Origin of the sequence: Rhodococcus sp. T7 (genome assembly GCF_009872365.1) — a bacterium.
GTDB lineage: Bacteria > Actinomycetota > Actinomycetes > Mycobacteriales > Mycobacteriaceae > Rhodococcus_F.
This window is the reverse complement of record NZ_WXYH01000323.1, coordinates 1-56,222: the sequence shown is the minus strand read 5'-3', so window position 1 is coordinate 56,222 and position 56,222 is coordinate 1. Positions and strand designations below refer to the sequence as shown.

Below are 56,222 nucleotides of genomic sequence, written 5' to 3'. Positions count from 1 at the left end.
GGGCGGACTGCGTGGGATCCTGCTGCTGCGAACTCATGGCTCCACGCTAATACGTTTCGCCGATTCCGGCCGTGAGGCCCCGGCGTGTGACGGAGCTATGTCTTGGCGGCGGCCGACTCGACCTGCGGCTGCTCGTCCGGTTCCGGCTCCCGCGGAGTCTGCGGGGCCCTCTCGCCCGGTTCGAGGAGGAACGCCGGATCGATGCCCCGGTCGAGGCGACCTTCGCGTCGCGCGGTGACGTACCGGACGGTGAGCACACCGAAGATCACGAGGAGCATCAGACTCCACCCCAGCGTGGTCTTCATGTACTCCGCGGTCCGGCCGGCTTCGATGAACCGGCTCGACAGCCAGCTGTCGTAGCTCATGAAGCCGTACACGGCCAGCCACGCCGGCCAGTTCCGCATCACAGAATTCTTCAGCACCACGGACATCAGGAGCGGGAACAGCATCATCGAGTAGTACATCTGGCCCAGCGAGCCGAGCAGCCACGACGCCGTCAGCAGAACACCGGACGTGGTGACCACGAAGAACAGTTCGTCGTGGCGGTAGAAGCGGTGGAGCAGCCACAGGGACGAGAGCACGATGGCGGCGAAGATGCCGCGCAGCGCCCAGATCAGACCGGTGGGCAGACCGTAGTACTTGCCGTTGCCGACGATCGCGCTGTTGAAGTAGTCGCGCGACTCCATCAGGTACGGCACCGTGTGGTGCACGAAGTCCATCGGGTCTGCGGACAGCGGCCACGCGACGGCGGTGAGGATCAGGGGGATGCCGATCGCGGTGACGAACACCTTCCACTGTCCGCGCACCAGAGGCAGCAGCAGCAGCGGGGCGAGGATCGGTTTGACCGCGAACGTCAGTCCGATGGCGACACCGGACCACATGTCCTTGCGCTTCATGAGCAACACCAGGAACGCGATCTCGCCGAGGAGGACGAGGCCGTTGATGTTCGTGAAGACCAGGGTGTTGGTAACGGTCTCGGACGAGAACGTGGCGAGCAGCAGGATCGGGGCCGCGATGGAGTTCAATCCCAGGCCGAACAGCCGCAGCAGCAGGTATAGGGCGATCACGATGGCGATCGCGTTGGCGATGATGAACAGCCAGCGCGACTTCTCGGGGTCGATCACCGCGATCGGCGCCATCAGCAGCGTCCCGGACGGCGGGTACAGGTAGTGCGGATCGACCCAGTTGAAGTTGGCGGTGTACACGGGGCGCCCGTTGAGGAAGGCCAGCGCAGCGTTGTAGACCGGCCGGAAGTCGTCGGTGATGTACCCGTTGACCGCCTTGACGACCACTCGATGCAGCACGGTCATGACGGCGATCGGCCACAGCGCGAAGTTGATTACCTCGTTGGCAGTCCGCCCGGTGCGCGGTTCGAGTTGTCGAAGGAACACCACGGCACGGTACACCGAGATGCCCTGACGTGCGGTCACGCACCCCCTGTGGGTGTCGGGCGGAACACCTCCGCTAGGCGGGGCAGGCGCTGCCGTCCGGCGGCAGCACCCCGTCCGTGACGTAGGTGACGATCGACTTCTGCGCGCAGTCCGAATGGGTGGCGGGGTGGCCGCTGCCGTGCCATGTCAGCGTCGCCGTCGCGGCGCCTGCACTCGACACGGCCCCCGTCACCGTCCCCACCCCGGCATTCCCGACGACCGGGTCGGCGGTGCCGCTGAGCACCAGGACCGGCAGCGTCAGCTCGCCGGGCAGGGCGGGGGGCGCGGTCGCGGGCCAGGACGTGCACGTGAGCAGTCCGACGGCGGCGGTCGGGCCGAACAACGGGAACCGTTCGCCCCACAGCTTCTGCAGTTCCCGGACCCGGTCGGGTGCGGGCCACTGCTGGCCGTCGGTGCAGCGGGTGATGAACTGGCCGTCGCTCTCGTAGGCGGCCTCGGCCTGCGCGACCGCCGCGAGGATCGGCCCTGTGTTCCCGGCGAGGGCGGCGGACACGGCATCCGACAGGGCGCGGACGCGGCCCTGCTGGTCGCCGCCCGCCGCGGCGAGCGACCCGGACACCGCGGTGAGGAGGGCGTTCGCGGACACCCGGGGGATCTGCCCGTTCGCGGCGCGGGTGACGGCGTCCGTCACCGCGGCGCGGGGATCGGCGCCGAGGGAGCAGTTCAGGGCCGTGCACTGGCGGGCGAACGCGTCGAACGCCGCCTCCTGGCCCGCCACCTGCTGCTCGGTGACGGTCGCGGCGTCCACCGTGGTGACGGCGGGGGAGTCGAGGACGAGCCGGCCGACCCGGCCGGGGTACTTGGCGGCGTAGCTGAGCGCAACGGCGCTGCCGTTGCCGGTGGCGAGGATCCCGAGCGCGTCGACGTCCCAGGTGCGGCGCAGTTCCTCGATGTCGTCGGCGGCGTGGGTGCTGTCGAACGCGAGTTCCTGCGGCTGCAGGTAGTCGGTGCACGCGATGGTGGCGTCGCGGCCCAGCGCCGTCACCTTGTCGACCTGGTCACCCGTCCCCGGGTCGAACTGCCCGAGATTCGCCAGGCTGCTGCGGAGCTCCGGGGTGAGGCACTCGATCTCCTGCGAGGCGGCGATCCCGCGGCGGTCCACCGCGACCACCGGGCGCGTCGACAGCAGCGACGTCAGACCACCGGTGCTCAGCGCGGCGAGCGTCGCGGTCGACGACCGGTCCGATCCCGACGTGAGCACGAGTGGCGCCGCGTTCTCGGGGGTGTCGGCGAGCCGCGCCCGCATCGCACCCGTCGTGAAGGTCCCGGGCAGGGTGCCGCTCTCGTCGACGGCCGCCTCGTAGGAGCCGCACTCGAAGACGATCCCGGCGGGGGCCGTCGTGCCCGGGCCCAGGGCGCCGAGCGTGCTCTGAGTGCAGTCGGTCCACGCCAGGTCGTTCTTCGGGGTCTGCAGCACGGGCGGGGCAGCGTCGGGGTTCTCGGTCTCGGTCGCGGTGGGTTCGCTGCCGCCGCCCTCGCGCTCGACTGCCACGTGCGGGCGGTTGGACGGTCCGGCTCCGCACGCGGTGCACACCACGAGAACCATTGCGAGCAACACCGATCTGCGCATGGCGACCACCCTGCCAGGTTCCGCTACGGGCGGGGCAGCCGCACCCATCGGGTGAGGACGGTGCCGTCGGTGTCGGTGAGGATGTGCGCGGGAGTCATCGCGGTGATCCGGGCATTCGGTGCGGTCGCGACGCGCCCGGCCGTTCCCCCGGCGAGCACCGGCGCGGTGGTCAGGCAGACCTCGTCGACGGCGTCGTCCGCGATCAGCTGCCCGAACAGGCTCGGGCCGCCCTCGCAGAGCACCCGCCGGTGTCCGAGATCGTCGAGAGCCGCGATCAGTCCTTCACTGGTGATCTGCCCGTCGCCTGCCGTGACGATCCGGGCGCCCGCGTCGGCGAGGGCGCGGATCCGCGCCGGGTCGGCGTCCGCGCACGTGACGACGATCGGCGCCACCTCGGTGTCCGTGAACAGGCGGGCCTGCGGGTCGAGGTGGGCGCGGGCGGATACGACGGCGATCGGTGGAACCTCCGGCATCCCCGAGGTCGCCCGGCGTCGCCTGCCCTCGGCGCCGACGCGCGCGCCGCCGTAGTTCTCCGCCCGGACGGTTCCGGCCCCGACCAGCACGACGTCGGCCAGTTCCCGTAGCGTCTCGAAGACCAGTGCGTCCGCGGGGGTGCCGAGCGCCCCGCTGACCCCGTCGACGGAGACGGCGCCGTCGATACTGCTCACGAAGTTGACGCGGATCCACGGCCGCGGGGTCTCCGCCGGATAGGCGTACAGCTCACGCAGCGTGTTCGCGGTCGATTCGCTGGACTCCTCCCGGACGGGCGGACGGTCCGGTGTGAAAAATGTCGCAATATGTACACGGTGCATGTTGGTGATCACAACACGTGGATACCCTGCTTGTATGCATGCACGTCTTGTCGATCGCAGCCCCGTGGTCCCCGCTGATCAGTTGGTAGCTCAGATGGTGCCCCCGGCCATGTTCGACGAGGTGAGCTTCGCGTCGTACATTCCCGATCCCGCAGAACCCAGCCAGGCCGCCGCGGTCCAAAAGGCGGAGGAGTTCGCGAAGAAGGTCGTGAAGATCCGCAGCGGCGGTCGACGCGGCCTGTTCGGGAAGAAGACGCCGGCCACCGGTGCCGGTCTCTACCTCGACGGCGGCTTCGGCGTCGGCAAGACCCACCTCCTGGCCTCGATCTTCCACAGCGTCCCGTCGCCCAAGGCGTTCGGCACGTTCGTGGAGCTGACGCACGTCGTCGGCGCCCTCGGCTTCAACAAGGCCGTCGAACAGCTGTCCGACCACAGCGTCCTCTGCATCGACGAATTCGAACTCGACGACCCGGGCGACACCATGCTGGTCTCCCGCCTGCTGTCGGAGTTGTCGGCACGCGGCGTGTCCATCGTCGCGACGTCGAACACGCTGCCCGGCCAGCTCGGTGAGGGACGATTCGCCGCACAGGACTTCCTGCGGGAGATCAAGAAGCTCGGTTCCATCTTCGAGACGATCCGCGTCGACGGACCCGACTACCGCCACCGCGACCTGCCGCCGGCCCCGGACCCGATTTCCTCGGAGGAGCTCGCCGAGCGCGCCGAGAGCATCCCCGGTGCCACACTCGACGACTTCGACGCCCTGTGCAAACACCTCAGCACGCTGCACCCGTCCCGCTACAACAAGCTGGTCGAGGGCATTCCGGCCGTGTTCCTGGACGGTGTCCACCCCGCCGAGGACCAGTCGGTGGCGCTGCGGCTGGTGGTCCTCGCCGACCGCCTCTACGACGCGAGCATCCCCGTCACCGTTGCGGGAGCCAAGCTCGACGCGATCTTCACCCCCGAAATGCTGGCCGGCGGGTACCGGAAGAAGTACCTGCGTGCCACGTCGCGTCTGCTGGCGCTGTCGCGTTTCGAGGTCGCGGCGAGCTGACCCGGCTCGCTACAGTGCCCGCTGCATCACGAAATCGTGGTGCAGCTGGGTGCCGACGACGAACGTCTTCGTTCCGACCTGCGTGAAGCCGTGCTTCGCGTAGAAGCGCTGGGCTCGCACGTTCTCCTGGTTCACGCCCAGCCACAGCCCGGCGCACCCCGCCGCGACCGCCCGTTCGACGATCGCATCCATCAGCGCGGACGCGACGCCGGTCCCGTGATTGCCGGGCAGCACGTACAGCTTGCTGATCTCGGTGGTCGGCCGCAGCGTCACGATCCTGCCGACGTCCGGATCGGCGGGTTCCCCGTCGATCAGCATCGCGTAGCCGACGATCGCCCCGCCATGTGTCACCTTGAGGACGGTGCGGTCGGGGTCGGTGAGGTACTCGGAGAACCGTTCGGCGGACAGCACGTCGTCGATGAACGTGGCGATGTCGTCCTGCGTCGCCCCAGGCGGGCACGCAAGGGGGAACGTCGCCGCGGCGACGTCGGCGATCGCCTCGGAATCCCAGATTCCCGCCGGGTCGATTTCGACAGTCACAGCTGATCCACCGCGTCCTTCGCTTCCCGAAGAGTCATCCCCGTACTGTCCCGCAGCAGGCTGATCGCCGCAATGCTCCGGCCGTACTCGACCGTGGCCTTCGCGTGCCGCACGCCGATTCCGTCCCGCGCGACGAGGAGCTTGATCGCCTCGGTGGTCCGGCCCCGGTCCAGCAGGCACGTCACCTCGTCCCGGGTGGCGTCGTCGAGGTGCCGCCACGTCGATGCGGGATGCAGGTCGGGTGGGGTGTGCGAGCCGCCGCGACAGGACCGCGACGTGACCAGAACCGCGATGTAGACGATCGCCACCGCGATCACGAACCATCCCCAAGTCGGCATGACCTAAGTAGAACATCTGCTGTCAGTCGCGATCCGGGGCCCACTCGGATTGCTCTTCGCGGTCCCGGTCCGGGGCGAACGCGGGTGCGAGGAGGAGGAGTCCGAGCGCGAACAGGAGCGGGACCACGAACCCGATCCGCAGGTCGGTCGCGGCGGCGGCGCCGCCGACCGCCCTTCCGGCGACACCGACCGCCGAACCCGCACGGACGACGGCGATCTCGTCGTATTTCGCGATCCAGAAGTCGCCACTCAGCCGCGACACCAGAGCCGCGCACTGGTGGGCCCGGATCGGAACCGGAACGGCCACAGGGTCAATCGCCGGTGCGGCGATGCCTGCCGGGGCCCGCACCGGGCCGATCCGGCGACGACGAACGCCGCCGTCAGCTGGGCGGCGGCGACACCCACGCCGAGGGCCGACGTCGCGGCGACGAAGAGCGCGCCCGCAATCGCACCGACGCTCCACACCGCGTGGAACGACGACAGGACGAAGCGACCGTAGGCGTGCTGGATCGACACCGCCTGCGTGTTGGCGGCGGCGTCGACGATGCCGAGTCCGGCGCCGTACGCGGACAGGCAGGCGAAGAAGGCGCCGGTGTTCGGGCTGAAACCGAGCGCCCCGCCCGCGGCCGCGATCGTCGCGAGCCCGAGTTGCGGTGCCGCCCTGCTGGAGAAGCGGCGGGCCAGGTGTTCGGCGAGCCTTCGATCGTGGACATCCCCGCCGTGAGTGCGGCGATCCTGGTCTCTGATTGGACGAGTGTCCAATAATTTGCGGGGATGTGCAGCGTTCTCCGGATCGGCGGGTGATATGTCCGAAAGCGCCGGTCGACGAGGTGCCCGGAACAAGACTGAGCCCCAGCCTTGGATGGGGGGTCATGGCTGGGGCTCATTGCCATCGGGGGGGTGGATGGCAAGTTCGACGATACATGAGGATTTCCTCACGTTCCAGAAGCGGGGGTAACGATTTCGTCACCGGCCGTCGCCGTGGCCGGCGTTACCGCACGCACCGGGGTTGTCTCAGTGGACGGTTGTCGCTTACAGTGTCCTCCATGCAGCGCATTCTCGTAGTTCTCCGCCGTAGCGGGGTCTGATACGGACCGACCCCTCGCTGCGGGTCGTTGAGCTACGCGTTGGTCCTCCCTCCTTCCAGGAAGACCACGAGAATGAGCACCAACACTTCTTTCGCTCTATCCTTTCCCTCGTCGACACCGGCCGCCGACCCGTTCGCCGTGCGCCACGGCAAGTCGCTGCCATCGGAACTCCGCACCGAAGCCGCCGGGATGACCTGGACCGCGTTCGAGACCGTCTACGCACCGTCCAACGGACCGTTCCGCCTGGGCAGCTGGTCGGAAACGAAGACCGGGCCCGGGATGTGGGATTTCGAAGCCACCCTCGGCATCGGCGAATCGATCTGCAAGACCGGTGCGAGCGCGCCCGGCCCGGTCTCCGCCATGACCTCGATGCTGTACGACGCGGGGTGTGCGATGGAGATCCTGTCCTTCCACCAGCACGAGATCGGGCACCGCACGGCGACCTTCCTGCTCTGTGAGAGCGCGGGCATCCGGCTCTGGGCGATGGGAATCGGCGAGTCCCGCACGGAATCGACTCTGCGCGCGATGATCTCCGGCGCCAACCGGCTCCGGCCCGCCTGACGCACAACGACGTGCGGCCCCGGTCGATGACCGGGGCCGCACGTCGTGAACTCTTCGGTTGAACGCGAAATGGTGCGCGATACTGGGATTGAACCAGTGACCTCTTCCGTGTCAGGGAAGCGCTCTCCCGCTGAGCTAATCGCGCGGGACGGAAAAAAGAGAGCGGACGACGGGATTCGAACCCGCGACCCCAACCTTGGCAAGGTTGTGCGCTACCAGCTGCGCCACGTCCGCATTCGTGAAGGCCCCTTGCGGGGCTGTCACTGTCGAGCAAGTCACACATTAACAGTCGAGCATCTAGCATCTATCTCGGTGCGCGATACTGGGATTGAACCAGTGACCTCTTCCGTGTCAGGGAAGCGCTCTCCCGCTGAGCTAATCGCGCGAGGTGGAGACGGGAATCGAACCCGTGTGCACGGCTTTGCAGGCCGTTGCCTCACCACTCGGCCACTCCACCGCGAAGGTTGAGTCCAACCTCTCGAGCGGACGACGGGATTCGAACCCGCGACCCCAACCTTGGCAAGGTTGTGCGCTACCAGCTGCGCCACGTCCGCATGCACCGTGTAACTCGCGGAGAATGTTCTCCGTGGTGCGGTTGAGAACATTAGCCGACCATCCGCGATAGTTACAAATCTGCAGGTCAAGGCATCAGGCGGTGAACTCGACGTGAACGGGACCGGGTCGCGGGCGTGCCGCAGCCAGGGGCCGGCACGAATCCCACACGAATCCCATCGAGGTGATTTTCGTTCGGCCGCTCGGTCTGTTAATGTTCCAACTCGTTCGAGCGCGAGTATTCGACGCGCCTCGGTCCCGTGGCTCAGTGGAAGAGCGTCCCGTTCACACCGGGAAGGTCGCTGGTTCGATCCCAGCCGGGACCACACAAAGAAGAGGTCGTTTCCGAAACCGGAAACGACCTCTTCTTTTTCGTGTGCGCACCCGGAAAATCGGTTGTTGCCGCTCTCCGGTGCGACGGACAATGAACTGAGCCGGCCCGAAAATTTCCCGGGTGATCCGCTACCGAAGGACTGAAGTCCCATGTTCCCCGTGAGGCTGGAAGGTACCACCGCGCCGACACTGATGTGGGCGGAGGAGCAGACCATCGAGCAGGCTGCGTTGCAGCAGTTGCGGAACATGGCCGACCTGCCGTGGGTGCACGGGGTGCGCGTCATGCCCGACGTCCACGTGGGCAAGGGCGCGACGGTCGGTTCCGTCATTGCGATGCGGGCGGCGGTCGCCCCCGCGGCGGTCGGCGTCGACATCGGCTGCGGAATGACGGCGGTCCGGACCGATGTGACCGCGAGCGACCTGCCGGACAGCCTGCGGTCGATGAGGTCGCACATCGAGCGGGCGGTGCCCGTCGGTTTCGCCATGCACGAGCACTCGGTGAACGTCGGCGCGCTGGGTACCGATGCCGGGGGAGTGAAGAAGGGGTGGCACCGCTTCTGGCAGGAGTTCGGCGACCTGCATTCCGGTGTGCAGTCCCGGGAATCGCGGGCGATGAAGCAGATCGGCACACTCGGCGGCGGCAACCACTTCATCGAGGTGTGCGTGTCCGACGCCGACGAGGTCTGGCTGATGCTCCACTCCGGGTCACGCAACATCGGCAAGGAACTCGCGGAGCGGCACATCGCGGTGGCGCGGGCCCTGCCGCACAACCAGCGGCTGGTCGATCGCGATCTCGCGGTGTTCCTGGCAGGCAGCAAGGAGATGGACGCATACCGCCACGACCTGACGTGGGCGCAGGAGTATGCGGCCCGGAACCGCGCCGTCATGCTCACGCTGGTGATGCAGGCCTTCCGGCAGTCCCTTCCCGGCAGGACGGTGCGGTTCGACGAGCCGATCTCCTGCCACCACAACTATGTGTCGGAGGAGATCGTCGACGGCGAGCCGATGCTCGTCACGCGTAAAGGCGCGATCCGGGCGGGCCGGGGTGATCTCGGGCTCATCCCCGGGTCGATGGGCACCGGTTCCTACGTGGTGCGGGGCCTGGGCTCCGAGTTGTCGTTCAATTCGGCGTCGCACGGGGCGGGGCGGACGATGAGCCGCACCAAGGCGAAGAAGCGGTTCACCGTCGACGACCTGGTGCGGCAGACGTCCGGCGTCGAATCGCGCAAGGACGCCGGTGTGATCGACGAGATTCCCGGCGCCTACAAGGACATCGAGCAGGTGATCGAAGCACAGGCCGATCTCGTCGAGGTGGTGGCCCACCTGCGGCAGGTCGTCTGTGTGAAGGGGTGACCGCAGGTCGCGGTCGGTAGGGTGGACTGGTGACCAGCAGAGAAGCTCGACCGGGATCCGCGCCCGAGAACAGGGACGTGGACGACTCGGATCTGTCGCCGTTCCAGGAAGCGGAGAGCCGCTGGCGCCGGTGGCGGGCATACGTCGCCGCGCGCCCGCGCCTCAACCTGGCGTACCGCATCGTGGTGGGGGTGATCGGCGTTCTCGTGCTCGCCGCCGGGATCGTCGCGATCCCGTACCCCGGGCCCGGCTGGCTGATCGTGTTCGCGGGGCTCGGCATCCTCGCGTCCGAGTTCGCGTGGGCCCACCGGTTGCTGCACTACGCGCGGCAGCGTTACGACACGTTCATGGACTGGTTCTCGCGGCAGTCGCTGGTGGTCAAAGGGCTGGGCGCGTTGCTGACGTGTGCCGTCGTCCTCGCCACGCTGTGGTTGCTCGGGACGTTCGGTCTCGTCGGGACGTGGATCGGCCTCGACTACCCGTGGCTGGAGAGCCCGCTCTAGCCGGACGCATGATTGGGTGTCACTGCTGGGCCGATAACATGGGCTGGCACATTCACCATGTCTGCACCGCACACCTCACCTAGGAGAACATCGCCGTGAGCACCCCCGCATCCGCCGCCCAAGCCACCCTCGTCCGGGTGCCCGCGGGGACGACGGCCGGTACAGCGGTTCGGGAGGCCGGCTACCCGACCAAGGGCCCGGACGTCGTCGTCGTGGTCCGTGACGCGGAGGGCCAGCTCAAGGACCTGTCCTGGGTGCCCGACGCCGACGTCGAGGTCGAACCGGTCGCGGCGAACACCGACGACGGCCGCAGCGTCATCCGCCACTCGGCGGCGCACGTCCTCGCGCAGGCCGTCCAGCAGGAATTCCCCGAGGCAAAGCTCGGTATCGGCCCGCCGATCAAGGACGGCTTCTACTACGACTTCGCCGTCGAGCGCCCGTTCACTCCCGAGGACCTCGCGAACCTCGAGAAGCGGATGAAGAAGATCGTCAAGGGGTCGCAGCGGTTCTCGCGCCGCGTCGTCGACTCGCTGGAGGAGGCGCGAGCCGAACTGGCGAACGAGCCCTTCAAGCTCGAACTCATCGACGACAAGTCGGGAATCGACGACCCGGAGATCATGGAGGTGGGCGGCAACGAGCTCACCATCTACGACAACCTGGACCCACGGACCGGCGAGAAGGTGTGGGGCGACCTGTGCCGGGGCCCGCACATCCCCACCACCAAGCACATCCCGGCGTTCAAGCTCACCCGCAGCTCCGCGGCGTACTGGCGTGGTAACCAGGACAACGCCGATCTGCAGCGGATCTACGGCACCGCGTGGGAGTCGGCGGAGGCGCAGGAGCAGCACCTGGAACTGCTCGCCGAGGCCGAGCGCCGCGACCACCGCAAGCTGGGGTCGGAACTCGACCTGTTCAGCTTCCCCGACGAGCTCGGCTCGGGACTGCCCGTGTTCCATCCCCGGGGCGGGATCATCCGCACCGAGATGGAGGACTACTCCCGCAAACGCCACGTCGAGGAGGGGTACGAGTTCGTCAACACCCCCCACATCACCAAGGGCCACCTGTACGAGGTGTCGGGGCACCTGGACTGGTACCGCGACGGCATGTTCCCCGCGATGCACATCGACGAGGAACTGAACGAGGACGGCACTGTGCGCAAGCCGGGCCAGGACTACTACCTCAAGCCGATGAACTGCCCGATGCACAACCTGATCTTCCGCTCCCGCGGACGGTCGTACCGCGAACTGCCGTTGCGGCTCTTCGAGTTCGGTTCGGTGTACCGGTACGAGAAGTCGGGTGTCGTCCACGGACTGACCCGCGTGCGGGGAATGACGCAGGACGACGCGCACATCTACTGCACCCGCGAGCAGATGCGTGACGAACTGGCGTCCACCCTGCAGTTCGTCCTCGGCCTGCTGAAGGACTACGGACTGGACGACTTCTACCTCGAGCTGTCCACCAAGAACCCGGACAAGTTCGTCGGCGACGACGCCGTGTGGGAGGAAGCGACGGCGACGCTCGCCGAGGTCGCGGAGTCGTCGGGGCTGAACCTGGTTCCCGATCCGGGCGGCGCCGCGTTCTACGGCCCGAAGATCTCGGTGCAGGTGCAGGACGCCCTGGGGCGCACCTGGCAGATGTCGACGATTCAGCTCGACTTCAACCTGCCCGAGCGGTTCGACCTCGAGTACACCGCCACCGACGGCACCAAGCAGCGGCCGGTGATGATCCACCGGGCCCTGTTCGGGTCCATCGAACGGTTCTTCGGGGTGCTCACCGAGCACTACGCGGGCGCGTTCCCGGCCTGGTTGGCGCCCGTCCAGGTGGTCGGAATTCCGGTGGCGGAGACGTTCGCCGATCACCTCTTCGACGTGGTGAAGCGGCTGAAGGCGGCCGGTGTCCGCGCCGAGGTCGACGCGAGCGACGACCGCATGCAGAAGAAGATCTTCAACAACACGGCGCAGAAGGTGCCGTTCATGCTGCTGGCGGGTGCGCGCGACGTCGAAGCCGGCGCCGTCAGCTTCCGATTCCGCGACGGCACCCAGGTCAACGGCGTGCCCGTGGACGACGCCGTGCGCATCGTCACCGAATGGATCGGCCGCCGCGAGAACGCGTCGCCGACGGCGGAACTGCTGCAATCCGGTCAGGAAGGGTGACCCACATGACCGGAGGTGACGACGTGACGGCCGACGAGATGCTCGGCGGCCCCGGCCGCCTCGTCGACCGCGGCCCCGGCGAGCCCGATCACCTTCAGCGGATCTGGTCGCCGCACCGCATGTCGTACATCGCCGAGACACCGAAGTCGAAGGACGTCCCGAACGAGCCGTTCATCGACATCCCGAAGATGGACGACGAGGACGGGCTGATCGTCGCCCGCGGGGAGCACGTGTACGCGGTGCTGAACCTGTACCCGTACAACCCGGGGCACCTGATGGTGGTTCCCTACCGCAAGGTCGCGGCGCTGGAGGACCTGACGGAGGCGGAAAGCGCCGAACTGATGTCGTTCACGCAGCAGGCGCTGCGCGTGATCAAGCGGGTGTCGCGGCCCGACGGTTTCAACGTCGGCCTCAATCTCGGTGCGGCGGCGGGCGGTTCGCTCGCCGAGCACCTGCATCAGCACATCGTTCCGCGCTGGGGCGGGGACGCGAACTTCATCACGGTCCTCGCCGGGGTCAAGGTCATGCCGCAATTGCTGCGCGAGACCCGGGGGCTGCTGGCGAAGGCCTGGAATGAATGACGCGAATGAATGACGCGATAGATGAATGACGCGCGAGTCGCTGACTCACGCGTTCGGGGTTCCTGTCGGGAAGTGAAGAACGGGGTGGAGAGGTGCTGAGCTTCTTCGGACGGGCATCCGTGTCCAAGGTGACGGCGCCACTGGGGAAGGCCCTGGTCAAGACCGGGCTCACCCCCGATTCCGTCACCGTCATCGGCACCGTCGCGACCGTGGCGGGCGCCGTCACACTGTTTCCCAGCGGACATCTGTTCTGGGGAGCGATGTTCATCTGGCTGTTCGTGATGTTCGACATGCTGGACGGCGCGATGGCACGCGCACGGGGCGGCGGAACCCGGTACGGCGCCGTCCTCGACGCCACCTGCGACCGGGTGGCCGACGGCGCGATCTTCGCCGGGCTCGCCTGGTGGGCGGTCTATCACGAGAACAGCAAACCGCTGCTGATCGCGACACTGCTGTGCCTGGTCACCTCGCAGGTGATCTCGTACGCCAAGGCACGCGCAGAGGCGAGCGGACTGTCCGCCGACGGCGGGCTCATCGAGCGACCCGATCGGCTGATCATCGTCCTCGTCGGCGCCGGCGTCACCGGGCTCGGAGTGCCGTGGGCCGTGCACGTCGCGATGTGGTTGCTGTCGGTGGGCAGCGTGATCACCGTGTTCCAGCGGGTCCTGGCGGTCCGCCGGTCGCCGGGGGCGCGGGACGTGCTGCCCCTGCCGCCCGCCGACCCGACGCCGGAAGACGGACAGGCGACCGCGCAGTGAGCGGCCTGTCCGAACGCCTCAGCGACCTGGGGTACGCGACCGGCTGGCGGCTGGTGCGCGCACTGCCCGAGAAGGTCGCGGTCACCCTGTTCGACAGGGGAGCCGACTTCGCCGTCCGGAACGGCGGCCCGGACCAGTTGCGCCGCAACCTCGCCCGGGTGCTGGGTGTGCCCGCCGCGGAGGTGCCGGACACGCTGATACGGGCGTCGATGCGGTCCTACGCACGGTACTGGCGGGAGGCCTTCCGGCTGCCGTCCATGGATCTGGTGAAGACCGGCGCCGCCCTCGACGCGCTGATCGAGGGGCAGAAGCACCTCGACGCCGCGAAGGAGGCGGGCACGGGCGCGATTCTCGCCCTTCCGCACAGCGGCAACTGGGACATGGCCGGCGTGTGGTGCGCCCAGCACTGGGGCGGCCTGTCGACGGTCGCCGAACGGCTGAAACCCGAATCGCTGTACCAGCGGTTCGTCGACTACCGCGAAGGCCTCGGCTTCGAGATCTTCCCGCTCAGCGGCGGTGAGTACCCCCCGTTCGTGGAACTGTCGGAGCGGCTGCGGGACAACGGCATCGTGTGCCTTCTCGGTGAACGCGACCTGGCGAAGAAGGGTGTCCCGGTGACGTTCTTCGGTGAACCGACCCGGATGCCCGCCGGTCCCGCGAAGCTGGCGATCGACACCGGTGCGCCGCTGCTGCCGGTGCACTGCTGGTTCACCGACGGCGGGTGGGGTTTCCGCATCGACCCGCCGATCGACACGACCGCGGGAGTGGCCGCGGCGACCCAGGCCCTGGCGGACCGGTTCGAGGCCAACATCGCCGCACATCCCGAGGACTGGCACATGCTTCAGCCGCTGTGGCTGTCCGACCTGTCGCAGGCGAGGCTCTCCCGAATGGAGAACTCGTGAAGATCGGCATGGTCTGCCCGTACTCGTTCGACGTCCCGGGCGGAGTGCAGGCCCACGTCGTCGACCTCGCGGAGGTCCTGATCGAGCGCGGGCACAAGGTGAGCGTCCTGGCGCCGGCGTCCGACGACGTCGACCTGCCCGGTTTCGTCGTGTCGGCGGGACGCGCCCTCGCCATTCCCTACAACGGTTCGGTGGCCCGGCTGAGTTTCGGCCCCGCCGCGAGCGCCCGGGTCCGGCGCTGGATCTCGGACAACGATTTCGACGTCCTGCACATCCACGAGCCCAACGCGCCGAGTCTGTCGATGCTCGCCATGCGCGTGGCGGAGGGGCCCATCGTGGCGACGTTCCACACGTCGACGACGAAGTCGTTGGTGCTGAGCACGTTTCAGGGTGTGCTCCAGCCGTACCTGGAGAAGATCAGCGGTCGCATCGCGGTGTCGGAACTCGCGCGGCGCTGGCAGGTCGAATCGCTCGGCTCCGACGCCGTCGAAATCCCCAACGGCGTCGACGTCCCGGCGTTCGCGAACGCCGAACCGCTGGCGGGCTACCCGCGCCCCGGCAAGACCATCCTCTTCCTCGGCCGCTACGACGAGCCCCGCAAGGGCATGGCCGTGCTCCTGAAGGCGCTGCCCGCGCTGGTGGAGAAGTATCCCGACCTCGAGGTGCTGGTGGTCGGCCGCGGTGACGAGGACAAGCTGCGCCGCGAGGCGGGGCCGGTCTTCGGGCACCTGCGTCTGCTCGGCCAGGTCGACGACGCAGAGAAGGCGTCGGCGCTGCGGAGCGCCGACGTGTACTGCGCCCCCAACCTCGGCGGTGAGAGCTTCGGCATCGTGCTGGTGGAGGCGATGGCCGCCGGAGCCGCAGTCGTCGCGAGCGAACTGGACGCATTCCGCCGGGTCCTGCGGGACGGCCAGGCGGGTGTGCTGGTGCCGGTGGGGGATGCGGCAGCGCTCGCCGCCGGGATCGACTCGGTGCTCGGCGACCCCGAGCGCAGCGCCGCGCTCACCGACGTCGGCCGCACAGTGGTCACCGAATACGACTGGCCGGTGGTAGCCGAGCAGATCCTGCGCGTCTACGAGACGGTCACCGTCGGCCGCGACGGCGTCCGGGAGGTCGGCTCGTGACGCTCTCAGCCCTCACGATCCTGGTTCTCGCGCTGGTCGCGGCCGTCGTCCTCGCGATCGGCCTGTGGGCGTACGGCACGGCCAACCGCCTCGACCGCCTGCACGTCCGCTCCGACCTGTCCTGGCAGGCCCTCGACGCGGCCCTCGCCCGCCGGGCGGTGGTCGTCCGCGCGGCGGCCGCGGCGATGGACCCGCCCGAGGGCAGGTCATTGGCCGCGCTGGCGGCCGGGGCCGAACGGTCGGACCGGGCCGACCGGGAGATCGCCGAGAACGCGTTGTCCAGCGCACTCTCGTCCCTCGACCCGGACACCCTGCGCCCCCAGTTGGTGGCGGAACTCGCCGACGCGGAGGCGCGGGTGCTGATCGCCCGCCGCTTCCACAACGACGCCGTCCGCGACACCCTCGCCCTGCGCACCCGGCGGCCCGTCCGATGGCTGCACCTCGGCGGCACGGCCCCCCTGCCGACGTACTTCGAGATCACCGAACGCTCGTCCGCGGCCGCCGTCACCGAGGGCCTGTCCCTCGACTCCGTCCGTACCTCTGCCCGGGTGGTGCTGCTCGACGGTGATGGCCGGGTGCTGCTGCTGCGGGGACACGACCCCACCGTCCCGGACATCTACTACTGGTTCACGATCGGTGGCGCCGTCGAGAAGGGCGAGAACCTGCGGGCGGCCGCGGTCCGGGAGATCGCCGAGGAGACCGGGCACACCGCATCGGCCGAGTCGCTACGCGGACCGATGTGGCGCCGGGTGGCGATCTTCTCCTGGAACGGGCAGCTCATCCGTTCCGAGGAGCTGTTCTTCGCGCTGCGCACCGACGGGTTCGAGCCGCACCACGGCGGCTTCACCGAACTCGAGAGCCGCACCATCACCGGTCACCGGTGGTGCACCGCGGAGACGGTCCGTGAACTCGCGGCGGCGGGCGAGGCCGTGTACCCGCACGACCTCGCGGATCTCCTCGACGAGGCCGAATCGGTCGCCGTTGCCGCCGACGACCCCGAGGTGCGCGCGATCACCTGAGCCGCCCGCACGTCCGGAGAAAGCCAGCAATCGCGGACTGGCTACGGAAGTGGACTGGCGTTCGTCCTAGAATCGGGTACTGCAGCGTGAACGTCGTCGCTCACGCATGCCGCTATCGAAATCAATCCACGCCACACCTCAGGAGTTCGCTGTGAGCACCCCCGACACCACCCCCACCACCGGTACGGCGCGCGTCAAGCGTGGCATGGCCGAGATGTTGAAGGGCGGGGTCATCATGGACGTCGTCACCCCCGACCAGGCGAAGATCGCCGAGGACGCCGGTGCCGTCGCGGTGATGGCACTCGAGCGGGTGCCCGCCGACATCCGCGCGCAGGGCGGCGTGTCCCGGATGAGCGACCCGGACATGATCGACGGCATCATCTCCGCCGTCTCGATCCCGGTGATGGCCAAGGCCCGGATCGGGCACTTCGTCGAGGCGCAGATCCTGCAGTCGCTCGGTGTCGACTACATCGACGAGTCCGAGGTCCTGACGCCGGCCGACTACGCCAACCACATCGACAAGTGGAAGTTCACCATTCCGTTCGTCTGTGGTGCCACCAATCTCGGTGAGGCGCTGCGCCGGATCACCGAGGGTGCGGCGATGATCCGCTCGAAGGGTGAGGCCGGCACCGGCGACGTGTCCAACGCGACCACCCACATGCGCACCATCGGTGGGGAAATCCGCCGGCTGACGTCGCTGAGCGAGGACGAGCTGTACGTGGCGGCCAAGGAGCTGCAGGCGCCGTACGACCTGGTCGTCGAGGTCGCCAAGGCCGGTAAGTTGCCGGTCACCATGTTCACCGCCGGCGGCATCGCCACCCCGGCGGACGCGGCGATGATGATGCAACTCGGTGCCGAGGGTGTGTTCGTCGGCTCCGGCATCTTCAAGTCGGGCAACCCGGCCGAGCGGGCCGCGGCGATCGTGAAGGCGACCACGTTCTTCGACGACCCGGACGTCCTCGCGAAGGTCTCCCGCGGGCTGGGCGAGGCGATGGTCGGCATCAACGTCGACGACATCCCCGTCCCGCACCGGCTCGCCGAACGCGGCTGGTGATCCCCACGCTCGATCACTGATCGAGCGTCCCGGCACTGCCCTTCCGTACGCACCGCACGAAGCCCCACCCCGGGCCCGTGCGGTGCGGTCCGGTGCGCGGGTCCGTGGGAGAGTGTCAGCGGACGAGCATCGGAAGGGGCCGTGGATGGCGACGATCGAAGAGATCCTGGAAGTGGAACGCCTCGAGGAGAACATCTTCCGGGGCATAGCGACCGAGACCATGCTTCCCCGCACCTTCGGCGGTCAGGTGGCCGGTCAGGCACTCGTGGCGGCGGTCCGCACGGTCGAACCCCGGTTCGCGGTGCATTCGCTGCACGGCTACTTCCTCCGTCCCGGCAATCCCGCGATGCCGATCGTGTACCTCGTGGACCGGGTCCGGGACGGCCGCTCGTTCGTCACCCGGCGGGTCAGCGCCGTGCAGGACGGCCAGGCCATCTTCACGATGTCGGCGTCTTTCCAGGTGGCGGACGTGGGCATCGAGCACCAGGACGAGATGCCGGTGGTCCCGCCGCCGGATTCGCTGCCGTTCGCCAGTGAGTCCGAAGACCCGGAGATCGCCTGGCTCGCCCGGGAGTGGTCCGACTGGGACATCCGGATCGTCGGACACGGCGAGGTCGACCGCATCCGCGGTGCGGCCGCGCAGCAGCAGGCGTGGTTCCGGTCCCGCAGGACGCTGCCCGACGACCCCGTATTCCATGTCTGCGCGCTGGCGTACATGAGTGACATGACGCTCATCGGTTCCGCGATGACACCGCATCCCGGTGTCGAGATCGACAGTGCCTCACTCGATCACGCCCTGTGGTTCCTGCGTCCGTTCCGGGCCGACGAATGGCTGCTGTACGACCAGACGTCACCGTCTGCCGGCTTCGGCCGGGGTCTCGCGCAGGGACGGATCTTCGACCGGAAGGGGAACCTGGTCGCCGCCGTGGTGCAGGAAGGGCTGACCCGGTTCCTGCGCACGACGTGAGCGGGTTCAGCGACCCGATCGGACCGCGGGTTTCGGCGGATGGTCGTACCGCACCAGCAGGTCGGGTTCGTCGGTGACGTCTGCGGCGCGGCGCAGCAGTGCGGGCACGGTCCAACGTTGATCGGCCGGGGTACGGCGCAGCAGGGCCCCTTTACCCAGGTGGAGTTGCACGGTGACGTCGAAGTCGAGGTCCCGGCCGAGCAGCATGGGGCCGGTCACGAGCAGCACCTGCCCGGCGGCCGCGGGCACCCGGGCACAGCGGGCGGAGCGATCCTCGTCCTCGTCCCACAACCGCGGCAACCACCGGCGGTCGGTGCGGACCGAGCGCACCACTTCCCGGTTCAGGGCGTCGTAGTCGAACCAGAGGGTGCGGTAGCTGAGTTCGTCGTCGCGGCCGTGCTCGAACCGCAGGGAGGCGGGCCGGACGTAGTCGTGGAGGGACACGACGTCACAGGGCCTGCCCTGCTCCCGCAGCGACGCGCACACCGCGCCGGCGAGGGGCAGCGGCTGGGCGCCGTCGGGGGCGTCGATCGCGACGACGGCGATGCCGTCCACGGCGAGGCAGCGTTCGGTGACGAGGGCGACGAGGCCGTCCGGGCTCGTCGGTGTGAACATCGTCATGGCACCCATGGTGCCTCGAGCCCGAACCGTGCGGATAACCTTGACCAGGCACAGAAGGAGGGCTGATGGCGAGCATCGAGGACATTCTCGAACTCGAAGCGCTGGAGAAGGACATCTTCCGCGGCTCGGTTCATCCGTCCGTGCTGAAGAGGACGTTCGGCGGGCAGGTCGCCGGTCAGTCGCTGGTGTCCGCCGTCCGCACCGTCGACGAGAGATTCGAGGTGCACTCCCTGCACGGGTACTTCCTGCGCCCCGGAAATCCGGCGGAACCCACCGTGTACCTGGTCGACCGGATCCGGGACGGCCGGTCGTTCTGCACCCGGCGGGTCACCGGCATCCAGGACGGCAAGGCGATCTTCACCATGTCGGCGTCGTTCCACTCGGGGGACGAGGGCATCGAGCACCAGGACACGATGCCGTCGGTGCCCGAGCCCGAGAACCTCGTCGACGCGCAGACCGTCGAGGAGATGGCCGCCACCGATCTCTACCGGGAGTGGAAGGAATGGGACGTCCGTATCGTTCCGGCCGACTGCACCAGGAAAACTCCCGGAATCGCCGCGCAGCAACGCGTGTGGATGCGCTACCGCGACAAGCTGCCCGACGATCAGGTCTTCCACATCTGCACCCTCGCCTACCTCAGTGACATGACGCTCCTCGGCGCGTCGAAGGTCCCGCACCCGGGAGTGGTCACCCAGACCGCGTCGCTCGACCACGCCATGTGGTTCCTGCGCCCGTTCCGCGCCGACGAGTGGCTGCTCTACGACCAGACCTCACCCTCCGCCGGCTTCGGCCGCGCCCTCACCCAGGGCCGCATGTTCGACCGGAACGGCACCATGGTCGCCGCCGTGGTGCAGGAGGGGTTGACCCGCATCCAGCGCGATCAGGACCAGCGCGACATCGAGACAGGAAACATGGCATGACCCGTCCCCTCGTCGGAGTTCTCGCCCTGCAGGGCGATGTCCGTGAACACCTTGCTGCACTGAATGATTCGGGCGCCGATGCCGTGGGCATCCGCCGCCCGGAGGAGCTCGAGAAGATCGACGGCCTGGTGATCCCGGGCGGTGAGTCGACGACGATGAGCAAGCTGCTGCAGATCTTCGAACTGCTCGAGCCGCTGAAGGCCCGCCTGCGCGACGGGTTGCCCGCCTACGGGTCCTGCGCCGGGATGATCCTCCTCGCGAGCGAGATTCTCGACACGAGACCCGACGCGCAGCACCTCGGCGCCATCGACATGACCGTGCGCCGCAACGCCTTCGGCCGTCAGGTCGATTCCTTCGAGTCCGACCTCGAATTCGAGGGCATCGTCGGCGACCCGATGCGGGCGGTGTTCATCCGGGCCCCGTGGGTGGAGCGCGTCGGCGACGACGTCCAGGTCCTCGCCCGGGTGCCCGAGTCGGGTGGCGCGGCCGCCGGACGCATCGTGGCCGTGCGGCAGGGTTCCGTGGTGGCGACGTCGTTCCACCCGGAGGTCACGGGGGACCGGCGGGTGCACGAGTTGTTCGTCGACATCGTCCGCGGGGTCTAACCCGCCGGGCGCGGTGCGGCGAGCGAGTTGAGGAGCGCCGCACCCTGAGCGGCGCCGTCGACGGTGACCGCGAACGGGCGGCCGCCGGTGCGGGTCACCACGATGCCCTCACCGCCGCGGATCACCACCGCCGTTCCGCGCGGTGAGAAGCGGTATCCCCAGCCACCCCATTCGCCGGGGCGGATCTCGGTCACCTGCGCCTCGTCGACCGCGTCGAGTGGGATGTGCCGCCAGCGGACGTTCCACGACGACAGGCTCAGCCCGGTGCGGTCGACCTGCACGGTCACCGACGCGAAGGCGCCGCCGGCGACCACAAGGACGAGGAACAGCACCGCGAGCCAGAGTGCGCCGACCAGCGCGGACACGACCGCGGCGACGGCCATGGCGAGAGCGAGCACGCCCGCCCAGCGCCCGCGCACATATCCGGTCCAGGACGCGCGCTCGCCGGGCGCCAGGGGGACGGGCAGCGTCGGTGCCGGGCCGTTCTCCGTGGGGTCCGACGGCCGGGGGAGCAGGACGAACGTGGCGACCGCCCACAGGATTCCCAGCAGGGGAATCAGAATCCACCAGCCCAGCGTCGCCGCCTCGGGCGAGCCCGCACGGACGGTGGCGGCGACGCTGACGATCCAGGTCGTGGCCACCGTCCACCCGGCGCACGCGGTGGCGGGCAGCCAGAGCGCGGCGTCGGTGCGGATCCGGGCTGCGACGACGCCGGCGATGCCCGCGGCGATCGCGCAGACCGCGACGGCGACCCAGAAGTAGGTGGTCGTGTCGCTGAAACCGTCGGGTTCGGTGCCGGACCAATGACTGGCCACCACCGGCGGCAGGTCGCCGCCCCACGCGAGTCTCGTGATCGCGAGGGCGAGGAGGGGTACGGCCGAGGTCGCGGCGAGGAGGCGCGTGCGGGAGGTCGTCATTGTTTCGTGGTCTCCTTGATCACGTCGAGCATCTGTTCGGTGTCGAGTCCGAGGCGCCGGGCCTCGGCGACGAAAGTGCGTGCGGCTTCGGTCAATCCGGTGCGAATCGGGTCGGTGTCGGCGCGCACGACCGCGCCTCGGCCCCGGCGGAGGTCGATCAGGCCCTCGTCGCGGAGGGCGGCATACGCGCGCAGCACCGTGTGGAGGTTGACGTCGACGGACTCGGCCAGTGCCCGGGCGGAGGGGAGCCGGTCGCCCGCACCGATCTCGCCGCGCAGGAACGCACCGCGCACATTGGCGGCGATCTGTTCGCCCAGTGGGGTGGTGGAACCGTGGTCGACTCGCATCAACATGTTTGCATTCTATGCAAACAATGGCGACTTATGCGAGTTGTTACCCCGGGATCGCGCAGGGGCGGCCGGGCTGCGGGTAACATCGTCAAAGCTGAAACCGCGCATTCGGCGTGCCAACAGCAGCAGGAAAGGGGCTTGAATCGCATGAGCGGCCACTCCAAATGGGCCACCACCAAGCACAAGAAGGCTGTGATCGACGCCAAGCGTGGCAAAGCCTTCGCGAAGCTGATCAAGAACATCGAGGTGGCGGCCCGTACCGGCGGTGGCGACCCTGCGGGAAACCCCACCCTGTACGACGCCATCCAGAAGGCCAAGAAGACGTCGGTCCCCAACGACAACATCGAGCGTGCCCGCAAGCGCGGCGCCGGTGAAGAAGCGGGCGGCGCCGACTGGCAGACCATCATGTACGAGGGCTACGGACCCAACGGCGTCGCCGTCCTCATCGAGTGCCTGACCGACAACCGCAACCGCGCGGCCGGTGAGGTGCGGACCGCGATGACCCGCAACGGCGGGAACATGGCCGACCCGGGTTCGGTGTCCTACCTGTTCACCCGCAAGGGTGTCGTGACCCTGGAAAAGGGCGATCAGACCGAGGACGACGTGCTGATGGCGGTCCTCGACGCGGGCGCCGAAGAGGTCACCGACCTGGGCGAGACGTTCGAGATCGTGAGCGAGCCCACCGACCTCGTGGCCGTCCGCAGCGCCCTGCAGGAGGCGGGCATCGACTACGACTCCGCCGAGGCCGACTTCCGCGCATCCGTCGAGGTCCCGGTCGACGCCGACGGGGCCCGCAAGGTGTTCAAGCTCGTCGACGCGCTCGAGGAGTCCGACGACGTGCAGAACGTCTACACCAACGTCGACCTGTCCGACGAGGTGCTCGCCGAACTCGACGACTGATCGCACGGACGCACGGCGCGGGGCGGGGGAGCGGTGCTCGCCCGCCCCGCCGTCCTGCGTGTTGGTGCGCCGACACGTCCGATCCCACGGCTAAGCTATCGAACAGCTGTTCGGCGTGGGAGAGGTGGCTTTGCGTGCGTGTGCTGGGTGTGGATCCCGGTCTGACCCGGTGCGGATTCGGAGTGGTGGACGGCGGCAACGGTCGCACCGTCACCCCGGTGGCCGTCGACGTGGTCCGGACCCCGGCAGACCTCGAATTGTCGTCCCGGCTGCTGCGGATCTCCGAGGCCGCCGAATCGTGGATCGATCTGCACCGGCCGGAGGTCGTGGCGATCGAGAGGGTGTTCTCCCAGCACAACGTGCGCACCGCGATGGGCACCGCGCAGGCGGGCGGCGTCGTCGCGCTCGCCGCCGCACGCCGCGGCATCCCCGTGTGTTTCCATACCCCCAGTGAGGTCAAGGCGGCCGTCACCGGAAGCGGATCGGCCGACAAAGCTCAGGTGACGGCGATGGTGACACGCATCCTCAAGCTGGCGGCCGCCCCCAAACCGGCCGACGCCGCGGACGCGCTGGCCCTGGCGATCTGCCATTGCTGGCGGGCGCCGATGATCGAACGCATGGCCCGCGCCGAGGCCGCGGCCGCCGAACAGAAACGTCGCTACCAGGCCCGGCTGGCCGAAGTGAAGAAGGCAGGTACACGATGATCGCGTCCGTCCGCGGCGAGGTGCTCGAGATCGCCCTCGACCATGCGGTGATCGAATCCGCGGGAGTGGGATACCGCGTGAACGCGACCCCGGCCACTCTCGGCGGGCTGCAGCGGGGAACCGAGGCCCGGCTGGTCACGGCGATGATCGTCCGCGAGGACTCGATGACGCTGTACGGGTTCCCCGACTCGGAGTCCAAGGAGTTGTTCGGGCTGCTCCAGACGGTGTCGGGTGTCGGTCCGCGCCTGGCGATGGCGACACTCGCCGTCCTCGAACCCGACGCGTTGCGTGCCGCGCTCGCCGAGGGCAACGTCACCGCACTGACCCGGGTGCCGGGCATCGGCAAGCGCGGAGCCGAGCGGATGGTCGTCGAACTGCGCGACAAGGTCGACTTGGTCGCGTCCACGTCCGGGGCGGTGCCGCTCGGTGCGGGCGGCGGCGGATCGGTCCGCGACCAGATCGTCGAAGCGCTCGTCGGGCTCGGATTCCCGGCCAAGCAGGCCGAACAGGCCACCGATTCCGTCCTCGCCGAGGCACCCGAGTCGACCACCTCGTCCGCGCTGCGCTCCGCCCTCTCCCTGCTCGGGAAGACCAGATGAATCCCGAACCCGGCGGCGACGACGAGTCCCCGGTCTCGGCCGACCTCGTTGCCGGCGACGGCGACATCGAGGCCAGCCTGCGGCCGAAGAACCTGCACGATTTCATCGGGCAACCGCGGGTCCGGGAGCAGTTGCAACTCGTCCTGACCGGCGCCAAGATGCGCGGCGGCACCCCCGACCACATCCTCCTGTCCGGCCCGCCCGGGCTGGGAAAGACCAGCATGGCGATGATCATCGCCGCCGAACTGGGTTCCTCACTGAGGCTGACGTCGGGTCCGGCGCTCGAGCGCGCCGGCGACCTGGCCGCCATGTTGAGCAACCTCGTCGAGGGCGACGTGCTGTTCATCGACGAGATCCACCGCATCGCCCGCCCGGCGGAGGAGATGCTCTACCTCGCGATGGAGGACTTCCGGGTCGACGTCGTGGTCGGCAAGGGCCCCGGAGCCACGTCCATTCCCCTGGAGGTTGCGCCGTTCACCCTGGTCGGGGCCACCACCCGTTCGGGGGCGCTCACCGGGCCGCTGCGCGACCGGTTCGGGTTCACCGCCCACATGGACTTCTACGAACCGGCGGAGCTGCAGCAGATCCTCATGCGGTCGGCGGGCATCCTCGGGGTGCAACTCGGCGAGGAGGCCGGCGCCGAGATCGCGAGCCGGTCCCGGGGCACGCCCCGCATCGCGAACCGCCTGCTCCGCCGCGTCCGCGACTACGCCGAGGTCCGCGCGGACGGCGTCGTCACCCGCGAGATCGCGCACGCCGCCCTCGCCGTGTACGACGTCGACCAGCTGGGACTCGACCGTCTCGACCGCTCCGTCCTCAGCGCCCTGGTGCGCAGCTTCGGCGGCGGACCGGTCGGCGTGTCCACCCTGGCCGTCGCGGTGGGTGAGGAGCCTGCCACCGTCGAAGAGGTGTGTGAGCCGTTCCTCGTCCGCGCCGGAATGATCGCCCGCACACCCCGCGGCCGGGTCGCCACCGCGGCCGCGTGGATGCAACTGGGCCTGACCCCGCCGCCGGACGCCGTGACCGGCGGAATCGAGGTCCGCGTCAACGAACCGCAGGCCTCCCTGTTCGATCCCGAAGACCCCTGATCGGCGCCGGGAGAAACGCCCGCCCCGTGCCGACCGAACCGGTGTCCGGGCCGGTGATGGCACACTGGTGTATTGCATCGGTCCAACCGGGACCAGTGCTTCGGACCGTGCGACATACCTCGAGGTTGACTTACAGATGGATTTTCTCTTCCCGCTCCTGATTCTGGCGCTGCTCGTCCCGATGTTCCTGGGGATCCGCCGGCAGAAGAAGGAGGCGGCCAAGGTGACTGTTCTGCAGGACTCGCTCTCGGTGGGCGACCGCATCCTCACGACTGCCGGTCTGCACGGCACCGTCGTCGCACTCGGCGACGACACGATCGACCTCGAGATCGCTCCCGGCGTGGTCACCACGTGGTCGCGTCTCGTGGTCCGCGAGCAGATCGTCGACGCCCCGCTGCAGGGTGGCGGTGCCATCGACCACGAGTCGATCGACACCGAATCGATCAGCACCGAGGCCCCCGCCACCGACATCGTGCGCGAGGATCGTGAGAACGGCGGCGACACCACGCCGCGGCTGAACAAGGATTGACCGGCGCTTCCGCGGCGCAGCCGTCGCAGGCGCCCCGGGGGCGGCGACCGGGGCACAGCCCTGCGTCGGCCGGTCCGGTGTGCTGTGAGCGTTCCCACCCGAACTGCACGTACTGAGGAGACATAGAGATCGTGGCACCTTCCACAGGATCGGTGCATCCCGTCCGCTACCTCACCGTTTTCGCGGTGCTCGTGGCGGTTCTGTATGCCCTGGTGTTCTTCACCGGCGACAAGTCCGCGACACCCAAGCTGGGCATCGACCTGCAAGGTGGGACCCGAGTCACCCTCACCGCACGCACCCCGGACGGCAGCAAGCCGACGCCGGACAGCCTGCGGCAGGCGCAGGAGATCATCGAGACCCGTGTGAACGGCCTCGGCGTGTCCGGCTCCGAGGTCGTCATCGACGGCGACAACCTGGTCATCACCGTTCCCGGCGACGACAGCGCCCAGGCGCGGTCGCTCGGCCAGACGGCGCGGTTGTACGTCCGCCCCGTCCAGACGTCGCAGGCCGCGGCCGCTCCAGGCACGCAGGCACCCGCCGCCGGTGAGACGCCGGCCCAGGCGCCCGCCGGAACCGAGACCCCCGCGCCGCAGAACCGGCCGTTCCCGGCGCAGGATCCGTCCACGTCACCCGCGCCCGCCCCCACGGCGGAACCGGCGCCCACCGACGAGTCCGGGACCGAGACCGCCCAGGCCGCCGACGAGATCGCGGCCGCCCGGGCCACGCGCCAGAGCACCGACCCAGCCGTGCAGCAGCAGGCCATGGCGACGCTCGACTGCAGCGTGCCCGACCCGTTGCGCGGCAACGACGACCCGGCCCTGCCGCTGGTCGCGTGCTCCACCGACGGTCAGGCCGTGTACCTGCTCGAACCGGCGATCATCGACGGTCAGGAGATCGCCGACGCGACGTCCGGGTACAACTCCCAGCAGTCGCGGCACGAGGTGAGCCTGACGTTCAAGACCGAGGGCAGCAACACCTGGGCCACGTTCACGTCGCAGAACATCGGCAAGCAGGCCGCGTTCACGCTCGACTCCAAGGTGGTGAGCGCGCCGGTCGTGCAGGGCGCGACACCCGCAGGCAGTTCGACGTCGATCACCGGTTCGTTCACCGCGGACAGTGCGAAGGAACTCGCGAACACCCTGAAATACGGCTCGCTGCCGCTGTCGTTCGCGGCGTCGGAGGCCGAGACGGTGTCCGCGACCCTGGGGCTCGCCTCGCTGCAGGCCGGTCTCATCGCCGGTCTGGTGGGTCTGGTCCTGGTTCTGATCTACTGCCTGATCTACTACCGCATGCTCGGAGTGCTCACGGCGCTGTCCCTGGTCCTGTCCGGTGTGATGGTGTACGCGATCATGGTGCTGCTCGGCCGGTACATCAACTTCACCCTCGACCTCGCCGGCATCGCCGGTCTGATCATCGGTATCGGCATGACGGCCGACTCGTTCGTCGTGTTCTTCGAGAGAATCAAGGACGAGATGAGAGAGGGCCGCAGCTTCCGGTCCGCCGTTCCACGCGGCTGGGCCCGTGCACGCCGCACCATCCTGTCCGGTAACGCGGTCAGCTTCATCGCCGCCGCGGTGCTGTACATCCTCGCGATCGGCCAGGTGCGCGGCTTCGCGTTCACCCTCGGCCTGACCACCATTCTCGACGTCGTCGTCGTGTTCCTGGTGACGTGGCCGCTGGTCCACCTCGCCTCGAAGTCGCCGTTCTGGTCCAAGCCGGGCGTCAATGGACTGGGTGCCGTGCAGCAGATCGCCAAGGAACGCAAGGCTGCCGCAGCGTCGGCGAAGGAGTCACGAGTATGAGCGAATCGACCACGTCGCACAAGTCTGCGTCGCAGACGGACCCCGAGTCTTCGCTGTCGGATTCGGGCGTCAACCAGACGTCGATGCCCCACCACAGCTGGCTGTCCCGGCTGTACACCGGAACCGGCGCCTTCGAGGTGGTCGGCCGCCGCCGCTTCTACTTCATCCTGACCGGCACGATCGTGCTGATCTCGCTGCTGAGTATCCTCGTGCGCGGATTCACCCTCGGTATCGACTTCGAGGGTGGGTCGCGGATCCAGTTCCCCGCGGGCAACGGCGTGGACACCACGCAGGTGGAGAACGTCTACTCCGAGGCGCTGGGAATGGACCCCGTCTCGGTGCAGACGGTGGGCTCGGGTTCGAGTGCGACCGTGCAGATCCGCTCGGAGGCGCTCGACGCGGCCCAGGTGGTGAAGCTGCAGGACGCGTTGTACGACGAGTTCCAGCCGAAGGACAGTGACGGCACCGTCAACGAGAACGTGATCAGCGTCGCCGACGTCAGCGAGACGTGGGGCGGGCAGATCACCCAGAAGGCGCTGATCGCGCTGCTTGTGTTCCTCGTGATCGTCAGCATCTACATCGCTGTCCGGTTCGAGCGCGACATGGCGATCGCCGCGATCGTCGCACTCTTCTTCGACATCGCCGTCACCGCCGGTGTGTATTCGCTCGTCGGCTTCGAGGTCACCCCCGCGACCGTCATCGGTCTGCTGACGATTCTCGGTTTCTCGCTCTACGACTCGGTGGTGGTGTTCGACAAGGTCGAGGAGAACACCCGGGGGATTCTGCACCTGACCCGTCGCACGTACGCCGAGCAGGCGAACCTGGCGGTCAACCAGACGTTGATGCGTTCCATCAACACCACCCTGATCAGCGTGCTGCCGGTGCTCGCGCTGATGGTGGTCGCGGTGTGGATGCTCGGTGTCGGAACGCTGAAGGACCTGGCGCTGGTGCAGCTCGTCGGCATCATCGTCGGTGCGTACTCGTCGATCTTCTTCGCGACACCGTTGCTGGTCACCCTGAAGGAGCGGTGGGGTCCGGTGGCCGCGCACACGCGGAAGGTCCTCGCCCGACGGGCGACCCTGGCCGAAGGCGGAGCGCAGAAGGCCGGCGCCCCGGCGACCGCATCCACGACGGAAGCGGCCGTGCCGCGTTCCCGAACCGCGTCGACCGCACCTGCTCCGGGCTCACGTCCCACCGGAAAGCGCAACAAGAAGAGGCACTGACATGCCCGCATCGCACAGCACCCGGCGCGGTGCGCCCACCCGACACGGCCGGACGGCGGCCGTGTCGGGTGCCGGTCTCCTCGCGACCGTGCTCCTCGCAGGCACCCTCGTCGGATGTGCCGAGGAGGGCGAGCAGATCCCGTCGATCGGCTACGCCGTCGACAACACCGTCACCACCTACAACGCGAACAGCGTCGCGGGTGCGGTGTCGGGGGCACGTCAGGTGTTCGCGCGGGTGCTGCCCGGGTTCAACTACACGGGCCCCGAGGGCGGACCGGTGGCCGACACGGACATCGGCACCGCCAACGCGATGCCCGGGGACGCCCTCACGATCCAGTACAAGCTGAACCCCAACTCCGTCTACTCCGACGGCGTCCCGATGTCCTGCGACGACCTGGTGCTCACCTGGGCGGCGAACAGCGGCCGCTTCACCCGCCGGAACGACCAGGGCGCGACCGTCCCGATGTTCGATGCGGCCAGTACCGCCGGCTACACGGACATCGACCGGATCGACTGCCAGACCGGTGCGAAGGATGCCGTCGTCACGTTCAAGGCGGGACGGAACGTCACCGACTGGAAGTCGCTGTTCGGTGCGACGTCGATGATGCCGGCGCACGTCGTCGCGACTGCTACCGGCGTCCCCGACATCGTGGCCGCCGTGCAGAATTCGGACACCGCGGCGCTGACGCGGGTCGCGGACTTCTGGAACTCCGGATGGACGATGACACCGGGCGACCTCGACCTCGCTCTGTTCCCCGCGTCCGGCCCCTACAAGGTCGAATCGTTCTCCGCGGACGACGGTCTGGTGCTGGTGGCCAACGACCGCTGGTGGGGCAACCGCCCCGCCACGTCCCGGATCGTGGTGTGGCCCAAGTCTTCCGACGTCGGCGCGCGGATCGGTGACGGTGCGGTCGAGGTCGTCGACGTCGCCGCGGGTTCGGTGCCGGATCTGGACCTGGGCGGATTCGACGTGACCGAGGTGGCCTCCCGCAGCGTCGAGCAATTCGTCCTGTCCACCTCGGGTCTGTTCGAGAACGCGGCCGGACGGCGGGCGTTCGCGGCCTGCCTGCCCCGCGACGAGCTGGCGTCGAAGTTCGGGCTCGCCGCGGAACCGGACACGGACGGCGCCGGCTCCGGCGGTCCGGTCGACACGCGGATCACCGCACCCGACAGCCTCGTCCACCAATCGGTGGCGGGCGCCGTCGCCGGCCGGTACGCGACGGCGGACACGGCAGCGGCCACCGCCGCGCTGGCCGACACCGACAACACCACGGCGACCGTCCGGATCGGATATCTCGGCCCGAACCCGCGGCGCGCCGAGATCGTGTCCGCGGTCGCGGCGGCATGCGCCCCGGCCGGGATCACCGTCCAGGACGTCGCCTCGCCCGACTTCACGCCGTCGATGCTGCGCGGCGGGCAGGTGGACGTGGTGCTCGCGGGCACGGCGTCCGCTCCCGGTGCGGCAGGCACCGCCGCGGCCACCACCGCGATGTACGCCCTCCGCAGCGGAAACGGTTCCAACTTCGGCGATTACAGCAACGGTCGCGTCGACCAGATCGTCGATCAACTCGCCGTCGACGACTCGACCGCCGCCCAGCTGTCGCTGTCGACGGAGGCGGAGAACATCCTGTGGTCCGATGTGCCGACGGTGCCGCTGTTCGACCAGCCGCGGACCGTCGCGTTCGCATCGGGTCTGGAGGCGGGAGCGGTCAACCCGACAGTGTCGGGCGCCGGGTGGAACATGGACAGGTGGGTGCTGCGCCGATGACCGATCATTCCGCGGCCCGTGAGGCCGTCACCCGGCTCACCCGGTGGGCCGACGACTTCCCGCAACCCGGCGTGCGGTTCGCCGATCTGACGCCGGTCTTCTCCGACGCCGACGGATTCCGTGTCGTCGTCGACGCGCTCGCCGCCTGTGCCCCGGAGACGGACGTGATCGCCGCCGTCGACGCGCGGGGGTTCCTCCTCGGCGGCGGCGTAGCCCGGGAGCTGGGATCCGGTGTGGTGGCCGTGCGGAAGTCGGGCAAACTGCCGCCGCCCGTGCTGTCGCAGTCGTACACCCTCGAGTACGGGACGGCCACGCTGGAGATCCCGGCCGGGCCGATCGGCCTGGACGGGCGCTCCGTTCTCGTCGTCGACGACGTCCTCGCCACCGGCGGCACGCTCGACGCGACGGCGCGGCTGGTGGAATCCGCAGGTGCCCGCGTGATCGGTATCGCCGTGGTCCTGGAGATCGCCGCGCTGGGTGGCCGGCAGCGCCTCGGAAAGTACCCGCTCACGTCCCTCGTCACGGTCTGAGTACTAAAGTTGGGCCTGGTGGTCGTCACGGCCACCGGGGCGCATGCCCGAGACCAACCAGGGCCCCAGGGCCCGAGCCATTTCAGTGGTAGGAGGTGACGGCATGACTTCGAATCTTGATCGGTCGCAGAACACGGGAACACCCACGTCTGCGCAATCCGATGCCGAGTCACCTGCAGCGAACCCGGCTTCCGGTAACAACCGTGGAGCACAGGGATTCGCCGTTCCGGCGTCCGCATCGCGCCGGGTACGAGCGCGACTCGCCAGGCGCATCACGGGTCAGCGGAACACGACCATCCGGCCGGTTCTCGAACCCCTCGTCAGTCTGCACCGCGAGCTCTACCCCAAGGCAGACCTGGCGCTCCTGCAGCGCGCCTACGACGTGGCCGAAGAGCGGCACGCCAGCCAGCGCCGCAAGTCGGGCGACCCGTACATCACGCATCCGCTCGCCGTGGCCAGCATCCTCGCCGAACTGGGGATGGACACCACCACCCTGGTCGCGGCCCTGCTCCACGACACCGTCGAAGACACCGGCTACTCCCTCGAGCAGCTGACCGACGAGTTCGGCGAAGAGGTCGCGCACCTCGTCGACGGCGTCACCAAACTCGACAAGGTGGTGCTCGGCAACGCCGCCGAGGGCGAGACCATCCGCAAGATGATCATCGCGATGGCCCGCGATCCGCGCGTGCTGGTGATCAAGGTGGCCGACCGGCTCCACAACATGCGCACCATGCGGTTCCTGCCACCCGAGAAGCAGGCCCGCAAGGCCCGCGAAACGCTCGAGGTGATCGCGCCGCTGGCCCACCGGCTCGGCATGGCGACCGTGAAATGGGAACTCGAGGACCTGTCCTTCGCGATCCTGCATCCCAAGAAGTACGACGAGATCGTGCGGCTCGTCGCCGACCGGGCGCCGTCCCGCGACACCTACCTGGCGAAGGTGCGGGCGGAGATCAACGCGACCCTGACGGCGTCGCGCATCAACGCGGTCGTCGAGGGCAGGCCCAAGCACTACTGGTCGATCTACCAGAAGATGATCGTCAAGGGCCGCGATTTCGACGACATCCACGACCTGGTCGGGGTGCGGATCCTGTGCGACGAGGTCCGGGACTGTTACGCGGCCGTCGGTGTCGTCCACTCGCTGTGGCAGCCGATGGCGGGCCGGTTCAAGGACTACATCGCGCAGCCGCGGTACGGCGTGTACCAGTCGCTGCACACCACGGTGGTCGGACCGGAGGGCAAACCCCTCGAGGTGCAGATCCGCACCCACGACATGCACCGCACCGCGGAGTTCGGCATCGCCGCGCACTGGCGGTACAAGGAGACCAAGGGCAGGCACTCCGGTGACGTCGCCGAGGTCGACGACATGGCGTGGATGCGTCAGCTCCTCGACTGGCAGCGTGAGGCCGCCGACCCGGGGGAGTTCCTCGAGTCGCTGCGCTACGACCTCGCGGTCAAGGAGATCTTCGTCTTCACCCCCAAGGGTGACGTGGTCACGCTGCCCGCCGGGTCGACGCCCGTCGACTTCGCGTACGCCGTGCACACGGAGGTCGGGCACCGCTGTATCGGCGCCCGGGTCAACGGCAGGCTGGTGGCGCTCGAACGCAAGCTCGAGAACGGTGAGGTGGTGGAGGTCTTCACCTCCAAGGCCGTCAACGCCGGTCCCAGCCGCGACTGGCAGACGTTCGCCGTGTCGCCGCGCGCCAAGACGAAGATCCGGCAGTGGTTCGCCAAGGAACGCCGCGAAGAGGCACTCGAGGCGGGCAAGGACGCCATCGCGAAGGAGGTTCGGCGGGTCGGGTTGCCGCTGCAGCGCCTGATGAACGCCGAATCGATGGCGTCCATCGCGCACGAACTGCACTACACCGACGTGTCGATGCTGTACACGGCAGTCGGCGAGAGTCACGTGTCGGCGCAGCACGTCGTCCAGCGTCTGGTGGCGCATCTGGGCGGGGTCGGCGACGTCGAGGAGGAGCTGGCCGAGCGGTCCACCCCGTCGACCATGCCGATGCGTCCGCGGAGCACCGGCGACGCGGGTGTGCTGGTTCCCGGCGCGGAGGGTACGGTCGCCAAGCTCGCCAAGTGCTGCACACCCGTTCCCGGCGACGAGATCATGGGCTTCGTGACCCGGGGCGGCGCGGTCAGCGTGCACCGCACCGACTGCACCAACGCCGGTTCCCTGCAGCAGCAGTCCGAGCGCATCATCGAGGTCAAGTGGGCGCCGTCGCCGTCGTCGGTGTTCCTGGTGGCCATCCAGATCGAGGCGCTCGACCGGCACCGGTTGCTGTCGGACGTGACGAAGGCGCTCGCGGACGAGAAGGTCAACATCCTGTCGGCGTCGGTGACGACGTCTGGCGACCGGGTGGCGATCAGCAAGTTCACGTTCGAGATGGGCGACCCGAAGCACCTCGGGCACGTGCTGAGCGTGGTCCGCAACGTCGAGGGCGTGTACGACGTGTACCGGGTGACGTCCGCCGCCTAGCGGTCGTCCCCGGCGACGAACGGGACGGTCGTTCGATCAGATCCAACGACCGTCCCGTTCGTCCAGCTCGGGGGTGCCCAGCGGGGTGCGGGGTCAGCCGACCTTCGCGGTCTCGATCTGCACCGGGGTGTTGGGCTTGCCGCCGCCTGCGGCCATGGAACCGTCGTCGCCGTCCGCCGCGATCTTCTCGACGGTCGCGAGGCCCTCTTCGGAGATCGAACCGAAGACGGTGTAGTTGGGCGGGAGCACCGAGTCGGCGTAGACGAGGAAGAACTGGCTGCCGTTGCTGCCGGGCTGTCCGCTGTTGGCCATCGCGACGGTGCCGCGTGGGTAGACCACCGGATTCGCGAGTGCCGGATCGTTCGGCGCGAACGCGGTCTCCGGGTACTCGGTGTCGAATCCGTAGCCCGGGCCGCCGGTGCCTGCCCCGCTCGGGTCGCCGCACTGCAGCACCTGCAGACCCACTTCGGTCGTCAGCCGGTGGCAGGGGGTGTCGTCGAAGTACCCCTGCTGGGCCAGGCTCGTGAAGCTGTTGACCGTGCACGGGGCCTCGGCGCGGTCCAGGACCAGGCCGATCGGTCCGGCGCTGGTCTGGAGATCGACCGGAACCGTGCCCACGGTGGACACACCGGACGTGGGCGGCGGGGTGACGTCCTTGACGGCGGGCCGCCCCGCCGGGTACGTGCAGTCGACGGTGGCGCCGGCGGGAGGCGGGACGGCGGGGAGCGTGCCGAACTTGGACAGATCGAGCGACTGCTCCGCCGCGCTCGTGGCGGCCGCCTTCGACGAGGTGCCGGCCGACGAGCCGCCGGAGTCGGACGAATCCGAACAGCCGGCGAGGAGGACCGCGAGGCTCACGCCTGCGACGAGAATCGAGGTGCGTTTCATCGGTCCATCCTCACACGAGACGTCAGTCCATCCGGACGGACGTGATGTCGATCGGCAGGTTCGGCTTGCCGCCGCCGGCCTGCATCGATCCGTCGTCACCGGCCGCCGCCACCTTCTCGATCGTCGCGAGACCCGTCTCGTCGACCTTCCCGAACGCGGTGTACTGCGGCGGCAGCTGCGAATCGGCGTAGACGAGGAAGAACTGGCTGCCGTTGCTGTCGGGCTGCCCGCTGTTGGCCATCGCGATGGTGCCGCGCGGGTAGGTGACCGGAACCTGCAGCGACGGGTCGGACGCGTCGTACTGGTCGGTGGGGAATTCGTTGGCGAACCCGTAGCCCGGGCCGCCGGTTCCCGCGCCGGTGGGATCACCGCACTGCAGGACCTTCAGCCCCTCGGACGTGACCAGCCGGTGGCAGGGGGTGTTGTCGAAGTAGTTCTGGCTCGCCAGGCTCAGGAAGTTGTTGACCGTGCACGGGGAGTCGGCGTTGTCCAGGACCAGACCGATGTTGCCCTGCGTCGTCTGCATGCTGACGCTGACTTCCTGGAGCGTGGTGTCGATCTCGTCGGTGCGCGGCGGGTTCACCTGCTTCGCCGGCGGCTGACTGTCGGGGGTGTACGTGCAGGACACCTTCTCGGGCAGCGGCTCGGACCGGCCTGCGGGCATCACACCGGGCGACTGCGGTGACGCCGACTCCGCCGCCGATGCCGCCGATGCCTCCGTCGCGTCGTCGTCGCCGCGGGTGAGGGAGAAGACGACGGCGCCGGCGGCCACCACCAGTACGACACCGAGCACCGAACCGGCGATGGTCAGCTGCTTACGCTTGCGTGCTCTGTCGGCGCGGCGTTCGAGCTGACGCTCGAGCTTTCGTTTCGCTGCTTCCCGGCGCTGCTCGTTGCTCGGCACTGCGGTGGTCCTCCCGTGTCGGTCTCGCTGGACGTCGATATGGCAGTTGGCCGGTGCGAACTGCCCCCGGCACACGACCTCCAGAGTCTGCCATCCGAACCTGAGAACATCCTGGCGGGGCGGCGGCTTAGGCTGTAGCGACTGCAATGACCACTCGAACAGGAGCGTCGCGCGTGCTCGTCACAGGATTCCCGGCCGGGATGTTTCAGACCAACTGCTACATCCTCGCGCAGGACGACGCCCCGGAGTGCGTCGTCGTCGACCCAGGGCAGGACGCCGCCGAACCGCTGTTCGAGTTCCTGGACCAGTCGAATCTCACCCCGACGGCGGTGCTGCTGACCCACGGTCACCTCGACCACGTCTGGAACGCCTACGACGTCTGCGAGAAGTTCGGGATCCCCGCGTACATCCATCCCGAGGACCGGTACATGCTGTCGGACCCCGGCCGCGGCATCGGCCCGACGATGAAGCCGTTCATCGAGGGCATGACGTTCGTCGAGCCCGGCGAGGTGATCGAACTGGCCGACGGCGACGTGATCGAGCAGGCCGGGATGTCGTTCGCCGTGGATCACACCCCCGGGCACACGCAGGGGTCGGTGGTGTTCCGCACCCGGGTCGTCACCGAGAACGGCCCCGTCGAGATCGCCCTCACCGGTGACACGCTGTTCCAGGGATCGATCGGCCGCAGCGACCTGCCCGGCGGCAACCACGAACAGTTGCTGCAGTCCATCGCCGACAAGCTTCTGATCCTCGCCGACGACACGGCAGTCCTCCCCGGGCACGGCGGGTCGAGCACCGTCGGCGCCGAACGTGGGTCGAACCCGTTTCTCGTTGGACTCCCGGGATCGAAATAAGGAAAAGTAACGACAGTGAGCAAAGCCAGCACCTTCTCCGCCCCCAAGGGCGTCCCCGATTACGTCCCGCCGCAGTCGTCCGAGTTCGTCGCGGTCCGTGACGGACTCACGCGCGCTGCGCGGCTGGCCGGATACGGCCACATCGAACTTCCCATCTTCGAGGACACCGGGCTGTTCGCCCGCGGTGTCGGCGAGTCCACCGACGTCGTCAGCAAGGAGATGTACACGTTCGCCGACCGCGGTGACCGTTCGGTGACCCTGCGGCCCGAGGGCACCGCGGGTGTCATGCGGGCCGTGATCGAGCACGGCCTGGACCGCGGGCAGTTGCCGGTCAAGCTGAGCTACGCCGGCCCGTTCTTCCGCTACGAGCGACCGCAGGCCGGCCGGTACCGCCAGCTGCAGCAGGTCGGGGTGGAGGCCATCGGCGTCGACGACCCGGCACTCGACGCCGAGGTCATCGCCGTCGCCGACGCCGGTTTCCGCGGCCTCGGTCTCGAGGGTTTCCGGTTGGAGATCACGTCCCTCGGCGACGACACGTGCCGTCCGCAGTACCGGGAACGGTTGCAGGAGTTCCTGTTCGCCCTTCCTCTCGACGAGGAGACGCGCCGGCGGGCGGAGATCAACCCGCTGCGGGTGCTCGACGACAAGCGCAAGGAGGTGCGCGAGATGACGGCGGACGCCCCGCTCATGCTCGACCACCTCTCGGACACGGCGAAGGCGCACTTCGACGAGGTGCTCGCGCATCTCGACGCGCTGGGGGTGCCGTACGTGGTCAACCCTCGGATGGTCCGCGGCCTCGACTACTACACGAAGACGACGTTCGAGTTCGTCCACGACGGTCTCGGCGCGCAGTCGGGTATCGGCGGCGGCGGACGCTACGACGGTCTGATGGAGCAGCTGGGTGGTCAGCCGTTGTCCGGCATCGGTTTCGGGCTCGGTGTCGACCGCACCGTCTTGGCGCTCGCCGCCGAGGGCAAGACCGCGGGCTCGACGGCCCGCTGCGAGGTCTTCGGCGTCCCGCTGGGCGAGGAGGCGAAGGCGAAGCTGGTGGTGATCGCGCAACAGTTGCGCGCCCAGGGAATTCGAGTCGATCTCGCGTACGGCAACCGCGGCGTAAAGGGCGCGATGAAGGCCGCCGACCGGTCCGGCGCGGCGCTGGCACTGGTGCTCGGCGACCGCGACATCGCCGAGGGCACGGTGGGAATCAAGACTCTCGCCACCGGCGATCAGGAATCGGTGTCGGCGGCAGATGTTCTCGCGCGCGTCGGAGCCATCCTTGGCGCCTGACGACACCGCGCCGGTGTCGCTCGACCTCGTCCCGATCGAGTTGATCGCACCGCGGCTCAAGAAGGTCGCGGCGATCGCCGTGCTGATCGGTGTCGTGGTCGGCGTCGTCGTCGGGTTCTTCGGTCCCGTGTGGGTCGGTGTGACGGTCGGGGCCGTGATCGCGGTCCCGACCGCCGCGTCCGCGCTCCTCACGTTGCGGCGTCGCATCACCCTGCAGGCCGGGCGGATCCGGTCGACGGGGGGACTGCGCAGCAGACGCGTCGACGTCACCCGCGCGGTCGCCGCGGAACTGGTGGTCCGTTCGGCCAGGGTCAGCGAGGTGAGCGTCCGGATCACCGATCCCGACGGGAGCCTCGCGGTTCCGCTCGCCCTCTACACGACCGACGGCGGCCGGGAACTCGAGATCCTCGGGCTCCGCAGGCTCGCCGACGCCCTGACGACGAGCGAACTGGTACCGGCGGCCGCGATCGCGTCGGTCCTCATCGAGCAACTCCGTGCGGAAGCGCGCGGAGCGGCCCTACCCGAACGCCCGCTGTTCCGGGCGGTGGAACTGGTGCGTTCGGAGGGCCGCGTGCCCACCACCACGCTCACCGATCACGAGGTGGCGGCACTACTCGACTGAGCGATCAGCCCCGATCGCCGAACGCGGTGTCGTCGAGATCCTCGCCACCGATCACGGCAGGCGCGACCATCGGCAGGTCGCCGACGAACGCGTTGTTCTCACCGGCGTTGACGAGGTAGCTCGGTGTGGAACGGCCGATCAGCTGTTCGTCGCCACCGCGCCCGGCGCCTGCCATGCCGGCGCCGCCCATCCCGCCCATTGCCCCGCCCGGTGCGAGGGGGGACGAGGCGGCCGGAGTGGCGCCGGGTGCCGGAGCGGTGCCCGGTGTCGCCGGGGTCGCAGTCGCCGGGGGCACGACCGCCCCGGAAACCGTTCCGCGGGGTACCGAACCGCCACCCGCGGACACGCTTCCGCCCGCGCCGCCGCCGTACATGCCGATTCCCGCGCCGCCGGCCGTGCCCACCGCGCCGGGAACGCCGCCGGCGGCCCCGTGTGCCGGGGTGACGGCGGATTTCGCCGCGACGGTGTCGGCGGGCAGGTCGGACGAGGAGACACCGGCCGCCTGGGTACTCGCCGACACCAGGTCGCCGACACCGTCGGTGACGGTGGAGATCATCGGCTTGCCCACGCCCTCGATGACGGTGGACGCGACGGCGAACGGCGACGTCGGCGCCGCCCCCGCCACGGCTCCGGGTGCCGGGGGCGGCGGCACCGGGACCGGCGCGGCGAGACCGTTCATCGTGAGGGTCTGTTCGTTCAGTTCGGTGCGGGTCTGCGTCACCACTCCGATGGCCGCCTTGATGTGCTCGGCCGCGGACGCGAGCAACATTGCCTGCCCGGGCGGAGTCATCACCATCGGCGCGGCGGCGACCGCGGTGGCCGCGAACGACTCCGAGATCGTCATCAGGTTCGCGTTGCCCCGCGCCACGGATGCGGCGGCGGTCTGGGTGGTGGCCGAGATCTCCGTGCCACGTTCGCTCAGTTCGGTGCCGCTCGCCTGGGCCTGCACACCCTGGGACTGCGCCGCTTGCGCCGCCTGGCTCTGCCAGATCTGGTCGAGGACCTTCAGACCCGACAGGCTCATCGACAGGGCCTTGTCGATCATGCCCGAGGACATGTCGAGGACCGACGTCGGATCGAACGCGCCGAACGTGCCGGTGCCGAAGCTCCCGGCGAGATCGGTGAGCGGCCTGAACAATTCGTCCACACCCGGCAGCGCGGGCAGGGCGTGCCCCTGCAGCAGTGCCTCGACCGGGTTCGGCGGCAGGGGCGGCAACGATGGCAGGGCCGGTAACGGTGGCAGCGCCGGCAACGGTGGCAGCTCACCGAGCGGCGCATCCAGCAACGGGCCGAGCGGGGAATTCTGCAGGGCCTCGAGCGGGGTGCTCGGCAGTGGTGTGGCGAGGGCGTCGCCGACGGGTGAGCCCTGGATCAGGTCGAGAATCGATCCGCGCTCGGCGGGCTGTCCGGCGGATTCGGGGGCGGTCATGCGAGGCCCCCGAGTCCGTCGCCGACAGCACCGAATCCGTCGCCGACAGCACCGAGCGCGGCGCCGTTTGCGCCGTCGACGGAGTCGTAGGACCGGGCGGTGGCGTCGGCCGCGATGGCGGTCTGCGCGTAGTGCGCGGCGAGTTCGGCGACCGATGCGGCGTGGTTTGCCTGCGCGGCAGCGAAGGACGCGAGAAAGTCGGCTCCGATCGGGCCGAACACGGGCGCGAGCGCCGCGAGGTTCGCCCCGAGATCGAGTGCGGCGGCGCTGCTGATGTGTTCGGCGGCCTGCGCGGCGGTGGCGCCGTAGTTCCTGATGCCGTCCGTGACGACGAAGACTTCGCTCAAGATAACCCCCCCAGTGTTTAAGCGTTCGCCAGACTTTATCGCACGGGAACGACAGGCACGGCTAGCGGTGAAGGGGTGTTCCGCCCTCGGTCTCGGCGAGCAGTGCACGCGACTTCGCCCGGATTTCGTCGAGCGACTCCGTCCATCCGAGGGTGCGGAGGCAGGCGTCGGCGAGGAGTCCGGCAGCGCCCTCGTTCTCGGGCCCGGGCAGCAGTCCGCGTTCGATGTCGGCGCGGGTTGCGATGGCGCTCTCGACGATTCGGAACGGCAGGTCGGCCAGGGCCGGGGAGGTGCTGCCGGAATCGCGGTTGATTTCCGCGAGGGCCCGGTCCGCCAGTTGCCGGTAGTGCCCGCGCAGCAGGGTGCGTTGGGTGCGGAACGGCTCGAATCGATCGGTCAGCAGTTCCGGGAGAAGGTACAGCGCACCGAGATTCCATCTGGTGGTCGTGAGTTGGGTGACGTCGAAGGTGGCCAGTGCATGCAGGCGCACCGTGGCGGGGGCGGCGGCGTCGGTGAGCCGTCCGGCGGCGGCGAGCGCCGGGGAGACCGTCTCCTCGAGCAATGCCGCCAGGATCTCCTCCTTGTTGGGGAAGTGGTGGTAGAGCGACGCCTGCCGGATGCCGACCATCTCGGCGATCAGCCGGGTCGAGGTGGCGGCGAAACCCTTGGTGGTGAACAACTCTCCGGCGGCGTCGAGGATCTCCTCGGGTGTGGTCTGCCCCGGTCTGCGCTGACTGGTCAGTCGGGGTCGTCCCGGCCCTGTGGTCACCGCTCCATGATGTCAGGTCGTGTCCGGACCCGGCCCCGACCACCCTCCGTGAGGGTTTCGTCACGCGACCGAAACGTAGGCAACGATGCTGTTACGGCCGACCGCGATCTGGATACGCGGGCGTCACCCATCGAGGCCTCCCGACGAGAAAACTATCGAGCGACAGATATTGCTCTCGCCGAAGGAGTACGCCCTTGAGTACACCCACAAGGACTGCGCAGGTTCCGACCGCGCCGGCTCCCGCACCTTCCCGCCCGTCCGGCGTCGACGACACGGGTGACCTCGGCGAATTCGGTTACGAGCAGCAACTCCACCGTTCCCTGGGCAAGTTCGCGTCGTTCGCCGCCGGTTTCTCGTTCGTCTCCATCCTCACCACCATCTTCCAGCTCTTCGGGCTCGGATTCGGGTTCGCCGGGCCTGCCTTCTTCTGGACGTGGCCGGTGGTGTTCGCCGGCCAGTTCATGGTGGCGCTCAACTTCGCCGAACTCGCCGCCCGGTACCCCATCTCGGGGGCGATCTACCAGTGGTCCCGCCGGATGGGCGGCGAGGTGGTCGGCTGGTTCGCCGGATGGTTCATGATCCTCGCGCAGATGGTGACGGCGTCCGCCGCGGCCATCGCCCTGCAGGTCGTTCTCCCCAACGTGTGGAGCGGATTCCAGATCATCGGGGAGGACAGCACCCTGACGTCCGCGAGCGGTGCCGCCAACGCGGTGCTCCTCGGCTCCGTCCTGCTCGTGCTGACCACGTTCATCAACTGCATCGGCGTCAACTGGATGTCCCGGATCAACAACATCGGTGTCACCTGCGAGATCGTCGGGGTCATCGCGGTGATCGGCATGTTCCTCACCCACGCCCGCCGCGGGCCGGACGTCGTGTTCGACACCGGCACGGCGGGCGCGTCGCCCGGGTACGGGTGGGCCTGGATCGTCTCGGGTCTGATGGCGGCGTACGTGATGGTCGGGTTCGGTTCGGCGGGCGAACTCGCCGAGGAGACGAGGAACCCGCGCCGGGTCGCACCGCGCACGATCCGCCTCGCGCTGTCCGTGTCGGCGCTCGGCGGCGGGCTGATGATCATTGGCGCGCTGATGGCTGCGCCGAGCCTGACGGACGGTCGTCTCGCCGCCGAGGGCCTGCCGTATGTGCTCTCGTCGATCCTCAGCTCCCCGTGGGGAACCCTGCTCCTCGTCGACGTCGCGATCGCCGTGTTCGTCTGCACGCTCGCCATCCAGACGGCGGCGTCGCGCCTGGTGTTCTCTATGGCCCGGGACGGCCGGCTGCCGGCCTCGCGGATTCTGTCGACGGTGAACCCCCGCACCGGCACCCCCATTGCGCCGTCCGTCCTGATCGGCCTCGTGTGCATCGGCATCCTCGCCGTCAACGTCGGGAACTCCGCGATCTTCGCGACCCTGTCGAGCGTCTGCATCATCCTCATCTACCTCGCCTATCTCATGGTCACGGTGCCACTGCTGCTGCGCAGGCTGAAGGGCTGGCCGCACGGGGGACCGCAGGTCGACGCGGACGGTCGGACGCTGTTCTCCCTCGGGCGGTTCGGACTGCCCGTGAACATCCTGGCGGTCGGCTACGGCGCCCTGATGGTCGTCAACCTGTCCTGGCCGCGCGCCGAAATCTTCGACCCCAGCGGCGACTACCCCCTCCTGCGGTGGGCCGCCCCGGTCACCGTCGCCGCCGTGGTCGCGCTCGGGATCGCATGCTTCCCGCGCGGCCGCACGACCCCCAACCCCGTCACGATCGGAGCCTGACATGACCTCAGTGGACACCTCGACCACCAGCGCCGCGAAGGAACACGCGCGTGCCCAGTCGGGCGTGGTCACCGACTCGATGCCGGTGGTCCCGGCGGCGTCCTGGCCCACCCCGCCATCCGGTGTCGATCCGGCGCTGCTCACGTGGGCGGAGACCGTTCCCGGCGGCCGGTACTCGACGAAGGTGCTGGGCCGGGGCACCCGGCTGCGACTGCGGGACCTCGACGGCCGGGCCTGCGCCCACCTGCTGCTGTACCGGGCGGACGCGCCGTGGGAGCGGCTCAACGTCGCCGACACCGTGAAGGTGCCGTGGCAGGCGTACACGGGGGCCGGGCATCCGCTGCTCTCCGATCAGGGGCGCGTCCTCGCGACCGTCGTGTCGGACGGGTCCGGGCGGCACGACGCCCTCTGCGGCACCACGTCGCTCGCCACGAACACCGCGAAATACGGTGACGGCAGCCTGCATTCGGCGTCTCCGGCCGGCCGTGAACTCTTCACCGTGGCGGCCGCGAAGCACGGGCTCGAGCGCCGCGACCTCCCGCCGTCGCTGTCGTTCTTCCACGGGGTGCGGGTGGGTGCGGACGGTTCGCTGAACAGCATCGGATCCGCCGGCCCGGACACCGCCGTCGAACTCGTGATCCACCTCCCGGTGATCGTCCTGATCGCCAACACGGCGCACCCGCTGGATCCGTCGCCGACGTACGACACGACCGCGCTCGAAGTGCTCGCCTGGACCGGCGCCGACGTGGCCGCGCCCGTCGACGCCGACCCGGAGTACCGGCGCGCCTTCCTCAACACCGAAGACGTCTGGGCTGCCGCGCAGCGCCAGGGACGGGAGCAGGCATGACCACCACCATCGAGACCGCGCCGCTGGTACCGGGAACGGTGATCCTGGACGAGGAGGTCGGCGCCCGCGGACCCTGGTCCGCCGTCGTCGCGGCCGGCGACGTCCTGACCGTCGTGGATCTGTACGGCAACCAGGCCGTCGACACCCTGATCTACGCGGCCGACGACCACCGGCAACGGTACTCGGCCGCCGCGACGGTGTCGGCGCAGCGAAATCTGTTCCTGACCACGGGAAGTGTGCTCCGCACCGACGATCACGACGCGCTGATGACGCTCGTCGCCGACGAGGTCGGCTCGCACGACACGGTGGGCGGCGCCTGCTCCCAGGAGTCGAACACCCTGCGGTACGGCCACCACACCAAGCATCAGCACGCCTGCGTCGAGAACTTCCTCGCGGAAGGGTCGCGGTGGGGGATCGGCAAGCGGGATCTGGTGTCGAACATCAACTTCTTCATGAACGTCCCCGTCGACGCCGACGGCACACTCGGCATCGTCGACGGACTGTCGGCACCGGGCCGCCGGCTCGCGCTCCGCGCGGAACGGGACGTTCTGGTACTGGTGTCCAATTGCCCGCAGATCAACAACCCCTGCAACGGTTTCGATCCGACCCCGGTGCGGATGATCGTGACCCGGCCGGCGGGAGCACCCGCATGAGCGCCAAGATCACCGTGCAGCGGCCCGGCATGCTCACCACGGTCCAGGATTTCCCGGGCCGGACCGGGTACTGGCACGTCGGGGTGCCGCCGTCAGGTCCGATGGACGACCTGTCGTTCCGGCTCGGGAACACCGCGCTCGGCAACGACGAGGGCGCCGCCGGAATCGAATGCGCCATGTCCGGTCCCGCGTTGCAGTTCGACGAGGAGACGGTGGTCTGCGTGACCGGCGCGCCCGCGCCGGTCACCGTCGACGGTGTGCTGCACGCGCAGTGGCGTCCGGTGCGGGTTCCGGCGGGCGGGACCCTGGACGTCGGCGCGGTCGCCGGGCCCGGCCTGCGCATCTACCTCCTCGTGCAGGGTGGGCTCGACGTCGACGACTTCCTCGGCAGTGCCTCGACTTTCACGCTCGGCAAGTTCGGCGGTCATCAGGGCCGCACGCTGCGACAGGGCGATGTGCTCGCGGTCGGTGAGCACGACGGCACCCGCGCGGCCGCCGTTCCCGCCGAACACGTTCCCGCCCTGTGCAGTCGCTGGGAGATTGCGGTCACCGAGGGTCCGCACGGGGCACCCGAATTCTTCACCCGCGCCGACATCGACACGCTGTACCGGACCGACTACGAGGTGCACTTCAACTCCGACCGCACCGGGGTGCGGTTGATCGGGCCCAAACCCGACTGGGCGCGCACGGACGGCGGCGAGGCGGGACTGCACCCGTCCAACATCCACGACAACGCGTATTCGGTCGGCGCACTGGACTTCACGGGAGACACCCCGATCCTCCTGGGCCCGGACGGGCCGAGCCTCGGCGGGTTCGTGTGCCCCGTCACGGTCGTCTCCGCGGAACGCTGGAAGCTCGGACAGCTGGCCCCCGGCGACACGGTGCGCTTCGTGCCGATCCGGGCCGACCGGGCCGCGTCCACCCGCGCGCTGGGGCCTGCGCGGCGGGCGGCGTTCTCAACGGTCTTCTCCACCGTCGGGGACCGGGACGACGGCGTGATCGCCCGGCGCGACGGCGAGACCGCCGTGACGTACCGGCGGTCCGGCGACGACAACGTGCTCGTCGAATACGGCGACATGAGCCTCGACCTCGCGCTGCGGGCTCGCGCGCATGCGCTGCACCAGCGGCTCGAGGTCGAGAAACCGGCCGGGCTCCTCGACCTGACACCGGGCATCCGGTCGCTGCAGGTCCGGGTCGACCCCGATGTGCTGCCGATCCCGAAGCTGATGGGGCTGCTCGCCGAGGCGGAGGACGCGCTGCCCGCGGCGAACGAACTCGTGGTGCCGAGCAGGTCCGTGCGGATGCCGCTGTCGTGGGACGATCCCTCGACGCGGGAGGCGATCCAGCGGTACATGCACGGAGTCCGCGCCGACGCGCCGTGGTGCCCGTGGAACATCGAGTTCATCCGCCGCATGAACGGCCTCGGCAGTGTCGACGACGTCTTCGACACCGTCTTCGGTGCGGAGTACATGGTGCTCGGACTCGGCGACGTGTACCTCGGCGCTCCCGTCGCGACACCCCTCGACCCGCGGCACCGGCTGGTCACCACGAAGTACAACCCCGCCCGCACGTGGACGCCGGAGAACGCGGTCGGCATCGGTGGGGCGTACCTGTGCATCTACGGAATGGAGGGCCCCGGCGGCTACCAGTTCGTCGGCCGCACCACCCAGGTGTGGAACCATCGGCATCCCGAGAAGTCCGGACCGTTCGAGGACGGCACCCCGTGGCTGCTCCGCTTCTTCGACCGGATCTCCTGGTACCCCGTGGAACCGGACGAGTTGATGGACCTGCGATCCGACGTCGCCGCGGGCCGCGGCGGCGGCATCGAGATCACGGAGGGCACGTTCTCTCTTGCCGAGCACCAGCAGTTCCTCGCGGCGAACGCCGAATCGATCGGCGGATTCCGCGCGGAGCAGGCCGTCGCATTCGCCGCCGAGCGGCAACGATGGTCCGCGGCAGGGGAGTTCGCGACGGTGGGCTGAACTGGCGCTTGTCCGGTCTCCTCGATTACGCCTGTCGCTCGGCGAGTTCGGCGAGTTGCTCCGTGACGGTGCCCCACCCGTCGTAGAAGCCCATTTCTTCGTGGGTGTCGCGGTCGGCGCTGTTCTTGTGCATCACGTGGGCGACGTATTCGGTGCCCGTCGGGTGGTCGGTCAACGTGATGATCGCGGTCATGAACGGCTGCTCGGCGGGCCGCCAGCCACCGACCAGGGAGTTGGTGAACACGATGCGTTCGAGTTCGTCGACGGCGAGGAAGCAGCCGCTCAGGTGGGGCACGAATTCGCCGCCGTCCTCACTGATCTGGGTGGTGAGCGCGCCGCCCGGGCGTAGTTCCATGGCGACGACCCGGCACCGGGAGGGTGCGGGGACCCACCACTGTTCGAAGCTGGCGGGATCGGTCCAGGCGCGCCACACGACAGCCCGGGGCGCCCGGATGATGCGCGAAATCGTGAGGTCGAGATCGGGTCTCGCAGTGTCGGTCATTGTGGTGTGTCCTTCGCGTGAGTGGTGACGGTGTGTTCGGTGACGAAGTGTTCGAGCCTGTCGGTGCGGCCCTCCCAGAGTTCCTGTTGCTCCGCGAGCCACAGTTCGACTGCCGTGAACGGCGCCTTCTCGATCTCGCACGTCCGTACCCGGCCTTCCTTGCGTGTCCGGATCCACCCGCTGTCCTCGAGGAAGTGGATGTGCTTCATGAAGGAGGGCAGGGCCATGTCGAACGGTTTCGCGAGTTCGCTGACCGTGGCCGGGCCGCGGCTCAGACGACCGAGCACCGCCCGCCGGGTGGGGTCGGCGAGTGCCTGGAAGATGCCGTTCAGCTTCTCCGGATACTGAGCCACAAGGCAAAGTATTCACCGCAACGATGGTTAGCGCAAGGGATAACTGTTGGGGTGGGTCAGCCGAGCTTGCCGCGACCGGCGACGAGCGGGACGTCCAGGGCGTCGTAGAGCCCCGGCGCGGCCGTCCGCAGCCACGGAATCGCGTTGACCAGGCGCCCCACCGCGGTGGCATTGCCGCCGGCCGCTCGATTGCCGCCCTCGTCGGTGGCCTCCACAGTGACCTCGATCCGTGGACGGCCCTCGATGATCACCCTGTGGGCGCCGTCCCCGCCGTCCGGTGGCACGGGCCAGTCCGGGGCGCACGACGGGTGGATCCGCGTGACGTGCTCGATGACGATGCGGGGTTCGCCGCCCACGATGCCCTGGACTTCGAAACGCAGCGCCCCCTGGGTGCCCGCCTCGAACTCGCCCATGAGTTCGGTGGTGATCGTCTCCTCGAGCGGCAGGCGGAGCAGGGTCTCCCGGATCTCGTCGAGTTCCACCCCGAGGGCACGGGCGATGAGCCGGATCTGGCCGCCCCACACCATCGTCGGCACCGTCGCCGCGACCATCGGCGGTTCGTAGTCCATCGGCTGGCCCATGCCGACGAGGTACCGCACCGAATCGTGTTGGTCGTACGTGGTGTAGTCGAAGATCTCCTGGCACCGGATCCGGTCGATCGTGCCCGCCAGGCCCGTCATCAGGATCGGCAGGACGTCGTTGCCCCATCCGGGATCCACGCCCGACACGAACAGCGCGCCGCCGCCCGACTTCGCCGCCGCTACGATCGGGTCGCGCAACTCCGCCGGCGCGTTGCGCTGGTCGTACAGCGCGTAGATCGACGGCGTCACGACGACCGCCCCGGCCGCGAGGGCGCGGGTGATGTCGGCCGCCGCATCGTCCGGGCGAATGTCACCCGACGCGGAGTAGACGACGGCGCCGGGGGAATTCGCGAGCACGGCGCCGGCATCGTCGGTGGCCGTCACCCCGAGCGAGCGGTCCAGGCCCGCGAGGTCTCCGGCGTCGCGACCGACCTTCTCCGGGTTCGCCACGATCACCGCCGACAGCTCCAGTCCGGGGTGGGCGTCGACGGCACGGATCGCGGCCCGCCCCACATTCCCGGTTCCCCACACCACGGTCCGGATCTTCCCCTGGTCAGCCATGTAATCGGACCCTACCCAGTTCGCGAGACGGTCATGGTCCGAATCGGGCAACACCCGTCCCGTTCGGCGAAACGTCCGCGGCAGCGCCTACGGCCGTGTTCAGGTAGAGAATGGGTAGATGCACCCGAACGGGACGCTCCCCGGCTCGGAAAAGGGACTGAGCAGAGCCGAACTGCTGGCCGCGGTATCGCTGGCGATCGACCTCGGTCTGGGGCAACCGATGGAGCACATGCTTCGATCGTCCCTGATCGCGATACGGATCGCCGAGCGGATGGGACTCGACTCCCAGCAGCAAGCGACCGTGTACTACGCCAATCTGGTCGGATGGATCGGTTGTCACGCCGACTCCCACGAACTCTCGGCACTCGTCGGCGACGACATCGCCTTCCGGGCCGACACCTACGCGGTGGACATGACCGGTCTGCCGTTTCTTCGGCTGATGACGAGTCACGTGGGGCGCGGATTGCCCGGCTGGGAGCGCGGTATCAGCGCCGCCGTGTTTCTGGTCGCGGCTCGCAGCCAGGTCGCCACACTGATCAATTCGCATTGCAGTTCCGCCGGGGTTCTGTCCGATCGGATGGGTTTGGACGGGCAGGTCGGAAGGGCGCTGGCCTACGTCTTCGAGCGCTGGGACGGTCGAGGGCTGCCCAACGGGTGTCGCGGAGAGGGCATCCCGGTCGAGATCCACATCGCCCATGTGGCAGACGTCGTCGAGGTGCACCTGCGGACGGGTGGGCTCGAGCACGCGAAGGACGTTCTCCGTTCCCGGCGCGGCAGTCAGTTCAGCCCGGCCGTGGCGGACGTGTTCGAACGTGACGCGGCGGCAATCGTGGACGGGTTGTTCGACATGGACGTATGGATTGCGGCGTTGACCCAGGCTCCGGATCGCGACCGAACCCTGACGGTCGAGGAGAGCGACGAGTTGCTCAGGGCCATGGCTGATTTCGTCGATCTCAAATCTCCGTTCACACTGGGGCATTCGCGTGGCGTCGCGAGCCTGGCGGCCGGTGCGGCCCGGCACCTGGGCATGTCACCACCGGACGTCACGCATCTCTACCGCGCCGGCCTCGTGCACAGCCTCGGCAAGATGGGAGTGTCCAATCAGATCTGGGAGAAGAAGGGTCCGCTGACCACGGCCGAAAGGGAACGGGTACGGATGTATCCGGATCTGACCGGCCGGATACTGAGCCGAGTCAACGGCTTGGAGTCGGTGGTGTCCGTCGCGATGAAGCACCGGGAAAGGATCGACGGGTCCGGCTTTCCTCGCGGGATCGGCGGCGCGGAACTGACCGCGAAGGACCGGCTGCTCGCCGCGGCGGAAGCGTACCAGGGTCTGCTCGAGCCGCGTCCACACCGGTCGGCGCTCGATGCTCGCGGCGCCGCCGATCGGTTGCGGGAGGAGGCGCGTGCCGGACGCCTCGACGCCGAGTCGGTGGCCGCCGTGCTGGCGGCGGCCGGTCAGCGGGTGTCCCGGCGGACGCCCTGGCCGGCCGGATTGACCGACCGCGAGGTGGAGATCCTGCGACTCGTCGCACAGGGCCGATCGAACCGGGAGATCGCCGCCGACCTGTTCATCGCCGAAAAGACCGCACGCAACCACGTCGAACGTGTCTACGCCAAGCTCGGTGTCAACAACCGCACGCAGGCCAGTCTCGCCGCGATCGACCGGGGTCTGGTGGGCTTCCCGGCCACGGCGGTCGCGGAAAAGTGACGCATCCACCGCCCGGCGGGACCGACCGTGCCGGGCCGTCATCGCCGGGATGCGCCGGGCCGGGACCGCCGGTCCAGTACCCACACCGTGACGAGTATGAGGACCACGGTGAACGAGGCGAGCGCGATGAGACTGCCGCCGGTACCACCCCGGAAGGTGTCGCCGTAGGCGGACATGGCCGGCACCGTGGCGCTGTACCGGTCGAGATCCAGGTCGCGACCCAATGCTTCGAAGGCGTGGCGGTTGGACAGGCCGAGGCTCATCAGCCGTCCCGGGACGGCCATCTCGTCGACGGGGACGATGGCGCCACCGAACAGAACCTGGGGAAAGCAGAGCATCGGCAGGGCGAGGGCGGCCTGCGCGGCGTTGGAGACCGCGGCCGACGCGAGCAGACCGAGGACCAGTGCGGACGTCGCTTCGATCACGATCGTCACGAACAGGAAGGCGTACACGTGCCATCCGGCGGCGGGGAGCCGACCGAGCGCCCGCAGAACACCGAGAAGCAGCGCGCTCACTCCGGCCAGTACCGGAAGCAGCGCTGTCACCTTGGATGCCACGTAGGCGCCCACGCTGAGCCCGCCGAGGCGCTCCTGCCGGAAGACGGCCATCTCCCCGACGATCTGGAGCAGGCCATACGTGAGGCCGAAGAAGAATCCCGCGAAGGCGATCCAGAACACGATCTGGGCAGGGCCGAGGTCGGCCGCGCTGCGCGGATCGAACGCGCCACGCTGGAACAGCGTCGCCATCATCGCCGTGACCAGCACCGGTGAGCCGAGCAGGACCGCCAGGGTCAGCCGGTTGCGAAGGAGAACATCGACATTGCGTCGTGTGAGTAGCCACCATTGCTGCACCACGCCTGGGCGTTCGACGTCCGAACGGGTGGCCGGGAGGGGCGGCGGAGCCGATTCGGGCCGGGTGCCCGCATTCTCCCCGATGGCCGCGAATCGCTGCGCCCAGATCTGAGGGGTGTGCTCGCGGGCCAGGCGGTCGTACACCTCGGCGAGATCCTCCACACCGAAGTAGCGTCGAGCCTCGGCCGGGCTGCCGGTGAAGGCGAGGTGGCCGTCCCGAGCGAGGAACACCACCCGGTCACACCGGTCGATGCCCGCGGGCTCGTGTGTCGTGAGGACGACTGTGACCCCGCGCCGGCTGAGTCGGTGCAGCAGGCGCATCACGTCGGCCGCGGTCGACGGATCGAGCCCGGAGGTGGGTTCGTCGAGGAAGAAGAGGCGCGGCCGGGTGAGGAGCTCCACGGCGATACCGGCCCGCTTGCGTTGGCCGCCGGACAGCGCCCGGACCGGCACCTCGGCCCGATCGGCCAGGTCGAGGTCCTGCATGGTCTCGTCGACGATCCGGTCCGCTTCGGCCGCCGACGTGCCCGCGGGCAGCCGGAGCCGCGCCGCGTAACGCAGCGTGCGGCGCAGGGGCATCTCGAGGTGGATGATGTCGTCCTGGGGTACGTAGCCGATCCGGGAATCGGCGCTGAAAAGGGCCCCGCGGACGACGCCGTCGTGCCGAACCTCCCCGGCCGACGGTGGTTGCAGTCCGGCGAGGATTTCCAGAAACGTGCTCTTTCCTGCTCCGCTGCCGCCGGCAATGGCGACCACCTCGCCCGGTTCGACCGACATCGACAGCTCTTGGAGGATCCGCCGCCCCCCGACATACCTGCTCACGTCGACCGCATCGACCCGCGTGCCGGCCGCCGCGTCAGGTGCGTGATCCGACACGCACGTACCGGACCGTCCGACGGTCGGTGGTTCGACCGCCGATTCGGTCGTGACCGGTGATTTCCGTAATTCCTGAACTCGCTTTGTCATGCCCTGATCATCGGTCCACCGGTTCCGTCGTCGCATGGGGCGTTTGCCTCAAATCGCGAGGTCGATGCAGAGTCTGCGAACCGACTGGACGGCGTTCACCGCCGCGGAGTCGTTTGGTGTGCCTTCGTCGGTCCGTCTCCGTCATACCACCCCACACGCCATAGGGTTCACCCATCGTGAGCGCGTGATCGCGGCATTGTTCGAGCACGGGGCAGGGCAGGCAAATCTGCCGGGCCTGTGCTTCGCGCCGGGCACGGGCGTTGCCGCGTTCGGCGTCAGGGGCGAAGAACACTCCCAGATCGTTACCACGGCACGCGGCACGCGTCTGCCAGGAAAGGTTCCGGCCGGCTACAGCGGGGGTGTCAGTGGGCACGGAGAGTCCTTTCGCTGTGTCGGCGGTCCAGGCGAACCGGACGACCACTTCAGAGTCGTCGGCGAGACGAGCAGAGAACACCGACATTCGCCTAGTCGTTCCCAGGCGTGTGGTGCGAAGTGATTCGCGAACCGGCGACGCCCGAATTGGTAGCAGTAGTTGGTGTGATGGTCTGCGGCGATGGACGTTCCATCGATATGGTCGACGGTGGATTACGGGACGTTTGTGGGTTGACAGGCCTGTGGGTCACGGCGAGCGGCATAAGTGCGCACGCCGGACCCACACTTCGACGGAGGTGGGTATGACGGTCGCTGACACAGTGGCTCCGCTGGTTCGCGCGGTGCTCGGTACACAGGTCCCGGTGGGGATCAGGTGCTGGGACGGCAGTCGCAGCGGGCCTGCGGACGCGCCCTGGCAGGTGCACCTCGTCAATCGGCGTGGTCTGCGGCGGTTGCTGTGGGCACCCAACGATCTCGGTTTCGCGCGGGCCTACGTGTCCGGCGACATCGACATCGAGGGTGACCTGCTCGCCGGACTGGACGCGCTGGAGGAGGTGGCGGACCCGAGCCGGGGCCCTGGTGTGCGCATCGACGGGCAGACGAAGAAGGCACTGGTGACGGCGGCGCTGCGCCTGGGAATCGTCGGGCTGCCACCGAAGCCGCCGGCGGAGGAGATGAAATTGGCGCGCGGGCGCCGGCACGACAAGGCTCGGGACGCCGCCGCGATCAGCCACCACTACGACGTCGGCAACGATTTCTATCGTCTCGTGCTCGGTGAGTCGATGACGTACTCGTGTGCGTACTGGGCGGAGCCGGGCGGGGATCTGGACGCGGCCCAGTACGCCAAGTGCGATCTGGTGGCCCGCAAGCTCGGCCTGACCGCGGGGATGCGGGTACTCGACGTCGGCTGCGGGTGGGGGACTTTCGCGCTGCACGCGGCACGTCACTACGGCGCGCACGTCGTCGGCGTCACGCTGTCCCACGAGCAGGCGGACTACGCCGCCAAACGGATGGTCGACGCCGGGGTGGGGGACTGGGTGCAGATACGGGTCCAGGACTACCGCGACGTCGCGGACGGACCCTACGACGCGATCTCGAGCATCGGCATGGCCGAACACGTCGGCGACGCGATGCTGTCGACGTACGCCGCGGACCTGTTCGCACTGCTACGCCCGGAGGGCCGGTTGCTCAATCACGCGATCTCGCGGCGACCACGCGAAACCGCGGACACGTTCTCCACGACGTCGTTCATCGATCGCTACGTGTTCCCCGACGGTGAAATCGAACCGATGGCACCGATGATCGACGCGCTCGAAGGGGCAGGCTTCGAGGTGCGCGACGTCGAGTCGCTGCGCGAGCACTACGCGCTGACCCTGCGGGCCTGGGTGGCGAATCTGGAGGCGAACTGGGACGAGGCGGTGGCCTCCAGCAGCGCCGGGCGGGCACGGGTATGGCGGCTGTACATGGCCGGGGCGGCGTTGGCGTTCTCGGCGAACCGGCTCGGAATCAATCAGATTCTGGCAGTCAAGAGCACCGAACGGGGCAGCAGCGGCATGCCCGGCACCCGCGACGAACTCTTGCGGGCGCACACATAGGGTTGGCGTTCCGAACCTGGGTGGCGCTGAACCGCACGGGGTGGCGGCCCGCTCAGTTCGTCGCGGGCCTCCACATCACCCGGTCAACGGGCGTAGCGCGGGTCGATCGGAGGCAGGGCGGTGGGGCCGAAGTTGTTCGCGATCGGCATCATCGCCGTGAACCACGTGCGGGCGGGCTCGGTGCCGCCGAACAGGTTTCCGTCGCCGCACGCGCGTAGCGGGCTGGTGCAGATCTGGCCCGGGGTCGGAGTATCCCCGAACACGTAGACGCTGCCGGCCAGGTTGTTCGTGTACCCGACGAAAGCCGACGACATGTGCGATTCGGTGGTCCCGGTCTTGCCGGACATCGGCAGTTTCCACCCGGCGGCGCCGGCCGCGGCCGACGCCGTGCCACCGGGCAGATCGTCCTTGCTGAGCGCGTTGGACAGGGTGTCGGCCAGGCCGGGGTCGATGACCTGCTCGCACGCCTGCTGGGTGAGCGGGACCGGCCGGCCCTGCCGGTCGACGATGGAGTCGATCGGGCTCGGCGGGCACCACTTGCCGTGTGAGGCCAGGGTCGCGGCGACATTCGACAGCTCGAGCGGATTGATCCACACCGGGCCGAGGGTGAACGACCCCAGATTCTGGTCCTTCTGCATGTCGGCCAGGCTCTGGTCCCCGAACCCGGAAGTGCCCGGTTCGTTGTAGGACCGCATGCCGAGGCGCACCGCCATGTCTACCGTCGCACCGACCCCGGTGGCCTGGAGAAGTTTCACGAACGCGGTGTTCGGTGACTGGGCGAGGGCGTCGGTGACCGACAGCGCCCGCGGATACGGGGCGGCGTTCTGCACGCAGTAGGCGCCTCCGGGGCACCCGGGGGCACCGCCGTCACCCATCCCGTAGGCATCGAACCGGCCCGGTACGTCGAGGATCGCGTTCAGGCGAAGCCCCTTCTCCATGGCCGCTGCGGTGGTGAAGATCTTGAACACCGATCCGGCGCCGTGCCCGGACAGTGAATAGGGCAGCTCCTGCACCGTCTCGGCGGCGGCTGCGTCCAGGCCGTAGTTGCGGCTGCCCGCCATGGCCAGGACCCGGTGCTGGTCCTGTCCGGGCTGCACGACGTTCATCACGCTCGCGATGTCCGGGAGTTTCGGGTCGGCGTATTTGGTCACCGCCGACTTCACCGATCCCTGTACAGCCGGATCGAGGGTGGTGCGGATCAGGTAGCCGCCCCGTTCGAGTTGCTCCCGGGACAGCCCGGCGTTCTGGAGGTACTGCAACGCGTAGTCGCAGAAGAACCCGCGGTCGCCGGCGGCGATGCATCCGCGGGGCAGGTTGTTCGGTTTCGGGAGCACCCCGAGCGGCGTTTCCTTCAGGGCGCGGATCTCGGCGGCCCGGTCCGGGACATTCACGACCAGGGTGTCCAGGACGACGTTGCGGCGCTCGAACACCCCCTCCGGGTTGGTGTAGGGGTTGAGTGCAGAGCTGGACTGCACCATGCCCGCGAGCATCGCCGACTGCGCCAGGTTCAGGTCCTTCGCGTCGATGCCGAAATACGTGCGGGCTGCGTCCTGCACCCCGAAGGAACCGTTGCCGAACGGCACCAGGTTCAGATAGCGGGTGAGAATTTCCTCTTTGGAGAGTTCCTGGTCGAGGGTCATCGCCATCCGGATCTCCCGGATCTTGCGGACCGGTGTGGTCTCGATCGCGGCCCGGCGTTCGCCGTCGGTCTTGGCGACCACGTGCAGCAGATAGTTCTTCACGTACTGCTGATTGATGGTCGAGGCGCCCTGTTCGATCTGACCGCTGGTGGTGTTGGTGAAGAACGCCCGCATCGTGCCCTGCCAGTCCACCCCCTGGTGTTCGCCGAACCGTCTGTCCTCGATGGAGAGAATCGCCAGTTTCATGTCGTTGGAGATCTGGTCGCTGGGGACCTCGAATCGGCGCTGGTCGTACAGCCAGGCGATCGGAGTCCCGGTGACGTCGGTCATCGTCGTCACCGCAGGCACCACCCCGTCGGCCAGTTCGGCCGAGGAGTTACCGACGCTGTCGGCGGCCCTGTTCGATGCGTACCCGAGCCCGGCGGCGATCGGGAACATCACCCCGGCCAGCAGCACTCCCGCGGCCACCGTGGCGCCGGTGAGTTTGAGAACGGTCCTGGATTGCAATTCGGCACCTCCTGCGACGATGCACCGGCAACGACGCAACCGGTGCTCGCCCGATTATCGGGCCCCTCGGCGCGGTTGGGGCGCGAATGACACGCATCCGCCACTACGTGACGGGTGACCAACCGGCCGCGCGGCCTCTCATGGGCGATGCCTCACCCGACGCATTCATCGCATGTGTCCTCCTCCGGCCGACCCGGACGGTCAGGACGGTGACGCCCGGGAAGGGCGGGGCGGAAGCCGTCGACCTCGATCGGAATCTGTCACTCCGCGGCCGCGACCGAGTTCGGCGAGTCCGGATCGTTGGGAAACCTGATGAAGCCGAGGTTGTTTCGGAAGAGGACACTCGAGATGCGGTACAAGTTTTAGTGGCGGCGGTGCTGCTCGCGTAGGTCGTCGGGGGTCACCGTCCGGATCCGTCCGTTTCTCGCGTTCCCGCGGGGAAGGTGAGGTGGACGTTCTCGACTCCCCACGCGAGGCCGAGATGTTCGTGTGGTTC

General features: G+C 68.8%; 55 protein-coding genes and 6 tRNA genes (1 of these 61 running past the window's edge). 34 read left to right on the top strand and 27 right to left on the bottom strand.

All coding sequences use genetic code 11. The features are described from left to right. The 4 genes in view from msrB to MLGJGCBP_RS26445 are tightly spaced (at most 58 nt apart) and all read right to left on the bottom strand, a layout consistent with a single transcriptional unit that may run on beyond the window. Positions 1-37, bottom strand: the 5' portion of a protein-coding gene (gene msrB / locus MLGJGCBP_RS26460; protein WP_160099130.1) for a peptide-methionine (R)-S-oxide reductase MsrB. It extends 401 nt beyond the left edge of the window; the window shows 37 of its 438 coding nt (coding positions 1-37); its start codon is at positions 35-37; its stop codon lies off the left edge, out of view. A gap of 58 nt (positions 38-95) precedes the next feature. After that, a complete protein-coding gene (locus MLGJGCBP_RS26455) occupies positions 96-1,430 on the bottom strand; it encodes a glycosyltransferase family 87 protein (RefSeq protein WP_160099128.1) in 1,335 nt (444 codons plus the stop codon). 34 nt (positions 1,431-1,464) lie between these two features. Next, a complete protein-coding gene (locus tag MLGJGCBP_RS26450) occupies positions 1,465-3,030 on the bottom strand; it encodes an alpha/beta hydrolase (RefSeq protein WP_160099126.1) in 1,566 nt (521 codons plus the stop codon). 14 nt (positions 3,031-3,044) lie between these two features. Then, the gene (locus MLGJGCBP_RS26445; RefSeq protein ID WP_160099124.1) at positions 3,045-3,833 is read right to left on the bottom strand and encodes a pyrimidine reductase family protein; all 789 of its coding nucleotides are present in this window, start codon (positions 3,831-3,833) and stop codon (positions 3,045-3,047) included. Between the two features lie 34 nt (positions 3,834-3,867). Here MLGJGCBP_RS26445 and zapE point away from each other — a divergent pair, with 34 nt between their 5' ends. Further along, positions 3,868-4,884 carry a cell division protein ZapE gene (zapE, locus tag MLGJGCBP_RS26440; protein ID WP_160099122.1) on the top strand — a complete coding sequence of 339 codons (1,017 nt, stop codon included), beginning with the start codon at positions 3,868-3,870 and terminating at the stop codon, positions 4,882-4,884. 9 nt (positions 4,885-4,893) lie between these two features. Here zapE and MLGJGCBP_RS26435 read toward each other — a convergent pair whose 3' ends face one another. Genes MLGJGCBP_RS26435 through MLGJGCBP_RS26425 form a run of 4 tightly spaced genes read right to left on the bottom strand, consistent with a single transcriptional unit; the run spans position 4,894 to position 6,524 of the window. Next, the gene (locus MLGJGCBP_RS26435; protein WP_160099120.1) at positions 4,894-5,424 is read right to left on the bottom strand and encodes a GNAT family N-acetyltransferase; all 531 of its coding nucleotides are present in this window, start codon (positions 5,422-5,424) and stop codon (positions 4,894-4,896) included. Further along, positions 5,421-5,762 carry a hypothetical protein gene (locus MLGJGCBP_RS26430; RefSeq protein WP_160099118.1) on the bottom strand — a complete coding sequence of 114 codons (342 nt, stop codon included), beginning with the start codon at positions 5,760-5,762 and terminating at the stop codon, positions 5,421-5,423. The genes MLGJGCBP_RS26435 and MLGJGCBP_RS26430 overlap by 4 nt, the downstream gene beginning before the upstream one ends. A 22-nt stretch (positions 5,763-5,784) precedes the next feature. Further along, complete coding sequence (locus tag MLGJGCBP_RS52065; RefSeq protein ID WP_236581381.1) at positions 5,785-6,024, bottom strand: hypothetical protein; 240 nt, start codon at positions 6,022-6,024, stop codon at positions 5,785-5,787. Beyond that, on the bottom strand, positions 6,012-6,524 hold the full coding sequence (locus tag MLGJGCBP_RS26425) for an MFS transporter (protein WP_236581379.1): 513 nt from the start codon (positions 6,522-6,524) through the stop codon (positions 6,012-6,014). The genes MLGJGCBP_RS52065 and MLGJGCBP_RS26425 overlap by 13 nt, the downstream gene beginning before the upstream one ends. A gap of 398 nt (positions 6,525-6,922) precedes the next feature. On the opposite strand from MLGJGCBP_RS26425, the gene MLGJGCBP_RS26420 reads away from it, so the two are divergent. Then, entirely contained in the window at positions 6,923-7,411 is a 489-nt protein-coding gene (locus MLGJGCBP_RS26420; RefSeq protein ID WP_160099116.1) for a 2-isopropylmalate synthase, read from the top strand. 70 nt (positions 7,412-7,481) lie between these two features. Here MLGJGCBP_RS26420 and MLGJGCBP_RS26415 read toward each other — a convergent pair. The 5 genes from MLGJGCBP_RS26415 to MLGJGCBP_RS26395 form a co-directional block, all read right to left on the bottom strand. After that, a tRNA-Val gene (locus MLGJGCBP_RS26415) sits at positions 7,482-7,556 on the bottom strand. A gap of 16 nt (positions 7,557-7,572) precedes the next feature. After that, a tRNA-Gly gene (locus MLGJGCBP_RS26410) sits at positions 7,573-7,645 on the bottom strand. 79 nt (positions 7,646-7,724) lie between these two features. Next, positions 7,725-7,796 (bottom strand) — tRNA-Val (locus tag MLGJGCBP_RS26405). Position 7,797: 1 nt separating this feature from the next. Next, positions 7,798-7,868 (bottom strand) — tRNA-Cys (locus MLGJGCBP_RS26400). A 24-nt stretch (positions 7,869-7,892) separates the two neighbouring features. After that, positions 7,893-7,965: transfer RNA gene (locus MLGJGCBP_RS26395), tRNA-Gly, on the bottom strand. Positions 7,966-8,217: 252 nt separating this feature from the next. Between MLGJGCBP_RS26395 and MLGJGCBP_RS26390 the strand changes: the two genes are divergently transcribed. The 11 genes from MLGJGCBP_RS26390 (at position 8,218) to MLGJGCBP_RS26340 (ending at position 18,710) form a co-directional block, all read left to right on the top strand. Further along, positions 8,218-8,289: transfer RNA gene (locus tag MLGJGCBP_RS26390), tRNA-Val, on the top strand. A 157-nt stretch (positions 8,290-8,446) separates the two neighbouring features. After that, entirely contained in the window at positions 8,447-9,649 is a 1,203-nt protein-coding gene (locus tag MLGJGCBP_RS26385) for an RtcB family protein (protein ID WP_160099114.1), read from the top strand. Between the two features lie 77 nt (positions 9,650-9,726). Next, positions 9,727-10,152 carry a TIGR02611 family protein gene (locus tag MLGJGCBP_RS26380; protein WP_160099112.1) on the top strand — a complete coding sequence of 142 codons (426 nt, stop codon included), beginning with the start codon at positions 9,727-9,729 and terminating at the stop codon, positions 10,150-10,152. 95 nt (positions 10,153-10,247) lie between these two features. Continuing rightward, the gene (gene thrS / locus MLGJGCBP_RS26375) at positions 10,248-12,305 is read left to right on the top strand and encodes a threonine--tRNA ligase (protein WP_087555877.1); all 2,058 of its coding nucleotides are present in this window, start codon (positions 10,248-10,250) and stop codon (positions 12,303-12,305) included. 5 nt (positions 12,306-12,310) lie between these two features. After that, positions 12,311-12,886, top strand: a complete 576-nt coding sequence (locus MLGJGCBP_RS26370; RefSeq protein WP_087555878.1) for an HIT family protein — start codon at positions 12,311-12,313, stop codon at positions 12,884-12,886. A 92-nt stretch (positions 12,887-12,978) separates the two neighbouring features. Next, positions 12,979-13,644 (top strand): phosphatidylinositol phosphate synthase, encoded by a 666-nt coding sequence (gene pgsA, locus MLGJGCBP_RS26365; RefSeq protein ID WP_087555879.1) that lies wholly within the window; start codon positions 12,979-12,981, stop codon positions 13,642-13,644. Beyond that, positions 13,641-14,546 (top strand): phosphatidylinositol mannoside acyltransferase, encoded by a 906-nt coding sequence (locus MLGJGCBP_RS26360; RefSeq protein ID WP_160099110.1) that lies wholly within the window; start codon positions 13,641-13,643, stop codon positions 14,544-14,546. Before pgsA ends, MLGJGCBP_RS26360 begins: the two co-directional genes overlap by 4 nt. Continuing rightward, a complete protein-coding gene (locus tag MLGJGCBP_RS26355) occupies positions 14,543-15,670 on the top strand; it encodes a glycosyltransferase family 4 protein (protein ID WP_160099108.1) in 1,128 nt (375 codons plus the stop codon). Before MLGJGCBP_RS26360 ends, MLGJGCBP_RS26355 begins: the two co-directional genes overlap by 4 nt. After that, a complete protein-coding gene (locus MLGJGCBP_RS26350) occupies positions 15,667-16,689 on the top strand; it encodes an NUDIX hydrolase (protein ID WP_087555882.1) in 1,023 nt (340 codons plus the stop codon). The genes MLGJGCBP_RS26355 and MLGJGCBP_RS26350 overlap by 4 nt, the downstream gene beginning before the upstream one ends. A gap of 151 nt (positions 16,690-16,840) precedes the next feature. Next, positions 16,841-17,743, top strand: coding sequence for a pyridoxal 5'-phosphate synthase lyase subunit PdxS (pdxS, locus tag MLGJGCBP_RS26345; protein WP_073360607.1), 903 nt, complete (start codon positions 16,841-16,843; stop codon positions 17,741-17,743). A gap of 145 nt (positions 17,744-17,888) precedes the next feature. Beyond that, positions 17,889-18,710 carry an acyl-CoA thioesterase gene (locus MLGJGCBP_RS26340; protein ID WP_087555883.1) on the top strand — a complete coding sequence of 274 codons (822 nt, stop codon included), beginning with the start codon at positions 17,889-17,891 and terminating at the stop codon, positions 18,708-18,710. A 6-nt stretch (positions 18,711-18,716) separates the two neighbouring features. Here the strand turns inward: MLGJGCBP_RS26340 and MLGJGCBP_RS26335 are convergent, their stop codons facing one another. Further along, positions 18,717-19,340 carry a hypothetical protein gene (locus MLGJGCBP_RS26335; protein ID WP_160099106.1) on the bottom strand — a complete coding sequence of 208 codons (624 nt, stop codon included), beginning with the start codon at positions 19,338-19,340 and terminating at the stop codon, positions 18,717-18,719. Positions 19,341-19,396: 56 nt separating this feature from the next. Between MLGJGCBP_RS26335 and MLGJGCBP_RS26330 the strand changes: the two genes are divergently transcribed. Both MLGJGCBP_RS26330 and pdxT read left to right on the top strand, forming a co-directional pair. Next, positions 19,397-20,251, top strand: coding sequence for an acyl-CoA thioesterase (locus MLGJGCBP_RS26330; protein WP_087555885.1), 855 nt, complete (start codon positions 19,397-19,399; stop codon positions 20,249-20,251). Further along, positions 20,248-20,856 carry a pyridoxal 5'-phosphate synthase glutaminase subunit PdxT gene (gene pdxT / locus MLGJGCBP_RS26325; RefSeq protein ID WP_087555886.1) on the top strand — a complete coding sequence of 203 codons (609 nt, stop codon included), beginning with the start codon at positions 20,248-20,250 and terminating at the stop codon, positions 20,854-20,856. The genes MLGJGCBP_RS26330 and pdxT overlap by 4 nt, the downstream gene beginning before the upstream one ends. On the opposite strand, the gene MLGJGCBP_RS26320 is transcribed toward pdxT, so the two are convergent. Both MLGJGCBP_RS26320 and MLGJGCBP_RS26315 read right to left on the bottom strand, forming a co-directional pair. Then, a complete protein-coding gene (locus MLGJGCBP_RS26320; RefSeq protein ID WP_160099104.1) occupies positions 20,853-21,773 on the bottom strand; it encodes a hypothetical protein in 921 nt (306 codons plus the stop codon). The genes pdxT and MLGJGCBP_RS26320 overlap by 4 nt on opposite strands. Continuing rightward, positions 21,770-22,126: a GntR family transcriptional regulator gene (locus tag MLGJGCBP_RS26315; RefSeq protein ID WP_160099102.1), complete on the bottom strand. Its 357-nt coding sequence runs from the start codon at positions 22,124-22,126 to the stop codon at positions 21,770-21,772. The genes MLGJGCBP_RS26320 and MLGJGCBP_RS26315 overlap by 4 nt, the downstream gene beginning before the upstream one ends. A 144-nt stretch (positions 22,127-22,270) precedes the next feature. On the opposite strand from MLGJGCBP_RS26315, the gene MLGJGCBP_RS26310 reads away from it, so the two are divergent. The 10 genes from MLGJGCBP_RS26310 (at position 22,271) to MLGJGCBP_RS26265 (ending at position 33,745) form a co-directional block, all read left to right on the top strand. Then, a complete protein-coding gene (locus MLGJGCBP_RS26310) occupies positions 22,271-23,023 on the top strand; it encodes a YebC/PmpR family DNA-binding transcriptional regulator (protein ID WP_015890547.1) in 753 nt (250 codons plus the stop codon). Between the two features lie 134 nt (positions 23,024-23,157). After that, complete coding sequence (gene ruvC, locus MLGJGCBP_RS26305; RefSeq protein ID WP_087555889.1) at positions 23,158-23,727, top strand: crossover junction endodeoxyribonuclease RuvC; 570 nt, start codon at positions 23,158-23,160, stop codon at positions 23,725-23,727. Then, positions 23,724-24,326 carry a Holliday junction branch migration protein RuvA gene (gene ruvA / locus MLGJGCBP_RS26300; protein WP_160099100.1) on the top strand — a complete coding sequence of 201 codons (603 nt, stop codon included), beginning with the start codon at positions 23,724-23,726 and terminating at the stop codon, positions 24,324-24,326. The genes ruvC and ruvA overlap by 4 nt, the downstream gene beginning before the upstream one ends. Continuing rightward, positions 24,323-25,414 (top strand): Holliday junction branch migration DNA helicase RuvB, encoded by a 1,092-nt coding sequence (gene ruvB, locus MLGJGCBP_RS26295; RefSeq protein WP_160099098.1) that lies wholly within the window; start codon positions 24,323-24,325, stop codon positions 25,412-25,414. Before ruvA ends, ruvB begins: the two co-directional genes overlap by 4 nt. 136 nt (positions 25,415-25,550) lie before the next feature. After that, a complete protein-coding gene (gene yajC, locus MLGJGCBP_RS26290) occupies positions 25,551-25,943 on the top strand; it encodes a preprotein translocase subunit YajC (protein ID WP_160099096.1) in 393 nt (130 codons plus the stop codon). Between the two features lie 131 nt (positions 25,944-26,074). Continuing rightward, entirely contained in the window at positions 26,075-27,745 is a 1,671-nt protein-coding gene (secD, locus tag MLGJGCBP_RS26285; protein ID WP_087555893.1) for a protein translocase subunit SecD, read from the top strand. Continuing rightward, a complete protein-coding gene (gene secF, locus MLGJGCBP_RS26280; protein WP_160099094.1) occupies positions 27,742-28,968 on the top strand; it encodes a protein translocase subunit SecF in 1,227 nt (408 codons plus the stop codon). Before secD ends, secF begins: the two co-directional genes overlap by 4 nt. Before the next feature lies 1 nt (position 28,969). Next, complete coding sequence (locus MLGJGCBP_RS26275) at positions 28,970-30,736, top strand: ABC transporter substrate-binding protein (protein WP_160099092.1); 1,767 nt, start codon at positions 28,970-28,972, stop codon at positions 30,734-30,736. Then, a complete protein-coding gene (locus MLGJGCBP_RS26270) occupies positions 30,733-31,266 on the top strand; it encodes an adenine phosphoribosyltransferase (RefSeq protein ID WP_087556002.1) in 534 nt (177 codons plus the stop codon). The genes MLGJGCBP_RS26275 and MLGJGCBP_RS26270 overlap by 4 nt, the downstream gene beginning before the upstream one ends. Before the next feature lie 103 nt (positions 31,267-31,369). Next, a complete protein-coding gene (locus tag MLGJGCBP_RS26265; RefSeq protein WP_160099090.1) occupies positions 31,370-33,745 on the top strand; it encodes a RelA/SpoT family protein in 2,376 nt (791 codons plus the stop codon). Positions 33,746-33,838: 93 nt separating this feature from the next. Here the strand turns inward: MLGJGCBP_RS26265 and MLGJGCBP_RS26260 are convergent, their stop codons facing one another. Both MLGJGCBP_RS26260 and MLGJGCBP_RS26255 read right to left on the bottom strand, forming a co-directional pair. Further along, entirely contained in the window at positions 33,839-34,633 is a 795-nt protein-coding gene (locus MLGJGCBP_RS26260; protein WP_160099088.1) for a peptidylprolyl isomerase, read from the bottom strand. Between the two features lie 22 nt (positions 34,634-34,655). Further along, positions 34,656-35,537: a peptidylprolyl isomerase gene (locus MLGJGCBP_RS26255; protein WP_160099086.1), complete on the bottom strand. Its 882-nt coding sequence runs from the start codon at positions 35,535-35,537 to the stop codon at positions 34,656-34,658. Between the two features lie 173 nt (positions 35,538-35,710). Between MLGJGCBP_RS26255 and MLGJGCBP_RS26250 the strand changes: the two genes are divergently transcribed. The 3 genes from MLGJGCBP_RS26250 to MLGJGCBP_RS26240 are packed head-to-tail and all read left to right on the top strand — an operon-like array spanning position 35,711 to position 38,300. Further along, a complete protein-coding gene (locus tag MLGJGCBP_RS26250) occupies positions 35,711-36,391 on the top strand; it encodes an MBL fold metallo-hydrolase (RefSeq protein ID WP_192581900.1) in 681 nt (226 codons plus the stop codon). A gap of 15 nt (positions 36,392-36,406) precedes the next feature. Beyond that, positions 36,407-37,678 carry a histidine--tRNA ligase gene (gene hisS / locus MLGJGCBP_RS26245; protein WP_087555900.1) on the top strand — a complete coding sequence of 424 codons (1,272 nt, stop codon included), beginning with the start codon at positions 36,407-36,409 and terminating at the stop codon, positions 37,676-37,678. Next, positions 37,641-38,300, top strand: coding sequence for a hypothetical protein (locus tag MLGJGCBP_RS26240; protein ID WP_179220120.1), 660 nt, complete (start codon positions 37,641-37,643; stop codon positions 38,298-38,300). The genes hisS and MLGJGCBP_RS26240 overlap by 38 nt, the downstream gene beginning before the upstream one ends. 4 nt (positions 38,301-38,304) lie before the next feature. Here MLGJGCBP_RS26240 and MLGJGCBP_RS26235 read toward each other — a convergent pair whose 3' ends face one another. The 3 genes from MLGJGCBP_RS26235 to MLGJGCBP_RS26225 form a co-directional block, all read right to left on the bottom strand. Continuing rightward, a complete protein-coding gene (locus tag MLGJGCBP_RS26235; protein WP_160099084.1) occupies positions 38,305-39,729 on the bottom strand; it encodes a hypothetical protein in 1,425 nt (474 codons plus the stop codon). Then, entirely contained in the window at positions 39,726-40,076 is a 351-nt protein-coding gene (locus MLGJGCBP_RS26230) for a type VII secretion target (RefSeq protein ID WP_160099082.1), read from the bottom strand. The genes MLGJGCBP_RS26235 and MLGJGCBP_RS26230 overlap by 4 nt, the downstream gene beginning before the upstream one ends. A gap of 61 nt (positions 40,077-40,137) precedes the next feature. Then, complete coding sequence (locus tag MLGJGCBP_RS26225) at positions 40,138-40,845, bottom strand: TetR/AcrR family transcriptional regulator (protein ID WP_160099080.1); 708 nt, start codon at positions 40,843-40,845, stop codon at positions 40,138-40,140. Positions 40,846-41,039: 194 nt separating this feature from the next. Here MLGJGCBP_RS26225 and MLGJGCBP_RS26220 point away from each other — a divergent pair, with 194 nt between their 5' ends. Genes MLGJGCBP_RS26220 through MLGJGCBP_RS26205 form a run of 4 tightly spaced genes read left to right on the top strand, consistent with a single transcriptional unit; the run spans position 41,040 to position 46,087 of the window. Further along, positions 41,040-42,605: an amino acid permease gene (locus MLGJGCBP_RS26220; protein WP_160099078.1), complete on the top strand. Its 1,566-nt coding sequence runs from the start codon at positions 41,040-41,042 to the stop codon at positions 42,603-42,605. 1 nt (position 42,606) lies between these two features. Further along, positions 42,607-43,452, top strand: coding sequence for an urea amidolyase associated protein UAAP1 (locus MLGJGCBP_RS26215; RefSeq protein ID WP_160099076.1), 846 nt, complete (start codon positions 42,607-42,609; stop codon positions 43,450-43,452). Beyond that, positions 43,449-44,105, top strand: coding sequence for an urea amidolyase associated protein UAAP2 (locus tag MLGJGCBP_RS26210; RefSeq protein WP_160099074.1), 657 nt, complete (start codon positions 43,449-43,451; stop codon positions 44,103-44,105). Before MLGJGCBP_RS26215 ends, MLGJGCBP_RS26210 begins: the two co-directional genes overlap by 4 nt. After that, on the top strand, positions 44,102-46,087 hold the full coding sequence (locus MLGJGCBP_RS26205) for a 5-oxoprolinase/urea amidolyase family protein (protein WP_160099072.1): 1,986 nt from the start codon (positions 44,102-44,104) through the stop codon (positions 46,085-46,087). Before MLGJGCBP_RS26210 ends, MLGJGCBP_RS26205 begins: the two co-directional genes overlap by 4 nt. Before the next feature lie 25 nt (positions 46,088-46,112). Here the strand turns inward: MLGJGCBP_RS26205 and MLGJGCBP_RS26200 are convergent, their stop codons facing one another. Genes MLGJGCBP_RS26200 through MLGJGCBP_RS26190 form a run of 3 tightly spaced genes read right to left on the bottom strand, consistent with a single transcriptional unit; the run spans position 46,113 to position 48,084 of the window. Continuing rightward, entirely contained in the window at positions 46,113-46,589 is a 477-nt protein-coding gene (locus MLGJGCBP_RS26200) for an SRPBCC family protein (RefSeq protein ID WP_160099070.1), read from the bottom strand. Then, positions 46,586-46,942, bottom strand: coding sequence for an ArsR/SmtB family transcription factor (locus MLGJGCBP_RS26195; RefSeq protein ID WP_160099068.1), 357 nt, complete (start codon positions 46,940-46,942; stop codon positions 46,586-46,588). The genes MLGJGCBP_RS26200 and MLGJGCBP_RS26195 overlap by 4 nt, the downstream gene beginning before the upstream one ends. A 56-nt stretch (positions 46,943-46,998) precedes the next feature. Beyond that, positions 46,999-48,084: an NAD(P)H-dependent amine dehydrogenase family protein gene (locus MLGJGCBP_RS26190; protein ID WP_160099066.1), complete on the bottom strand. Its 1,086-nt coding sequence runs from the start codon at positions 48,082-48,084 to the stop codon at positions 46,999-47,001. 118 nt (positions 48,085-48,202) lie between these two features. Between MLGJGCBP_RS26190 and MLGJGCBP_RS26185 the strand changes: the two genes are divergently transcribed. After that, on the top strand, positions 48,203-49,795 hold the full coding sequence (locus MLGJGCBP_RS26185; RefSeq protein ID WP_160099064.1) for an HD domain-containing phosphohydrolase: 1,593 nt from the start codon (positions 48,203-48,205) through the stop codon (positions 49,793-49,795). Positions 49,796-49,833: 38 nt separating this feature from the next. On the opposite strand, the gene MLGJGCBP_RS26180 is transcribed toward MLGJGCBP_RS26185, so the two are convergent. After that, the gene (locus tag MLGJGCBP_RS26180; RefSeq protein WP_236581376.1) at positions 49,834-51,612 is read right to left on the bottom strand and encodes an ABC transporter ATP-binding protein/permease; all 1,779 of its coding nucleotides are present in this window, start codon (positions 51,610-51,612) and stop codon (positions 49,834-49,836) included. 7 nt (positions 51,613-51,619) lie between these two features. Beyond that, a complete protein-coding gene (locus MLGJGCBP_RS26175) occupies positions 51,620-51,985 on the bottom strand; it encodes a WhiB family transcriptional regulator (protein ID WP_236581375.1) in 366 nt (121 codons plus the stop codon). Between the two features lie 301 nt (positions 51,986-52,286). Here MLGJGCBP_RS26175 and MLGJGCBP_RS26170 point away from each other — a divergent pair, with 301 nt between their 5' ends. Then, on the top strand, positions 52,287-53,579 hold the full coding sequence (locus tag MLGJGCBP_RS26170; protein WP_160099058.1) for an SAM-dependent methyltransferase: 1,293 nt from the start codon (positions 52,287-52,289) through the stop codon (positions 53,577-53,579). An 83-nt stretch (positions 53,580-53,662) separates the two neighbouring features. On the opposite strand, the gene MLGJGCBP_RS26165 is transcribed toward MLGJGCBP_RS26170, so the two are convergent. Beyond that, positions 53,663-55,726, bottom strand: a complete 2,064-nt coding sequence (locus tag MLGJGCBP_RS26165) for a transglycosylase domain-containing protein (RefSeq protein WP_160099056.1) — start codon at positions 55,724-55,726, stop codon at positions 53,663-53,665. Positions 55,727-56,222 lie beyond the last annotated feature (496 nt).

Bases quoted from the DNA above. Each gene is read 5' to 3' on its own strand.
- MLGJGCBP_RS26185 (WP_160099064.1), top strand. From the start codon at position 48,203: ATGCACCCGAACGGGACGCTCCCCGGCTCGGAAAAGGGACTGAGCAGA.
- MLGJGCBP_RS26370 (WP_087555878.1), top strand. From the start codon at position 12,311: ATGACCGGAGGTGACGACGTGACGGCCGACGAGATGCTCGGCGGCCCC.
- MLGJGCBP_RS26385 (WP_160099114.1), top strand. From the start codon at position 8,447: ATGTTCCCCGTGAGGCTGGAAGGTACCACCGCGCCGACACTGATGTGG.
- MLGJGCBP_RS26310 (WP_015890547.1), top strand. From the start codon at position 22,271: ATGAGCGGCCACTCCAAATGGGCCACCACCAAGCACAAGAAGGCTGTG.
- MLGJGCBP_RS26320 (WP_160099104.1), bottom strand. From the start codon at position 21,773: ATGACGACCTCCCGCACGCGCCTCCTCGCCGCGACCTCGGCCGTACCC.
- MLGJGCBP_RS26170 (WP_160099058.1), top strand. From the start codon at position 52,287: ATGACGGTCGCTGACACAGTGGCTCCGCTGGTTCGCGCGGTGCTCGGT.
- MLGJGCBP_RS26180 (WP_236581376.1), bottom strand. From the start codon at position 51,612: ATGACAAAGCGAGTTCAGGAATTACGGAAATCACCGGTCACGACCGAA.
- MLGJGCBP_RS26215 (WP_160099076.1), top strand. From the start codon at position 42,607: ATGACCTCAGTGGACACCTCGACCACCAGCGCCGCGAAGGAACACGCG.
- MLGJGCBP_RS26420 (WP_160099116.1), top strand. From the start codon at position 6,923: ATGAGCACCAACACTTCTTTCGCTCTATCCTTTCCCTCGTCGACACCG.
- MLGJGCBP_RS26240 (WP_179220120.1), top strand. From the start codon at position 37,641: ATGTTCTCGCGCGCGTCGGAGCCATCCTTGGCGCCTGACGACACCGCG.
- ruvA (WP_160099100.1), top strand. From the start codon at position 23,724: ATGATCGCGTCCGTCCGCGGCGAGGTGCTCGAGATCGCCCTCGACCAT.
- MLGJGCBP_RS26190 (WP_160099066.1), bottom strand. From the start codon at position 48,084: ATGGCTGACCAGGGGAAGATCCGGACCGTGGTGTGGGGAACCGGGAAT.
- yajC (WP_160099096.1), top strand. From the start codon at position 25,551: ATGGATTTTCTCTTCCCGCTCCTGATTCTGGCGCTGCTCGTCCCGATG.
- MLGJGCBP_RS26445 (WP_160099124.1), bottom strand. From the start codon at position 3,833: ATGCACCGTGTACATATTGCGACATTTTTCACACCGGACCGTCCGCCC.
- MLGJGCBP_RS26235 (WP_160099084.1), bottom strand. From the start codon at position 39,729: ATGACCGCCCCCGAATCCGCCGGACAGCCCGCCGAGCGCGGATCGATT.
- MLGJGCBP_RS26335 (WP_160099106.1), bottom strand. From the start codon at position 19,340: ATGGGTGCCATGACGATGTTCACACCGACGAGCCCGGACGGCCTCGTC.
- MLGJGCBP_RS26205 (WP_160099072.1), top strand. From the start codon at position 44,102: ATGAGCGCCAAGATCACCGTGCAGCGGCCCGGCATGCTCACCACGGTC.
- zapE (WP_160099122.1), top strand. From the start codon at position 3,868: ATGCATGCACGTCTTGTCGATCGCAGCCCCGTGGTCCCCGCTGATCAG.
- MLGJGCBP_RS26340 (WP_087555883.1), top strand. From the start codon at position 17,889: ATGGCGACGATCGAAGAGATCCTGGAAGTGGAACGCCTCGAGGAGAAC.
- MLGJGCBP_RS26210 (WP_160099074.1), top strand. From the start codon at position 43,449: ATGACCACCACCATCGAGACCGCGCCGCTGGTACCGGGAACGGTGATC.
- MLGJGCBP_RS26330 (WP_087555885.1), top strand. From the start codon at position 19,397: ATGGCGAGCATCGAGGACATTCTCGAACTCGAAGCGCTGGAGAAGGAC.
- pdxT (WP_087555886.1), top strand. From the start codon at position 20,248: ATGACCCGTCCCCTCGTCGGAGTTCTCGCCCTGCAGGGCGATGTCCGT.
- MLGJGCBP_RS26315 (WP_160099102.1), bottom strand. From the start codon at position 22,126: ATGTTGATGCGAGTCGACCACGGTTCCACCACCCCACTGGGCGAACAG.
- ruvB (WP_160099098.1), top strand. From the start codon at position 24,323: ATGAATCCCGAACCCGGCGGCGACGACGAGTCCCCGGTCTCGGCCGAC.
- MLGJGCBP_RS26260 (WP_160099088.1), bottom strand. From the start codon at position 34,633: ATGAAACGCACCTCGATTCTCGTCGCAGGCGTGAGCCTCGCGGTCCTC.
- MLGJGCBP_RS26200 (WP_160099070.1), bottom strand. From the start codon at position 46,589: ATGACCGACACTGCGAGACCCGATCTCGACCTCACGATTTCGCGCATC.
- secF (WP_160099094.1), top strand. From the start codon at position 27,742: ATGAGCGAATCGACCACGTCGCACAAGTCTGCGTCGCAGACGGACCCC.
- MLGJGCBP_RS26265 (WP_160099090.1), top strand. From the start codon at position 31,370: ATGACTTCGAATCTTGATCGGTCGCAGAACACGGGAACACCCACGTCT.
- MLGJGCBP_RS26270 (WP_087556002.1), top strand. From the start codon at position 30,733: ATGACCGATCATTCCGCGGCCCGTGAGGCCGTCACCCGGCTCACCCGG.
- MLGJGCBP_RS26430 (WP_160099118.1), bottom strand. From the start codon at position 5,762: ATGCCGACTTGGGGATGGTTCGTGATCGCGGTGGCGATCGTCTACATC.
- MLGJGCBP_RS26275 (WP_160099092.1), top strand. From the start codon at position 28,970: ATGCCCGCATCGCACAGCACCCGGCGCGGTGCGCCCACCCGACACGGC.